Consider the following 56,878-nt stretch of genomic DNA (forward strand, 5'->3'; position numbering starts at 1 on the left):
CCAATGACCGCCCCATCGATAATCACCGCGCTCATGCCCACCAGCGCGTTGCGGCCAATCACGCAGCCGTGCAGAATAGCGCCGTGGCCGATATGGCCCTCCTCTTCCACCACCGTATCCTGGCCGGGGAAGCCATGCATCACGCAGTTATCCTGAATATTGGCGCCGTCTTTGACCACGATGCGCCCGAAGTCGCCGCGCAGGCTGGCGTTGGGCCCAACATAGACCCCTTTGCCGAGGATCACGTCGCCAATCAACACCGCGGTCGGGTGAACGTAACTCTCCTCCGGCACCACCGGCGTCAGTCCATCAATCTGATATATCGGCATGCAACCTCCTTATGCGCCCGGCAAACCGCCAAAGCGCTGATAATAGAGCGGACCCGGCACCGGGAGCTCGCCCACCGAGCTCTCACCTTTCTCGCTGACGAACGCCAGCGCGCCGGGACTCACGCGTTGATAAATATTGATACACAGCTGGCGGGCGGTTTGCCCTGCCCAATGCGCCGGCAGGAGCTCTTCCGGCAGCAGCGGGTCTTTGAGCACCACCCGGCGATAGAAATGGATAAGGAGCAGTTGGATCTGGAAACAGCGATCCGGCGTCAACTCTGACGGGTCGCAATCGCGCAGCAGCGGCAGTAGAGGTCGGAACAAGGCGATAAACGCCTCGTACATCTCATTTTGTTCGGTGAGATGCCAGCACTCCTCCACCCGGCTGCGCAGGGCCGCTCTGGAGAGCGCCAGCGGCGAATGGGCTTCAAAACAGATGACATTTTCAGCGACGCCCGCTTCGTGGAGCAGAGACTGGACATCGGCCAGCTTTTGCGACGGCGAGGCCAGCAGGCTCGGCGCCAGCGCGCCAAACCCCTGCCACAGCAGCTGCTTTTTAACGTCGGCGAGCACATTTTTCTCCAGGCCTTCCGAAAGCAGCAGCAGCCAGGTACCGTCCCATTCCGGGGCACTGGCGCGATAAATTTTATGCTCCGCGCGCCGGGTCAGGCGCAACCCTTTATCACTCAGGCGATAGAAGCTGCGCCGGCCGATGCGGACAACATCAAGCCACTCTTCTTTATTGAGGCGAAACAGCGCGGTGCGTACGAAGCGCTCGCCGAAGCCTAATCCTTCCAGCAGCGCCGCGACGCTGCCCAGCCACACTTCCCCACCGCGTTGTAATAAAGCGTCGCCATACAGCGAGGCAATTAATGACGTGCCGCTGATCGGCATCGCCGTCACCGCTTGTTGAATAAAGGCGTCGAGTTTACTCATCTGATTCATTCTGTTGTTATATTTTTCCTTTATGAATCATAGCACAGGAAACTCCCCGGCTGACGGCGCAAACGCTTCAGCCGGGTGCCTGCCGCGCAGCCACGCAGCCGGAGAGAGGATTAACCGCTAACCACCGCTTTTCGCAGGTCGAATACCCGACAGGCTTTCCCTTCCGAGCGCGGAATGCTGCCGCAGTTGACGATAGTAATATCGGTGGAGATCCCGACCATCGACTTAATGCGGTGACGCAACTGATGGCAAATCTGGCAGCGTTGTTCATGACTCAGCGCCAGACCGCTCTCTTTCAGCTCAACGCGCACCGCCAGCGAATCCAGATGACCGCGGCGATTGACCTCTAACTGGTAGTGCGGCGCCAGATGTTCAAACTTGAGGATCTCCTCTTCCAGCTGCGAGGGGAAGACGTTAACCCCGCGGATAATCAGCATATCGTCGCTGCGTCCGCTGATGCGATCCATGCGGCGCATGGTCCGCGCGGTTCCCGGCAGCAGGCGCGTCAGATCGCGGGTACGATAGCGGATCACCGGCAGCGCTTCTTTGGTCAGAGTGGTAAACAGCAGCTCACCATGCTCGCCATCTTCCAGCGGCGTACCGTCGTCCGGGTTGACGATTTCCGGGAAGAAGTGGTCTTCCCAGATAGTCGGGCCGTCAACGGTTTCCAGACACTCCATCGCTACGCCCGGTCCCATGACTTCCGACAAACCGTAAATATCCAGGGCGGTGATCCCCAGCCGGCGCTCGATTTCCGCGCGCATCGCCAGCGTCCACGGCTCAGCGCCAAAGACGCCGACCCGCAATGAACAGCCGCGGGCATCGCCGCCCATCTGGCGCTCCAGCTCTTCAATCAGATTCAGACAGTAGGACGGCGTCACCATGATCATATCCGGCTGGAAATCGCGGATCAGCTGCGCCTGTTTTTCGGTCTGTCCGCCGGACATCGGGATCACCGTCGCGCCCAAACGTTCCGCGCCGTAGTGCGCGCCAAGGCCGCCGGTAAACAGGCCATAGCCGTAGGCGACGTGAATTTTATCTTTTGCTGAACCACCGGCCGCGCGCAGCGAACGGGCGACAATATTGGCCCAGTTATCAATATCGTTTTGCGGGTAATGACTCCAACTTATTGATAGTGTTTTATGTTCAGATAATGCCCGATGACTTTGTCATGCAGCTCCACCGATTTTGAGAACGACAGCGACTTCCGTCCCAGCCGTGCCAGGTGCTGCCTCAGATTCAGGTTATGCCGCTCAATTCGCTGCGTATATCGCTTGCTGATTACGTGCAGCTTTCCCTTCAGGCGGGATTCATACAGCGGCCAGCCATCCGTCATCCATATCACCACGTCAAAGGGTGACAGCAGGCTCATAAGACGCCCCAGCGTCGCCATAGTGCGTTCACCGAATACGTGCGCAACAACCGTCTTCCGGAGCCTGTCATACGCGTAAAACAGCCAGCGCTGGCGCGATTTAGCCCCGACGTATCCCCACTGTTCGTCCATTTCCGCGCAGACGATGACGTCACTGCCCGGCTGTATGCGCGAGGTTACCGACTGCGGCCTGAGTTTTTTAAATGGCGGAAAATCGTGTTGAGGCCAACGCCCATAATGCGGGCGGTTGCCCGGCATCCAACGCCATTCATGGCCATATCAATGATTTTCTGGTGCGTACCGGGTTGAGAAGCGGTGTAAGTGAACTGCAGTTGCCATGTTTTACGGCAGTGAGAGCAGAGATAGCGCTGATGTCCGGCGGTGCTTTTGCCGTTACGCACCACCCCGTCAGTAGCTGAACAGGAGGGACAGCTGATAGAAACAGAAGCCACTGGAGCACCTCAAAAACACCATCATACACTAAATCAGTAAGTTGGCAGCATCACCCGTTTTGCGTATACCCCACCACCGTCGGTTTGCCGGTGGTGCCGGAAGAGGCGTGAATGCGCACCACCTGCTCCATCGGCACCGCGAAGGTATCGAAGGGATAGTTGTCGCGCAGATCCTGTTTGGTGGTGCAGGGGAATTTTTGCAGATCGTCTAATTCCCGAAAGTCGTCAGGGTGCACGCCGGCGGCGTCGAATTTGCGGCGATACATCGGCACATTTTCGTACGCATGCTTCAGCGTCCATTTCAGGCGCTGGGTTTGCAGGGCCTGCAGTTCGTCACGCGATGCGGTTTCAATCGGATCTAATTTTGTAGTAGTTATCATTGTAGGGTACTCGCAGGTAAATTAGCTCACACTCGCTCGAGGATCATGGCAATGCCCTGACCCACGCCAATACACATCGTACACAGCGCATAGCGCCCGCCCCGGCGTTGCAGCTCAAGGCTGGCGCTCAGCGCTAACCGCGCGCCGCTCATGCCCAGCGGATGGCCTAACGCGATGGCGCCGCCGTTGGGATTTACGTGCGCCGCATCGTCCGGCACGCCGAGCTGTCTGAGCACCCCCAGCGCCTGGGCGGCGAAGGCCTCATTCAGCTCAATCAGATCCATATCGTTAATATTGAGTCCCGCCCGCTCCAGCACTTTACGCACCGCCGGTACCGGCCCCAGTCCCATCAGGCGCGGTTCGACACCCGCCGTCGCCATCGCCACGATACGCGCCCGCGGCGTGAGCCCCTGGATAGCGGCCTGCTGTTCGCTGGCGATGATCAGCGCCGCGGCGCCATCGTTGACGCCGGAAGCATTGCCCGCAGTAATGACGCCGCCCTGGCGGAACGGCGCTTTCAGTTTCGCCAGCTGCTCAAGCGTGGTTTCCGGGCGCGGATGCTCGTCCTCGCGCACGTCGCTAACCGCCCCTTTCCGGCCGACAATCTGCACCGGCACAATCTCCTGCGCCAGAATGCCGTCGCGCTGGGCCTGCGCCGTGCGCTGCTGGCTGCGCCAGGCGAAAGCGTCCTGATCGGCCCGGCTGATATTTAACAATTCAGCTACATTCTCGGCCGTTTCCGGCATGCTGTCAGTTCCGAAGTGTTGCGCCATGAGCGGGTTCACAAAACGCCAGCCAATCGTGGTATCAAAGAGTTCCGCCTGACGCTGGTACGGCGCGCTGGCTTTTCCCATCACGAAAGGCGCACGCGACATCGATTCCACGCCGCCGGCAATCAGCAGATCGGCATCGCCGGCTTTGATCGCCCTGGCGGCAAAGCCGATGGCATCCAGACCCGATCCGCACAGGCGGTTAATCGTGGTGCCCGGCACGGTATGCGGGTAACCGGCCAACAACGTCGCCATGTGCGCCACGTTGCGGTTATCTTCCCCGGCCTGATTCGCACAGCCGAAAATCACATCATCAATTGCTGCCGGGTCGAGCCCGGGATTACGACTCAGGAGCTCACGCAGCGGGATTGCCGCCAGGTCGTCGGCGCGCACACTGGCCAGCGCGCCGCCGTAGCGGCCAATCGGCGTACGGATCCCGTCACAAATAAAGGCGTCGCGCATTACACGTCTCCCGTGATTGTGCCGCCGATGCGGTGCGATTTGCCGCGGAACAGGGCCACAATCTTTTGCTGTTGATTAACAATTTCGATGTCGTAGACGCCTGTCAGCTTGCCCTGCTGTTTGACTCTGGCGGTGGCGACCAGCCGGTCGCCGGCAAACGCCGGACGAAGAAAATCAATGCTTGCCGCCGAGGCCACCGCCGCCAGCCCCTGGCTGTTACAGGCATAAGCGAAAGCGGTATCGGCGAGCGTAAATAGCTGACCGCCGTGACAGGTTTGATGGCCGTTAAGCATGTCCGCCGAGACGGTCATACTCATCTGCGCAAAACCGTCGTCCATTTCGATAAGTTCGATCCCCATCTTTCTGGCGCAGGTATCTTTTTCGTACATCACGCGCGCGTTGCGCCACGGATCATTGCTCATGGTGCTTCTCCATCAGCGCCTTCTGGCGCAGCAGGGAACTGGGGCGATAGCGCTCCTCGCCATAATGGTGTTGCAGGTTCTCCAGCAGTTGCAGCACCCGCCGCCAGCCAAGGCGTTCTCCCCATGCCAGCGGGCCATGCGGATAGTTCACGCCAAGGCGCATCGCGGTATCGACATCCTGCGGGCTGGCGACGCCTTTTTGTACCGCATCCAGCGCTTCGTTAATCAGCATCGCCACCGTGCGCCACACCAGCAGGCCGGGATAATCGGCAATACGCAGCACTTTCTTGCCCTGCTGCTGGAAGTAATGCACGGCCTTATCAGTGGCCGCAGGCGCGTTGGTTGCCGCTGCGGCCAGCACCACCGTATCGCTGGCGCACAGGTCATACACCACCACCGGGCGGTGATGCTTAATACTCAGCGCCAGGGCGGTCTCGCCTTCAGTCTCCAGCAGCAAGACATCGTCTAATTCAGTGACGTTGTCACTTCTGACGGTAACGGATTCAGCACCTATCATTACCGGCGGCAGCGCCGCGTCCGGCAGTGTCTCAGCGGGCCAGCGATAGACGCCGTGGCCGCTCTTTTTACCTAGCCGCCCGGCCAGCGCCAGCTCTTGCTGGAGGAGCGATGGCAGGTAGCGGCGGTCCTGCCAGAAGGCGTTAAACACCGAACAGGTCACGGCGAAGTTGACGTCCTGGCCAATCAGGTCCGTCAACGCCAGCGGGCCCATCGGGAAGCCGCCGCCGTCACGCAAAGCGGCATCGATAACCTCCGGGGCGGCGACCTGCTCTTCCAGCGCGCGCCAGGCCTCAGCGTAGAACGGACGCGCTACGCGGTTAACGATAAAACCGGGCGTTGAGCGGCAGCGCACCGGCTGTTTCCCCCAGCCGCTTACGCACTGGCACAGCTGCTCCACCACTTCTGTGGAGGTCGCAAGACCACTCACCACCTCGACCAGCTTCATCACCGGCGCCGGATTAAAAAAGTGCAGTCCGGCCACCCGCTCCGGGTTTTTGACCCCGGCGGCGATAGCGGTAATCGAAATAGACGAGGTATTACTGGTCAACAGCGTTGACGGCGCGCAGATCGCCGCCAGCTGCGCGAACAGCGCCGTTTTGACTTCCAACCGTTCAGAGGCCGCTTCGATCACTAAATCTGCATCGGCAAGTGCGGCTAAATCGTGGGCCGGATGCAGGCGCGCCAGCAGCGCGTCGGTCTGCTCTGACGCCAGTTTGCCCCGCGCAACGCGTGACGCCAGGCGCCCGGCGATACCCTCTATCGCCAGGTCTACAGCCTTAGGGTTAATATCAAAAATACGCACCGGATGCCCGGCGGCGGCAGCCACTTCGGCGATGCCGGCCCCCATGGTGCCGCTGCCGATCACCGCCACGTTGACTAAGGATGTCGTCATCATCTATTTCCCGCTGAACTGTGGTGGCCGTTTGGCCAGAAACGCGCTGACCCCTTCGCGGTAATCATCGCTGCGCCCGGCCAGACGCTGATAATCGCGCTCCAGGTCCAGCTGCGCATCGAGACTGTTGGTTTCAGAAGCCAGCAGCGCCTTTTTAATCAGCCCAAGACCAAACGTCGGTTGCGCCGCCAGATGGCGCGCCAGTTGCAGACTGGTATCCGCCAGTTCTGAATCGTCCACCAGTTGCCAGATAATCCCCCACTGCGCGGCCTGTTCCGCGCTGAGGCTGTCGCCCAGCAGCGCCAGCCCCATCGCGCGCGCACGGCCGGCCACCCGCGGCAGGAACCAGCTGCCGCCGCAGTCCGGCACCAGGCCGAGCTTGCTGAACGCCATCACAAATTTGGCCGAACGCGCGGCCAGCACGATATCGCAGCCCAGCGCCAGGGTAGCGCCCGCGCCGGCGGCCACGCCGTTAACCGCGCAGATGACCGGTTTCGGCAGCGCCGCCAGACGGCGCACTAACGGGTTGTAAAAGCGTTCTACCGACATGCCGAGATCCGGCGGCGGGCCGCTGGGGTCGACATTGCGGTCGTTCAAATCCTGGCCGGAGCAAAAACCGCGGCCGGCGCCGGTGATCAGCAGGCAGCGCACGCCATCATCGCGCTCGGCCTGCTTCAGACATTCCGCCAGCTGGTGATGCATCAGATCGTTAAAACTGTTGAGGCGGTCCGGGCGATTGAGGGTAATGGTCATGACGCCCTGTTCCACTGCGCTGAGAATGAAAGCTTCCACGATTAGCGTCCTTTAAATTCCGGGGTACGTTTTTGTAAGAAGGCGTCGATGCCTTCGCGGCGGTCCTCGGTGGCGCTCAGCAGGCTAAACAGCTGGCGCTCCTGTTGCAGACCGGCCTGCAGGCTGACTTCCTGCGACAGGCGCAGCGACTGTTTTGCCGCCCGTAGCGCCAGCGGCGAATGGCGGGCAATGGTGGTTGCCAGCTGCAGGGCATACTCATCGGTTAACGCCGCCGGATGGATATCGCTGACCAGCCCGGCCTGCTGCGCCTGGCGGGCGTCAATACTCTCGCCGCTCAGCACCATCCGGCTGGCCAGCGCCTTGCCAACGCTGCGGATCAGCCGCTGGGTGCCGCCCGCGCCCGGCATTATGCCGAGGGTAATTTCCGGCAGGCCAAAGCGGGCGTTGTCCCCGGCGACAATCAGGTCGCACAGCAGGGCCAGCTCGCAGCCGGCGCCGAGCGCGTAGCCGTTGACCGAGGCGATGAGCGGCTTAGTAAAAGCATCGATTCGCGCCCATAACCGTGGGCGAATATCATCCAGGGTGGCAGGAAGATCTTTTTCCGCCATTTCATTGAGGTCAGCCCCGGCGGCGAAAAAACGCGCGTTACCGCGAATAACGCAGACGCCGACGCTGTCATCAACTGCCGCCGCCTCCAGCGCCTCGGCAATCTGGGTTAATAAGGCATTGTTCAGCGCGTTGCGGGCCTGCGGGCGGTTCAGCGTCAACTGAAGCACCCGGCCATGACGGTGGATCAGCAGGTCACTCATGCCATCCCCCGCGCGTCAAAGTCGACCACCACATCGCCGCTTGTCGGCAGCGACTGGCAGCTCAGCACGTAGCCTGCCGCCAGCTCATCCGCTTCCAGGCTGTAATTGGCGGCCATCGCCACTTCGCCGCGCAGCACTTTACATTTACAGGTGGCGCATACCCCGCCCTTACAGGCGAACGGCAGATCGGCGCCCTGACGCAATGCGGCATCCAGGATGCTGTCGTCTTCGGCGCTGAGGGCGATAAGCCGATCGCGCCCGTCCTGGCGGATGGTCACCGTGCGCCCTTCCGCCTGCACTCCAGCGGCCCGCTTCACATTGCCGCCTGGGGTATTAAAGCGTTCGAGATGAATCGATTTCTCCGCTACGCCAAGTTCACGTAACGTCGCTTCCGCCTCGTCCATCATCGCCGCCGGACCGCAGATAAAGGCCTCGTCAAAACGGCTGAAATCCAGCAGATGGTCAGCGAGCTGGCGCAGTTTGTCGCCGTCAATGCGCCCCTGTAGCAGATCGCTGTCCATCGACTCCTGGCTAAACAGGTGGATCACCTGCAGGCGCTGCGGATAGCGGTCTTTTAAATCGGCCAGCGCCTGGCGGAACATCATGCTATGGCTGCTGCGGTTGCCGTAGATCAGCGTAAAGCGGCTTTGCGGCTCGGTCGCCAGCGTTGCGCTAATGATCGCCATCATCGGCGTGATCCCGGAGCCGGCGGCAATCGCCAGATATTCTCCCTGCCGTTCGGCCTGCGGTTGATAACCGAAATGCCCCTGCGGCACCATCACCTCCAGCTCCATACCCTGCTGGATATCGTGCTGGGCGTAGCGCGAGAAGCGCCCGCCGTCGATAGCTTTGACCGCGACGCTAATTTCGCCTGGCGTGCGGCTGTGACAAATGGAGTAACAGCGGCGCAGTTCTTCGCCGCCCAGACGGGCTTTTAGCGTCAGATGCTGGCCCGGGCGAAAACAGTATTCCGCCTGCAGGGCTTGCGGGATCGCAAAAGTGATGGTCACCGCATCGCGGGTTTCCGGCTCGACTCTCGCCACCTTAAGCGAATAGAACGTCGTCATGGCAACCTCAAATACATTTAAAGTAATCAAAAGGTTCCCGGCAGCTGTCGCAGCGATAGAGCGCTTTGCAGGCCGTGGAACTGAATTCGCTAATCAGCGAGGTATGGGTGCTGCCGCAGCGCGGACAGTTCACCTCAGCGGGCATATCCGCATGGCAGGCGTGCCCCTGGGGCGGGCTGATGCCGTACTGGCGCAGGCGCTCGCGGACATCCTGACTCATCCAGTCGGTGGTCCACGGCGGATCCAGCTGCAGGACGATATGCACCGGCAGAAAGCCATGCTCGCTCATGACCGTGCGGATCTCCCCCAGCAGATGCTCCGTCGCCGGACAGCCCGAATAGGTCGGGGTAAAGCCAATCACCCAGCCGTCGCCATGGCGCGCGACGCTGCGCACCATACCAAGGTCGGTGATGGTGAGTACTGGCACTTCCGGATCCGGGATCGCGCTTAATAATCCCCAGATGGTGCGAACCTCTGCAGGAGCGATATCGGCAAGACGTTGCATAGTCACCTCACTTACCACTGCAGTCCGGGATGCGAACGCTGCAGATACTGCATCTCCGCCAGCAGCGGGCCGAGATGTTCACTGTGCAGCCCCTGTTTGCCACCGCTGCGGAAGGCCGCTTCCTGCGGGATTTGTAAGCCGGAGTCGAGCAGCGCCGTGTGTACCGCGCTTTGCCATTCGGCCTGAAGCTCGCGCGGATCAACCGCAATGCCCTGCTCAACCAGGCTGAGCTCCACTTCATCGGCAAGGAACAGTTCGCCGGTGAAGCGCCACAGATTGTCGACCGCCTGCTGCATTTTGCGATTTGATAACTCGGTGCCGTTACCCAGACGCTCCAGCCAGCCGCGGCTAAAGCGCTGGTGGTAACGCACCTCTTTCAGCCCTTTAGCGGCAATGGCCGCCAGCTGCGTGTCGCGGCTGTTCACCAGGCGGCTGAACAGAGCGACGTGCCAGACATCGATAAAGAACTGGCGGGCGATAGTGTCGGCAAAATTGCCGTTTGGCTGCTCCACCAGCAGCAGGTTGCTGAACCGGCGCTCATCGCGGCCAAAAGCCAGCGTATCTTCGTCGCCGCAACCGTTAAGCTCGGCGGCATAGCTTAAAAAATTGCGCGCCTGGCCGAGCAGGTCGAGGCCGATATTGGCCAGCGCAAGATCGATCTCGAGCTCGGGAGCATGGCCGCACCAGGCGCCTAAACGCTGGGCCAGAACCAGACCATTGTCGCCAAGCCGCAGGGCGTAGGTGGCTACGGGGTTAGGGTTATTCATCGCCGCCTCACATATGTTCCATGCCGTCCGGCACGGTATAGAAAGTCGGATGACGGTAGACTTTGCTTTCCGCCGGGTCGAAGAATTCGCCGCGATCATCCGGCTGCGAAGCAACGATTTCGCTGGCCTTCACCACCCAAATTGAGCAGCCTTCGCTGCGGCGGGTGTAGGCATCGCGGGCATTCTCCAGCGCCATTTGATCATCGGCAGCGTGCAGACTGCCGACGTGACGATGGGATAACCCCTGTTTGCTGCGAACGAACACTTCATATAACGGCCAGTAAACTTTGCTCATGTTGTCTCTCCTCATGCCGCGCTGCGGGCCTGCTGTTTTTGCGCATGGGCCAGCGCGGCTTCGCGCACCCATTCGCCCTCTTCCCAGGCCTTACGCTTGGCGGCCAACCGCTCGTGATTGCAAATGCCACGGCCGCTAATCACCTCGTTAAATTCCTGCCAGTCGATTTCGCCGAAGCGGTAGTGGCCGCTGGCTTCATCAAACTGCAAATCCGGGTCCGGGACGGTCATACCGAGGATCTCTACCTGCGGCACGGTATTGTCGACGAAGCGCTGACGTAGCTCGTCGTTGGAGTGCAGTTTGATTTTCCACGCCATGCTGCGGGCGCTGTTCGGCGAGTTGTCATCGTTGGGGCCAAACATCATCAGCGCCGGCCACCAGAAGCGGTTAATGGCGTCCTGCAGCATCTGCCGCTGCGCGTCATTGCCCTGCGCCAGCGCCATGCAGGCTTCAAATCCCTGACGCTGGTGAAAGCTCTCTTCTTTGCAGATTTTGACCATCGCCCGGGCATAGGGGCCGTAGGAGGTCCGGCACAGCGCCACCTGGTTGACAATGGCCGCGCCATCGACCAGCCAGCCGATCACGCCGATATCCGCCCAGCTGAGGGTCGGGTAGTTAAAAATGGAGGAGTATTTCATCTGCCCGTCGAGCATCTTCTGATATAGGTCTTCCCGGGCGCAGCCAAGGGTTTCCGCAGCGCTATAGAGATACAGCCCGTGTCCAGCCTCATCCTGTACCTTAGCCAACAGGATCGCTTTGCGGCGCAGCGTCGGCGCGCGGGTGATCCAGTTGCCTTCCGGGAGCATGCCGACGATCTCCGAGTGCGCGTGCTGGCCTATCTGCCGAATCAGGGTCTTACGGTAGGCATCCGGCATCCAGTCCTGCGGTTCGATGGCCGTTTCCTGCGCGATGCGCTGGTCAAAGCGTTGTTCTTCTGTCACGTCATCACCTTTATGATTCCTATATTCACAACAAAAACATTTATGTGAATCACTTTGTTTATTGAAGGTTACATATTGGTTAAATAAAACCACAAATTTTGTTTGCTCTTTTTGTGATAATCTCCGCAAAACCTTTTGTAAACCACAATAAATACAGTAAGTTAAGCATAATGTGTAACGCCATCGCGATCACAATGTTAATAATTTATTAAATACGGGCTTGCATTTTATGATTCATAAAAGAACTATTTATAGATATCACACGTAACACATTTGGAGATTTGCGATGCAGCAGTTAGCCAGCTACTTATCCGGCGCCTGGCAGACCGGCCGGGGCCGCGCCCGTACTATCCATCACGCCATCACCGGCGCGGCGCTTTGGGAGGTGACCAGTGAAGGCCTGGATATGGTGCAGGCGCGCCGCTTCGCGATTGAGCGCGGTGGCAAAGCCCTGCAGACGATGACCTTTATTGAACGCAGCGCGATGCTGAAAGCGGTGGCGAAACACCTGCTGGAGCAGAAAGACCAGTTCTACGCCATCTCCGCGCAAACCGGCGCCACTCGCGCCGACAGTTGGGTGGATATTGAAGGCGGTATCGGTACCCTTTTCACCTATGCCGGGCTCGGTAGTCGAGAATTACCGGACGATATCCTGTGGCCGGAAGACGAGCTCATCCCGCTCTCCAAACAGGGCGGTTTTGCCGCGCGTCATGTGCTAACCTCGAAATCAGGCGTCGCCGTCCATATCAACGCCTTCAACTTCCCCTGCTGGGGAATGCTGGAAAAACTGGCGCCCACGTGGCTTGCCGGTATGCCGGCGATCATTAAACCGGCCACCGCTACCGCCCAGCTCACCCAGGCAATGGTGAAAGCGATTGTCGACAGCGGCCTGGTGCCGGAGGGCGCCATCAGCCTGATTTGCGGCGGCGCGGGCGATCTGCTCGACCACCTCGATAGCCAGGACGTGGTGACCTTTACCGGGTCAGCCGCCACCGGCCAGCAGCTACGGGCGCACCCTAACCTGGTAGCCAAATCCATTCCCTTTACCATGGAAGCAGATTCACTCAACTGCTGCGTGTTAGGCGAAGACGTCACGCCGGAGCAACCGGAATTCGCGCTGTTTATTCGGGAAGTGGTCCGCGAGATGACGGCGAAAGCCGGGCAAAAATGTACCGCTATCCGCAGAATCATTGTGCCACTGGCTCAGATTAATGCGGTTAGCGATGCACTGATCTCCCGCCTGCATAAAGTAACCGTCGGTGACCCTGCGCAGGAGGGCGTTAAGATGGGGGCCCTGGTTAATAGCGAACAGCGTCAGGACGTACAGGAGAGCGTCAATAAGCTGATAGCCGCTGGCTGCGAAGTACTGCTCGGTGGAGAGGCGGATCTCAGCGCGGCCGGCGCATTTTTCCCGCCGACCCTGTTGTACTGCTCACAGCCGGATGAAACGCCGGCGGTTCACGCCATTGAAGCTTTTGGTCCGGTGGCGACGCTGATGCCGTATCGCGACCGCCAGCATGCGCTGACGCTGGCGCGCGCCGGCGGCGGCAGTCTGGCGGGGACGCTGGTCACCGCCAGCGGCGAGCTGGCGCGCGAGTTTATCCTCGGCGCCGCCCGCGCCCATGGCCGTATTCAGATACTGAACGAGGCGTCCTCGGTCGAGTCAACCGGCCACGGTTCGCCGCTGCCGCAGCTGGTGCACGGCGGCCCCGGCCGCGCTGGCGGCGGAGAAGAGCTTGGCGGGCTGCGTTCGGTGAAACACTATATGCAGCGTACCGCGATTCAGGGCAGCCCAACGATGCTGGCGACCATCGGTCAACAGTGGGTGCGCGGCGCCCAGGTGAGCGAAGACCGTATTCACCCGTTCCGCAAATATTTCGAAGAGATTCAGCCTGGCGACAGCTTATTAACCCCGCGCCGAACCCTGACCGAAGCGGATATCGTTAACTTCGCCTGCCTGAGCGGCGATCATTTCTACGCGCACATGGACAAAATCGCCGCCGCCGAGTCGATTTTTGGCGAGCGGGTGGTCCACGGCTATTTCCTGATCTCCGCCGCGGCCGGGCTGTTCGTCGATGCCGGCGTCGGGCCGGTTATCGCCAACTACGGGATGGAAAACCTGCGCTTTATTGAGCCGGTCAAACCGGGCGACACCATTCAGGTTCGCCTCACCTGTAAGCGGAAAACGGTCAAACGTCAGCGCAGCGCCGATGAGAAAGCCACCGGCGTGGTGGAATGGGCGGTGGAGATTTTCAACCAGCACCAGCAGGCGGTGGCGCTGTATTCCATTCTGACCCTGGTGGCGCGTCAACAGGGAGATTTCCCGGCGTGATAGCGAAAAATAGACCGCTGGCGCTCTGTTGGCCGACCCTTTAGCCTTTGATACTGCAATCGGTTTGCAACGGTTTCGCCCCGGGAAGTCCTTTATGTTATCTGTGGCTTCAGCGCACATTGCGCTCCCGGTTAATCGTCTGCGTTATGCCTGGCATAGCGCTGGGAGCGCACAGGGGGCGGCCAGTCGCCGCCGCCCCCTGTACCCCCGGGCTCGGGCCAGCAAGAATGGTGAATAAATTAACGGCAGGCCGCACGGACCGTAGGCCGGGTAAGGCGTCAGCCGCCACCCGGCAAAAAAATCAGCGCACGTTCTCAATGCCTCTGCGGAGGCATTTTTTACGCCCGTCTGGCAAAACTGACAAACAAGCTGGCAAAAGCAAACAAACGCCCCGGCGCCGCTGGCTGGTAGCTTAAGGATGACAAAGCCGACATTCGCAGCGGCAAGAGACAACACAACAATAAGATGAGGTCACAATGGCAAACGGCTTGAAATTTTCTCCTCGTAAAACCGCGCTGGCGCTGGCCGTGGCGGTGGTTTGCGCCTGGCAATCACCGGTCTTCGCTCACGGTAGCGAAGCCCACATGGTACCGCTGGATAAAACGCTGCAGGAATTCGGCGCTGATGTGCAGTGGGATGACTACGCGCAAATGTTCACCCTGATAAAAGACGGCGCTTACGTCAAAGTAAAGCCCGGCGCCAAAACGGCGATCGTCAACGGTAAATCCCTTGACCTACCGGTGCCTGTGGTAATGAAGGAAGGTAAAGCCTGGGTTTCCGATACCTTTATCAACGATGTCTTCCAGTCCGGTCTCGATCAGACCTTCCAGGTGGAAAAGCGCCCGCACCCGTTAAACTCGCTCTCAGCGGCGGAAATCAGTGAAGCGGTGACCATTGTCAAAGCCGCGCCGGAGTTTCAGCCGAATACCCGCTTTACTGAGATTTCCTTACACGAGCCGGACAAGGCGGCGGTATGGGCCTTTGCCCTGCAGGGAACGCCGGTCGATGCTCCCCGCACTGCCGATGTGGTGATGCTCGATGGCAAACACGTCATTGAAGCCGTGGTTGATCTGCAAAATAAAAAAATCCTCTCCTGGACGCCGATCAAAGGCGCCCACGGGATGGTGCTGCTCGATGACTTCGTTAGCGTGCAGAACATCATCAATGCCAGCAGCGAATTCGCTGAGGTGCTGAAAAAGCACGGTATTACCGATCCTGGCAAAGTGGTCACCACCCCGCTCACCGTTGGCTTTTTTGATGGCAAAGATGGCCTGCAGCAGGATGCGCGTCTGCTGAAGGTGGTCAGTTATCTGGATACCGGCGACGGCAACTACTGGGCGCACCCGATTGAAAACCTGGTGGCGGTGGTCGACCTTGAAGCGAAGAAAATCATCAAAATCGAAGAAGGTCCGGTGATCCCGGTCCCAATGGAGCCCCGTCCGTATGATGGTCGCGACCGCAACGCCCCGGCGGTGAAACCGCTGGATATTACTGAACCGGAAGGCAAAAACTACACCATTACCGGCGATACCATTCACTGGCAGAACTGGGATTTCCACCTGCGTCTTAACTCGCGCGTCGGACCAATTCTGTCAACGGTGACCTACAACGATAACGGCACAAAACGCCAGGTGATGTATGAAGGTTCCCTCGGCGGGATGATCGTTCCCTACGGCGACCCGGACGTCGGCTGGTATTTCAAAGCCTACCTCGACTCGGGCGATTACGGCATGGGCACCCTGACGTCGCCGATTGTTCGCGGTAAAGATGCGCCGTCAAATGCGGTACTGCTGGACGAAACTATCGCCGATTACACCGGCAAACCGACCACGATTCCAGGCGCGGTGGCCATATTCGAACGCTATGCCGGGCCGGAATATAAGCACCTGGAGATGGGCAAGCCCAACGTCAGTACCGAGCGCCGGGAGCTGGTGGTGCGCTGGATCAGCACCGTCGGCAACTACGACTATATCTTTGACTGGGTGTTCCACGACAACGGCACCATCGGTATCGATGCTGGCGCCACCGGCATTGAAGCGGTGAAAGGCGTGCTGGCGAAGACTATGCATGACCCCAGCGCCAAAGAGGATACCCGCTACGGAACGCTGATCGACCATAATATTGTCGGCACCACTCACCAGCACATCTATAACTTCCGCCTCGACCTCGATGTGGACGGCGAGAACAACACCCTGGTGGCGATGGACCCGGAAGTGAAGCCCAACACCGCCGGCGGCCCGCGCACCAGTACTATGCAGGTGAATCAGTACACGATTGACAGCGAGCAAAAAGCGGCGCAGAAATTCGACCCGGGCACTATCCGCCTGCTGAGCAACACCAGCAAAGAGAACCGCATGGGCAACCCGGTCTCATACCAGATTCTCCCTTACGCCGGCGGCACGCACCCGGCGGCGACCGGCGCCAAATTCGCCCCGGACGAGTGGATATATCATCGCCTGAGCTTTATGGATAAACAGCTGTGGGTGACGCGCTACCACCCGACAGAGCGATATCCGGAAGGGAAATACCCGAACCGTTCCGCCCACGATACCGGCCTGGACCAGTACGCGAAGGATGATGAGTCGCTGACTAACCACGATGACGTCGTGTGGATCACCACCGGCACCACCCACGTGGCGCGCGCCGAAGAGTGGCCGATCATGCCGACCGAGTGGGCGCACGCGCTGCTCAAGCCGTGGAACTTCTTTGACGAAACCCCTACTCTGGGCGAAAAGAAAAAGTAATCTTAACCGGCGGTGAAATCCAGCAGGATCTTACCGCCTCTTCCCGGCTGGCCGGCGGCGGCAATCGCCGCCCGCCAGTCGTTCAACGCTATACGCTGGGCCGGCGGCTGGGAGGTCGTCGGCAGGCGCTGCCAGATTTCGTCGAACGCTGCCCGCCACGCCGCCACGCTGAGTGTCGGCAGCGCCTCCCGCAGATGAAACTTGCGCACCGTCGCGCTACCGCGCGTCTGGGTCAGCGGCCGCCCGGATAACAGCCCATAGGAGATCAGGGTCGACGACCCGGGCAGCACCGACAGCAGCGTATTCGCCAGTTCGCCGCCCACCGCGTCAAACACCAGATCGCTGTGCTGGCTGACCTTCTCCATCAGCGCCCGGTCGGTATCGAGGATCGGATAGATCCCGGCCTGTTCCAGGCGCGCCCGGTGCTGCGGCGAGCGAATAATCCCGCTCACCGAGCGGGCGCCCATCGCCAGCGCCCACTGCCCCAGCAGACTGGCGCAGGAGGACGATGCCGCGGTCAGCACAAGGTGTTTTCCGGCAACCGGCCAGCGCTTGAGCATCAGCATAGCCGTCAGCGGATTGATATACCCGCGGGCGGCCAGCAGATCGTCAACCGCTGGCGGCACCGGCACCAGCCAGGTCTCATCCAGATCGATAAACCGCTGCCAGGTGCCGCCCCCGCGCAGGGGCAGCACCCGCTGGCCCGCGGCCAACCGGCTGCCGTATGGCGCGGCGACCACCTCACCAAGGCCTTCATAGCCGGCGACGGCCGGCAGTCGGGTGCGGTGGCGATAGGCGCCGGTCACGGGGATCAGATCCGAAGGATTCACCGGGGCAAAGCGCATCCTGACCCGCACCCGTCCGCCCGCCAGCGGCGCCAGCGGCAGGCGTTTCAGGGTCAGCACGGCGGCCGGCGGCCCGTAGCGGTCATAAACAATGGCGTCGTTGAACATCGACTGGCTCCAGACAACGAAAGTCGGGATCATAGCAGATCCCCCTTCCAGTGGCTCGCACCCGCGCCTGCCCGGGTCAGCCCGGGCCGTCGCTGGCCGCCGCCAGCAACGGCACGATGATATCGCTGAGCGGCGTCGGAATGCCGTGCTGACGCCCGCGACGCTGCACCACGCCGTTACGAATATCCCACTCCAGCGGTCGGCCATTGAGGCGATCGATCAGAATAGAGGTGCTTAAGTCGGCAGGCGCCCGATGAAAGCCGGCGATAATCTCCTCCGGCACGTTGTCGCTCAGGGCGGCCCCTTCCGCCCGCGCCACCTGCAGGCATTCGCGCAGATAAGCCAGCCCGAGGGCAGTGATGTCCTCCCGGGCGAACATCCCGGCGCGTCGTCCGGTCAGCACCATCAGACCGGCAACCGCGTTCTGCAACAGTTTGCGCCAGGCCACGGTGGTAAAATCAGCCGCCAGGTCCACCGCGCAGCGGGTTCCCGCCAGCGCCTGCTGCACCCGCTCTGCCCCCGGCAGATCCGGCAGCGTCAGGCGCGGCGCGGCGCGCAACCAGACAGAGGCATCGGCATCGCGCTGCGCCGGGAACCAGACCACCGACGGCAGCACCGTCGCGCCGCCGGTCAAGGGGGCAAACTGCTGGCGCTGCTCAACGCCGTTTTGCAGCACGCACACCACGGTGTCAGGGGAACACAGGGCCGTCAGCCAGGGGGCGATGGCCTCCGTCTGGGTGGTTTTCACCGCGACAAAGACCAGGTCGAAGGGGGCGGCTATCGCCATCGGTTCGGTGTGCACCGGGCCGGGCACCACGATCTCACCCTCGTCAGTGCACAGCACCAGCGCCGAATGGGCGGTACGCCCGCAGACCATCGGCGCCCTCCCCCTCTCAAACAGGGCGGCGGCAATCGTGGTGCCGATGGCGCCGGGACCAATTAGCGCAACCTTAGGAAATGCTGTCATGCCGAAGACCTCCTGATGATTCACCGCCCAGATTAGGCAAAGATTGCCCTCCACAGTAGCGAGAAAGACCGGAAGTCGGCAAGGGGCGCGTCGGGAAAAGCCTTTCGCCTTCCCCGACGGAGGGCTAGTAGCGCACGCAGACGGATTTGGTTTCGCACCAGCCGTCGAGCCAGTCAGGGCCGAAATCGCGGCCGGTACCAGACTGCTTCATGCCGCCGAAAGGCAGGTTGGCGTCAATCAGGGTATGGCTGTTGACCCATACCGTTCCCGCCTGCAGACGGTCGGTGTAGTTCAGGGCCTGGGTCAGATCGCGGGTCCAGACGCTGGCGGTCAGACCAAAATCGCTGTCGTTGGCCAGGCGCAGCGCCTCCTCGCCATCGGCCACTCGCACCAGGTTCACCACCGGGCCAAAAACCTCCTCACGGCTGAGACGCAGTCCGGCGTCGGGGTTTACCACCAGCGTCGGCGGAATATAGTACCCTCCCGCATCTGGTCCGGCGCTGCCGCTGATAAGCTCTGCCTTCTGCTGGCGAGCCTCTTCGAGGTAGGCCGCCACCTTGTCGCAGTGGGCCCGGGAGACCACCGGGTTGATCTGCGCCGTCTCCTGCATCCCCGGACCCACCTGCAGCGATTTCACCGCCTGCTCGAAGCCGCTGACCAGGGTGTCAAACAGCGGCGCTTCGATGTAGATCCGCGAGCTGGCGGCGCAGACCTGCCCCTGATTGAGGAAGCTTCCGGTCATCAGCCCCTCAATAACCCACTGGGGGTCGGCGTCTTTGAGCACAATCGCCGGATTCTTGCCACCCAGCTCCAGCGTCACGCGGGTCAGGCGGTCGGCAGCCCCGCGGGCAATCTGTTTCCCGGTCGCCGTCGAGCCGGTAAAGCTAACCTTCGCCACCTGCGGATGGGCGGTCAGCGCCGCGCCGCAGCCGGCGCCGCTGCCGGTGACCACGTTGAACACCCCGTCAGGAATGCCCGCCTGGGTCGCCAGCTCCGCCACCCGCAGCAGGGTCAGCGGGGTGGTTTCCGAGGGTTTGATGACGATCGAACAGCCCGCCGCCAGGGCCGGCATGACCTTCCACATGCCGATCATCAGCGGGAAATTCCACGGGACGATGCCCGCCACCACCCCGACCGGCTCTTTTTTGGTCCACGCCTGGTAACGCGCCCCTTGCGGGAACGGGATCGAAACGTCCAGCGTCCGGCCGCTGACCTTGGTGGTCAGCCCCGCGGTGTAGCGCATCCAGTTCAGGGTGCAGCCGACCTCAAAGGCGCGGGAGATGGCAATGGATTTCCCCTGCTCGAGGGTTTCCAGTTGCGCCAGCTCTTCGCCGTGCTGCTCCACCAGATCGGCAAAACGCAGCAGGATGCGTTCACGGTCAGCCGGGGGGCGCCCGGCCCAGCGGCGATCGACAAAAGCGCGCCAGGCGGACATCACCGCCCGGTCGACATCCGCCGGGCTGGCGTCGGCGGTGGTGGCAATCGCCTGCCCGGTGGCCGGATCCCAGACGGTTAACCGGTTTTCGCTCTGCGCGGCGCAGGGGGCGCCGTCGATATACAGGCCATGCTGACGGTCTAAAAACTGCTGGACGCTGGCAAGCAGCGCTATCTGTGAGGTGGACATACCCTTTCCTTATTCATCGCGGATAGTGCTTTCAGTCTATGTCTGGTTGGCGGTTGGCGCTTTTTTCTCTGTGACATTCGTTTGCGCCGCTGTGACAGTCGCCGCAATTCCGTCGTCTGCCCTCGCAGAAATGTGCCGCGGGTAATAGTTCTTTCATATACCCGCCATCGCGCCCTTGCCTGAGGCGACACAAATGCAACAATGCGGAAACATTGTTATTACAGGAGAAGGGCGAATGATGACCACGGCAGAGGGGGGGCTGGCATATCAGCGCTGGCTGGCGACGATCAATCAGGTCTGCGGCCATTTCGCCGCCCGGCCGCTGAAGGAGAGTTTCCACGGCGAGATTGACGCCCGCTACGCCGGCAGCCTCAAGGTCAGTACCGTCACCGCCGCCGGCGTCAATCTCTACCGCACACGCAATGAGATAAAACGCGATAACGACGCCTGGTTCTATACCGTGTTTCAGCTCGCCGGCGAAGCCATCATCGAACAGGACGATCGCCAGGTGACGCTGGCGGCAGGCGATATCACGTTAATCGACGCCGCCCGCCCATGCTCCATCGTCTGGCAGCAGACTTCGCGTCAGGCCTCGCTGCTGCTGCCGCGCCAGCGGGTGGCGCCCACAGGGAACATCACTACCGCCTGCCGGCTGGACAAATCTCTGCCAATGGTCCAGCTCAGCCAGCGACTGCTGCTGGAAAGCATGGGCGGCACGACGCTCTCCGCCAGCGAGAGCGAAGCCGCGCTGGAGGCGATCGCCTGCCTGTTGCGCCCGGTGCTGCATCAGCGCGATCCTGCCCCTTCCCGGCGGGAAAAGCAGTTTCAGAAGATTATTGCGTTAATCGATGCGTCCATTCAGTCGGAGCATCTGCGCCCGGAGTGGCTGGCCAGCGAGACGGGCATGTCGGTACGCAGCCTGTACCGGCTGTTTGCCGATCAGGGGCTGGTGGTGGCGCAGTATATTAAGAACCGGCGGTTGGATCTGTGTGCCCAGGCGTTACAGAATGTTCATGACGATGAAAAGCTGGCGGGGATCGGCTACCGCTGGGGCTTCAGCGACCACAGCCATTTCTCCACCGCCTTTAAGCAGCGCTTTGGCGTCACCCCGGGGGAATACCGCAAGCGCTGTCGCTAATTATTTGCGCAGCCACTGGCCGTTCAATCCCTGGACGTACTCCCCGGGCTGCGCGCGGGCCACCAGCTTCTGCCCGGCCATTTTCGCCACTTCATCCACCGGCAGATTGTTGTCATCCGCCAGCTGCTGGTAGCTTTCGCTGCGCGCGGCGTTAATCTGCTTTACCAGCGCCAGCGTCTCTTTATCCTGACGCAGCGGCGCGAGATAGCCGTTCAGCGTCTCCCCCACTCGTCCCTGCTGGCGCGCTTCGCTCAGGGTCAACGCCAGCGCGGGCGCGCTGAGTAAAGCCAGCGTCAGCGCCGCGGTTAACAGTCGTTTTCTCATCGTCGCCTCAGAACAAATCGCTGCGGGATTTGAGCAGGTTTTCCACATCCTTATCGACCTTGATATGGATCTCATGCTCAATTTTGACATTCATATTGATGGTGATGGGCTCTTTCGACGCCGCGATTTCGATGCGCGGCGTACAGCCGGCGAGCAGCATCGACGCCACCATGGCCAGTAACAGCTTCTTCATTTAGGTTCCTTACATGTCTTACCGTCCGTACAGCGCCGTACGGGCAGCGTAGCATTCTGCTCGAGCCACGCCTGTAAATTGTCGCCAAAGCGCAAACTGCGCCACAGGTCGAAAATATTCTCTTCATGAGCGTAGTTTAAATGCACGGTACTACTTTTCCCGTCCACCCGGCTGGTGCCGTTGATGCTGGCCTTAAGCGTCAACACGCCCAGATTATCGAGGTTAATCTGCGTCCACGAGCGGGAGATTTCCATATAGCGCAGCCAGTTAATCGCCGCCCCGGCGGAGACGTTATCCGCCACCAGCGCATCGGCGGTGTCTTTATCCAGCCGCAGGGTCATCGGTCCGTCATTGCGCAGCCAGCCGTCGTGGATGATCCATTGATTATTCTCCAGCCACAGCGGCAGCGCGCCGCTCACCGCGCCGGACATGGCGAACTGTTTCACCTTGACGGCGCTGGTCAGTTCGCTGCTGGAGATATGCTGCAGGCGGATCAACGCCGGGTCGCGCTGCGGCATACGCAGCTGCAGCAACGTCAGTTTCCCGCCTAACAGATCGACGCTGACGTCGCTGAGCTGCAGCGGATTGGCCTCGCTCCACGGCCAGGTGCCCTGCAGGTCCGCCGTCAGATTACGCGCGGTGACCTGGTTGACGATTTCGCCAATGCGCAGGGAGACCGGGCGGCGGATGCCCAGCTGCCAGTGACCGTCGCTGAAGCGGAACGGCAGGACGAAATCGACGCCGTTGATCTGGTTATCCGGCATCCAGGCGCTGCCGCCCTTCAGGACGCCATGGCCGCCCGCCTCAAATCCCTGCCCGGCTGCCGCCGAGAAGGCCACCTGCGCGTAGAGACTGCCTTCGCGCAGGTTCATCTTCCAGTCCGGCGGCACCAGCGGCTGGAACACCGTTAGCGACTGTTTTGGCCACCACGCCTGGCCGCGCAGCCGTTCGCCATCCCAGCGCCCGGACAGACGCACCGGACCGATAGCCTCGGCATGCAGGGCGCCGGTGAACTGGAACCACGTCGGGTCCCGACCGTCGAGAGCGAATTTCAGCGTTGAGGCCGGGAGATAGCTGCCGCCGGAGAAGGTGGTATTGGCGGCGTCCAGCGACAGCGCGCCGGTCAACCGCGGATGCTCAGCATCGCGCAGCCAGCGGATCGGCTGCTCGAGGGTCAGACGCGGGGTGCTGACCCGCATTGTGCCGTACTCAAGCTTATCGAAGCCGGTGGAAAGGCTGCTCAGGGTAATAGCATTGTCGCGCCACTCCCCGCTGCCCTTCACATCCCAGCGCGCCTGCATCGGGGTAAAATGTCCCTCGCCCCAGTAGCGCCACTGCCAGCGGCCGCTGTCGGGCAGAAAATCGCTCGCCTGACCGTCCAGATGCAGCGTAAAGTCGCCCATCTGCTGCTCATGGGCGCGAAGGATCGCCTGCAGGCGGCCATCGACGCCCTGCTGAGTGACCTTAACCCCGGCCAGCGGCCAGCGGATTTCGTCAATATTCAGCGCGTCGATCACCCGCCCGCGCGAGCGCAGCAACGCACCGGGGTGAAAAGCCAGCTGCGGGCTGATCAGCGGCCCGCTGAGCTGAGCCGGCAGCGCCGCGTATAGTATCATCTCCCCCAGCTTGGCCTCACCGGTGAGCCGCAGCGGCAGATCGCTGTTATCCATGCTCAGCTTGCCCGGACCAATATTCAGTACCGCATTGCCCTTCCCGGCATGCCCCTCGGTGAGAACATTCAGGCGACCGCTGACGATCATCTGTTCGGTGCCCTGCTGCCAGTTACCCACCGACAGCGCCACCCGCCCGCGCAGCGGATACGCCTCGTAACGGGTGCGCCAGCGGCCGTCGCTGATAGTGATCCGCTCCGGGGTGATCTCCCACGGCAGGTCCAGAATAGGCTCTACCTCACCCCGCGGGGTGACCAGCAGTTGGCCGCGATTGTGCTGCCACTCGAGCTCAGCATCGATCCATTCCGCAGTCTGCGGGAATTCGAAGGTGCCCTGCATCTGACCGTCGACCGGCAGACCATCCGGCACCAGCGGCAGATGGAAGGTCCCCACCAGCTTCACCGGCGGCTGATCGTCAGTCAGCCGGGCGCTGAACTGGCTGACGGTGAGCGCCTGGCCGCGCAGGCGCGCCTGCAGACTCAGTTCCTTCCCGGCAAAGCCGATATCCTGCTGCGCAGGCGTTAATGACATTACCAGCCGCCCCTGCCATTTCTCCCACGGCGAGAGCCGCAGATTGTCAATGGTTAACCAGCTATAGGGCAACATCGATTGCCATTCGGCAAGCGTGCGCGGTGAACCGGGAGAGGGATCGCTGGCCGGCAGTTTGCTCAGGCAGGCGCTGTTGATCTCCAGCTGGCCAATATGCAGCCGCCAGCGGCTGGGACGCGAGAGACGGGCATCGGTCACCCGGGCGATTTCACAGTCGCCCACCAGATAACGCAGATCGGGGATCAGCAGGGCCGACCGCGTCAGGCGCGGGCTCTCCTGCAAAGAGATACGCGTGCCCACGGGCAGCCAGATGCCCGCCAGCGTCGGCACCCAGTGGGTTAGCGTCAACAGCAGGGTTAGCGGCAATAACACCAGAACTAACACCAGCGCGATGGCGGCTTTATATTTACCCTTCATGGGCAGTTAATATCCTGATTCAACATAAGTAAAAGCCGAAAGGCGTCCATTGTGACACGTTCGACCAGTGAGTGAAAGTTTACGGCCTGTTAAAGCATAGTTGCCAGCCGGACTCGCGGCGCGACGTTCGGCCATTATCATTTAACTGTTGTTTAAGTCGCCCCTGCCACACTCCAGCCAGACGGGAATAGCTTGCGGGAGAGGCGGTGTCGTTAATTATCTCGCTCATAGAGAGCGCACAGGACCACTATCCATGGGTATTGCTGATTGTTTTTCTGCTTACCTTCACTAAATCCTGCGCATTGGTCTCGCTGGCAATCCCCGGCACCTCCGGCCTGCTGCTGCTGGGGACATTCGCTTCCGCCAGCCTCGGACATTTCCTGTTAATGTGGTCCAGCGCCAGCCTCGGCGCCATCGGCGGATTCTGGCTATCGTGGCGGCTGGGCATTCGCTACCGTCATCGCCTCACCCATCTACGCTGGCTGACCGCCGAGCGTCTGGCCCGCAGCCGCCTCTTCTTTCAGCGCTATGGCCCGTGGGCTATCTTTTTCAGCCGCTTTCTCTCTCCCCTGAGGGCTACGCTGCCCTTCGTTAGCGGCGCCAGCAGTCTGCCGCTGTGGTCGTTTCAGCTGGCTAACGTCAGCTCCGGTCTGCTGTGGCCGCTTCTGCTGCTCGCCCCCGGCGCTTTCAGCCTCAGTTTGTGGTGAAAAAACTTTGTCTTTCAAAGAGATTCCGCAAGTCCGCGATATGCTCTAGAATTAGGATTAGCATCCTCTCATTAAACTATTTTTTAATAATTGTACAATTATTTTAAATATGCTACCGTGACGGTATAATCACTGGAGAAAAGTCTTATGAAAATCGCGGTTTATAGTACGAAGCAGTACGATAAAAAGTACCTGCAGCACGTTAATGATGCATACGGCTTTGAACTGGAATTCTTCGATTTCCTGCTGACAGCGAAGACTGCCAAAACCGCCAACGGTTGCGAAGCGGTATGTATCTTCGTCAATGACGACGGCAGCCGCCCGGTGCTGGAAGAGCTGAAGGCCCACGGGGTGAAATATATCGCCCTGCGCTGCGCCGGGTTTAACAATGTCGACCTTGAGGCGGCAAAGGAGCTTGGCCTGCGCGTCGTGCGCGTTCCAGCTTACTCTCCGGAAGCGGTCGCTGAGCATGCGATCGGTATGATGATGTCGCTCAACCGCCGCATCCACCGCGCTTACCAGCGTACCCGCGATGCCAATTTCTCCCTCGAAGGCCTCACCGGCTTCACCATGTACGGCAAAACCGCCGGGGTGATCGGCACCGGGAAAATTGGCGTAGCGATGTTGCGGATCCTCAAAGGCTTCGGCATGCGCCTGCTGGCGTTCGACCCGTACCCAAGCGCCGCCGCGCTGGAGCTGGGGGTGGAATATGTTGACCTCGCCACGCTGTACAAGGAATCGGACGTGATCTCCCTGCACTGTCCGCTGACCGACGAAAACTACCACCTGCTCAATCGCGAAGCCTTCGATCAGATGAAAGACGGGGTGATGGTGATCAACACCAGCCGCGGCGCCCTGATCGACTCTCAGGCGGCCATCGACGCCCTGAAGCACCAGAAAATTGGCGCGCTGGGGCTGGACGTTTATGAGAACGAACGCGATCTGTTCTTTGAAGACAAATCCAACGACGTGATCCAGGACGATGTCTTCCGCCGCCTCTCCGCCTGCCATAACGTGCTGTTTACCGGCCACCAGGCGTTCCTCACCGCCGAGGCGCTGATCAGCATTTCGGAGACCACTCTGGGTAACCTGCAGCAGGTCGCCAACGGCGAAACCTGTCCGAACGCCATCGTCTAATGCCTTTCCCTTTTGTGCTCCTCTCCCGGGGGGAGCACATTCAGATAATCCCCACAGATCCCCGCTGCGATACCGTTACACTGGCTTGGTTTTATTAGTTATGTGAATGTTTTGGAGTGAAAATGAACAAATTTGCGGCGCTTCTGGCGGCAGGTATGCTGCTGTCCGGCTGTGTCTATAACAGTAAGGTGTCCACCGGTGCGGAACAGCTGCAGCATCATCGTTTCGTGCTGACCAGCGTCAACGGCCAGGCGGTCAACGCCAGCGACCGGCCGCTGGAGCTGAGCTTCGGTGAGAAGATGGCTATAACGGGCAAGATGTATGTATCCGGCAATATGTGCAACGGCTTTAGCGGGGAAGGTAAAGTGTCGGACGGCGAGCTGAAGGTCAAATCGCTGGCGATGACCCGGATGCTGTGCCACGACGCCCAGCTCAATACCCTGGATGCGACGATCGACAAGATGCTGCGCGAGGGTGCGCAGGTCGATCTGACGGAAAACCAGTTGACGCTGGCGACCGCCGACCAGACGCTGGTCTATAAGCTCGCCGACCTGATGCACTAGCCGGCGTTGAGGTACCGCTGACGCTGCCCCGCGACGGGGCCGCTGTTAGTAGCCGCAGCTGCCGCCCGCCAGCGCCTGCTCGCTGCAGCGTTTGCCGTTCGGCAGCGCGCACATGCCTATCGCCGAACCATCGAGCTGACGAGCCACCGATAACGAGCCGCCTATCATGGCGCAGTTGGCCTGACCGGCGTCGCTCATCGCCGCCCGCATTCCCGGCGTGACGTGCGCCGCCGTGGCCTGCTGAACGGGTTCACTACTGCACGCGGACAGCAACAGCGCCGCACATCCTACTAACATCGCAGCTCGCATTCTCTCTCCCCTCGGAAACGTCTTAAAAAAGCAAACCCCAGAATAATAGGCAGCGTGGCGGGCGGCGTCGAGAGGGGAAGTACGTATTTATGCGCCTCATTAACATTTTCTAGCAAATTTTCGCCGAAAGCTTGATCTGCCTCGGCCATGTCGCCCGGCGCAGGTGGTTCCTCTCCCGGCAGGCAGCCATTTTCTCCGCGAACCACGCAAAATATTGATCTGGTCACGGGTACCCGGCGCATTGAGGACACAAATGCAAAAATGGCGGGGTCAGCGGTTTGCTAAACTACCCCTTATATAATTACAGGGCGCGTCGCGGTTTCACGCGTCCATTCTTTTGCGCAATGTAAGGGTGTCTTCATATGATTACGATTGATGGTAATGGCGCGGTCGCTTCCGTCGCGTTTCGCACCAGTGAAGTTATCGCCATCTACCCGATCACGCCCAGTTCAACGATGGCGGAACAGGCTGACGCCTGGGCCGGCAATGGGCTGAAAAACGTCTGGGGCGATGTTCCCCGCGTGGTCGAAATGCAGTCGGAGGCGGGCGCCATTGGCGCCGTACATGGCGCGCTGCAGACCGGCGCCCTCTCCACCTCCTTTACCTCATCGCAGGGCCTGCTGCTGATGATCCCCACCCTGTACAAACTGGCCGGCCAGCTGATGCCGTTTGTGCTGCACGTCGCCGCCCGCACTGTCGCTACCCATGCGTTGTCGATCTTCGGCGACCATTCCGATGTCATGGCCGTCCGCCAGACCGGGTGCGCCATGCTGTGCGCCAGCAGCGTTCAGGAAGCGCAGGATTTCGCGCTGATCTCGCATATCGCCACCCTGCAAAGCCGGGTGCCGTTTATTCATTTCTTTGATGGTTTCCGTACTTCGCACGAAATCAACAAAATCGCCCCACTGGCGGATGACACCATTCGCGCCCTGCTGCCGCAGGATAAGATCGCTGAGCATCGCCAGCGCGCGCTCAATCCGGAACACCCGGTGATCCGCGGAACCTCGGCCAACCCCGACACTTACTTCCAGTCCCGGGAGGCCACCAATCCGTGGTACGACGCGGTGTATGACCATGTCGAGAAAGCGATGGACGATTTCGCTGCCGCCACCGGCCGTCAGTACAAACCGTTTGAGTTTTACGGCCACCCGCAGGCAGAGCGCGTGATCGTCATTATGGGCTCGGCCATCGGCACCTGCGAAGAGGTGGTTGATGAGTTGCTGAGTCGCGGCGAGAAAGTCGGCGTGCTAAAAGTCCGCCTCTATCGCCCGTTCTCCGCCGCCCACCTGCTGGCGGCGCTGCCGGAAAGCGCCCGCGCGGTTGCCGTACTTGATCGCACCAAAGAACCCGGCGCGCTTGCCGAACCGCTTTACCTCGACGTGATGACCGCCCTGGCGGAAGCCTTTAACCGCGGCGAGCGCGAGACGCTACCGCGCACTATCGGCGGCCGCTACGGTCTCTCCTCCAAGGAGTTTGGTCCGGAATGCGTGCTGGCGATATTCAGTGAACTGCAGGCCGCCCAGCCGAAGCCGCGCTTTACCGTCGGGATCTATGATGACGTGACCAACCTGTCGCTGCCGCTGGGCGAAAATACCCTGCCGGCAGAGGCCAAGCTCGAGGCCCTGTTCTACGGCCTCGGCAGCGACGGCAGCGTGTCAGCTACCAAAAACAACATCAAAATCATCGGCAACTCGACCCCATGGTTCTCCCAGGGCTATTTTGTCTATGACTCGAAGAAAGCGGGCGGCCTCACCGTCTCGCATCTGCGGGTCAGCGAAAAACCGATTCGTTCATCGTATCTGATTTCGCAGGCTGATTTCGTCGGCTGCCACCAGCTGCAGTTTATCGATAAATACCAGATGGCCGAGCGGCTGAAGCCCGGCGGCATTTTCCTGCTCAACACGCCGTACAGCGCCGATGAGGTCTGGTCCCGCCTGCCCCAGGAAGTCCAGGCCACCCTGAATCAGAAAAAAGCGCGTTTTTACGTGGTCAACGCGGCAAAGATCGCCCGCGAATGCAGCCTCGGGGCGCGCATTAATACCGTGATGCAGATGGCCTTTTTCCATTTAACCCAGATCCTGCCGGGTGATAGCGCGCTGGCGGAACTGCAGGCAGCCATCGCCAAAAGCTACAGCAGCAAAGGTCAGGAGCTGGTGGAGCGCAACTGGCAGGCGCTGGCCCTGGCCCGTGAATCACTGGCGGAAGTACCGCTCCAGCCGGTGAACGCCAGCAGTCCGAACCGCCCGCCGGTGGTCTCCGACGCCGCGCCGGATTTCGTCAAAACGGTCACCGCCGCGATGCTGGCCGGCCTCGGCGATGCGCTGCCGGTTTCTGCCCTGCCGCCGGACGGTACCTGGCCCATGGGCACCACCCGCTGGGAGAAACGCAACATCGCCGAAGAGATCCCCATCTGGAAGGAAGCGCTGTGTACTCAATGCAACCACTGCGTCGCCGCCTGCCCGCACTCGGCGATCCGCGCCAAAGTGGTCGCCCCGGAAGAGATGGAGAACGCCCCTGCCAGCCTGCATTCGCTGGATGTGAAATCCCGCGATATGCGCGGGCAGAAATACGTTCTGCAGGTCGCCCCGGAAGACTGCACCGGCTGCAACCTGTGCGTCGAAGTGTGTCCGGCGAAAGACCGCCAGAACCCGGAGATCAAGGCCATCAATATGATGTCCCGCCTGGAGCATGTGGAAGAGGAGAAGGTCAATTACGAGTACTTCCTCAACCTGCCGGAAATCGACCGCAGCAAACTTGAGCGCATTGATATTCGCACCTCGCAGCTGATCAGCCCGCTGTTTGAATACTCCGGCGCCTGCTCGGGCTGTGGCGAAACGCCGTATATCAAACTGCTGACCCAGCTGTACGGCGACCGAATGCTGATTGCCAACGCCACCGGCTGCTCCTCCATTTACGGCGGCAACCTGCCCTCGACACCGTACACTACCGACGCCAACGGCCGCGGCCCGGCGTGGGCCAACTCGCTGTTTGAGGATAACGCCGAATTCGGGCTCGGCTTCCGCTTGACCGTCGACCAGCATCGCCAGCGCGTGATGCGCCTGCTGAGCGAATTCGCCGACAAGCTGCCGGCAGAGCTGAACGCGGCGCTGCACGCCGAGGCGACGCCGGAAGTTCGCCGCGAACAGGTGGCGGCCCTGCGTCAGGCGCTGGCCGGCGTGGCGGGAGCTGAAGAGCTGCTGACCGATGCCGACGCACTGGTGGAGAAATCCGTCTGGCTGATCGGCGGCGACGGCTGGGCTTACGATATCGGCTTCGGCGGCCTGGACCATGTACTGAGCCTGACGGAAAACGTCAATATTCTGGTGCTGGACACTCAGTGTTACTCCAACACCGGCGGGCAGGCGTCAAAAGCCACCCCGCTGGGAGCAGTGACTAAGTTTGGCGAGCACGGCAAACGCAAGGCGCGTAAAGATCTGGGCGTCAGCATGATGATGTACGGGCATGTTTATGTGGCGCAAATTTCGCTGGGCGCGCAGCTGAACCAGACGGTAAAAGCGATTCAGGAAGCGGAAGCCTATCCGGGGCCATCGCTGATCATCGCCTATAGCCCTTGCGAAGAGCATGGCTACGATCTGGCGCTCAGCCACGACCAGATGCGTCAGCTGACCGCCACCGGCTTCTGGCCGCTCTACCGCTTCGACCCGCGTCGGGCAGACGAAGGCAAGATCCCGCTGGCGCTAGATTCCCGTCCGCCATCAGACGCGCTGGCCGAGACGCTGCTGAATGAGCAACGTTTCCGCCGCCTGAACGCCCAGCAGCCTGAAGTGGCGGAGCAGCTATGGAAAGACGCCGCCGCCGATCTGCAGAAGCGCTATGACTTCCTCGCCCAGCTGGCTGGCAAAGCGGAGAAATCGCCAAGCGAAGGTTAACCGCCCCGTCACCTTTGTCCATAAAAAAAGCCCGAACACAACGTTCGGGCTTGTCGTTTTACCGATAAACAACATCATTCCGCAGAATGAGACGGCAACAATAAATTATTGGCATGACAATAAAGGCATATAACGCGCAAATAATACGTGATTAGCCCGGGCATGTATAATTTTTATTTTGTATATTATCTATAAATGCATTCAGCATAATTATCACCATTTCATTGGTATTATTTATTTTAGATTTTACTTATATCGTAACAATTGAGTCTTACCGGATCTCAGACCGCTCCTTTAGCATGAGTTCACTTCCCACCCGGAAGTTAAAACATAAAAACAGTTAAAGGAATTTCTTCATGAAAAGAAAAGTACTGGCCCTCGTTATTCCGGCTTTATTAGCCGCCGGTGCCGCGCATGCGGCGGAAATTTATAATAAAGACGGGAATAAATTAGATCTCTATGGCAAGGTAGATGGTCTGCATTATTTCTCCAGCGACTCGAAAAAAGACGGCGATCAAACTTATTTACGTTTTGGCTTTAAAGGCGAAACCCAGATCAACGATATGCTTACCGGCTATGGCCAGTGGGAATATAACGTTCAGGCCAACAACACCGAGACCTCCAGCGATCAGGCGTGGACCCGTCTGGCATTCGCCGGTATCAAAGTGGGCGATTACGGCTCCTTCGACTACGGTCGTAACTACGGCGTGCTGTACGACGTTGAAGGCTGGACCGATATGCTGCCGGAGTTCGGCGGCGACTCCTACACCTATGCGGATAACTTTATGGCAGGCCGCGCCAACGGCGTCGCAACCTACCGCAACAGCGATTTCTTCGGTCTGGTGGAGGGTCTGAACTTCGCCCTGCAGTATCAGGGTAAAAACGAAGGCCAGAACGCGCAGGATATCAACGTCGGCACCAATAACCGCAGCAGCGACAGCGATGTTCGCTTCGACAATGGCGATGGTTTCGGCCTCTCTACTTCCTACGACTTCGGCATGGGCATCAGCGCGGCGGCAGCTTACACCTCGTCTGACCGTACTAACGATCAGATGACCCAGACCAACGCGCGCGGCGATAAAGCGGAAGCCTGGACCGCCGGCCTGAAGTACGACGCCAACGATATCTACCTGGCGACCATGTACTCTGAAACCCGCAATATGACCCCGTACGGCAATGACGGCGTGGCCAATAAAACACAAAACTTCGAAGTCACCGCGCAGTATCAGTTCGACTTCGGCCTGCGTCCGGCCATCTCCTACCTGCAGTCCAAAGGCAAAGATCTGTACAATAACGGCCGCTATGCCGATAAAGATCTGGTCAAATATATGGACGTTGGCGCGACCTATTACTTCAACCGTAATATGTCCACCTATGTTGATTACAAAATCAACCTGCTGGATGGTAACGACAAATTCTACGAAGACAACGGTATCTCTACCGATAACATCGTCGCCCTGGGCCTGGTTTACCAGTTCTGATGCGCCTGCCCGCCGGTTCCGGCGGGCTTTCCCCCACCCGCCTCGCTGCAGATAAAACAAAACGCTATATCTCGCGGACTAAAATAGCCGTCCGTTTAATGATATAGTCATGGCCAATAAGTGCTTGCCCGAGGACGTCCATCATGCACCACCATCCGGTTAAATCTTCCCGAATTATCTCCGTCGCCTACGATGACGCCTCCGCCACACTGGAAATCTATTTCTATCACCAGCCGCCATTACAATATACCGGGGTCCCACCGCGTATTTTTCATGATTTTTTACAGGTGGTGTCAAAAGGCCGGTATTATGACGGGGTGATCAAAGGAAAATTTCCCGAACGCAAGCTACGTTAATGTCAAAGTGTGACTGCGGTCATGATACAAAACGTGCCCTAATACCGTACAATATGAAGGGATACTTAAACAGGAGGTTTTATGAGCAGAATGATTCTTGTCCCTATCGATATCTCTGATAAAGAATTTACTGAACGCATTATCAGTCACGTTGAATCGGAAGCGCGGATTGACGACGCCGAGGTGCATTTCCTCACCGTGATCCCTTCTCTGCCCTATTATGCCTCACTGGGAATGGCCTATACCGCTGAGCTTCCCGGCATGGACGAGCTGCGTGAGGGTTCTGAAACGCAATTGAAAGAGATCGCGAAGCAGTTCTCCATCCCGGAAGACCGGATGCATTTTCACGTCGCGGAAGGATCGCCAAAAGATAAAATCCTTGCGCTGGCCAAGTCGCTGCCAGCCGACCTGGTGATCATCGCTTCGCACCGACCGGATATCACAACTTATCTGCTGGGCTCCAACGCCGCCGCGGTGGTTCGTCACGCCGAGTGCTCGGTACTGGTGGTCCGCTAACGCCGCAGCCCGCCGCCCGGCGGGCTTTTTATTTCCGCATCAGCCGCCCCCGCCTGGCTGCTCGCTGCCGAAAGTGCCGGAAAGATGCTGACATTCCGCCCCTGAATCCGTACCATACACGCCACGGTTGCCTGTCAAACCTCAATAATTGCTACGCGCCAGCGCCACGTTGTTCAGCGGCTGGCAGAATGCGTGCTCTTCTGATGCCACACTATGAATTGAGCCACTATTACATGCTGCAAAACCAAGAAATCAGTAAAAAAGAAAAGTACAACATCGATAAGCTGCAGAAACGTCTGCGCCGCAACGTCGGTGAGGCGATTGCCGACTTCAATATGATTGAAGAGGGCGACCGCATTATGGTTTGTCTTTCAGGCGGCAAGGACAGCTATACCATGCTAGAGATCCTGCGCAATCTGCAGAAAAGCGCGCCCATCTCCTTCTCGCTGGTGGCGGTGAACCTCGATCAGAAGCAGCCAGGGTTCCCGGAGCATATTCTGCCGGCGTATCTGGAGCAGCTGGGGGTTGAATACAAGATTGTCGAAGAGAACACCTACGGCATCGTCAAAGAGAAGATCCCGGAAGGAAAAACCACCTGCTCGCTGTGCTCTCGCCTGCGTCGCGGCATCCTCTATCGTACCGCTACCGAGCTCGGGGCGACCAAGATCGCCCTCGGCCATCATCGCGACGATATCCTGCAGACGCTGTTTTTGAATATGTTCTACGGCGGCAAAATGAAAGGGATGCCGCCGAAGCTGATGAGCGACGACGGCAAACACATCGTCATCCGCCCGCTGGCCTACTGCCGCGAAAAGGACATCGAGCGCTTCTCCCAGGCCAAAGGCTTCCCGATTATTCCGTGCAACCTGTGCGGTTCGCAGCCAAACCTGCAGCGCCAGGTGATCGCCGATATGCTCCGCGACTGGGACAAGCGTTATCCTGGGCGCATTGAAACCATGTTCAGCGCGATGCAGAACGTGGTGCCTTCGCACCTGAGCGACGTCAATCTGTTTGATTTTAAAGGCATCACCCACGGCTCAGAGGTGGTGGATGGTGGCGATCTGGCGTTTGACCGGGAAGATATTCCCCTGCAGCCCGCCGGCTGGCAGCCGGAAGAAGAAGACGCCCGTCTCGATGAGCTGCGTCTGAACGTAGTGGAAGTGAAATAACCCTCACGCGTCTCAGGCAGCCGCCTGAGACGCACTCTCCTGCCCTTACTTCAGCAGTCGTACGCGGCAGGATTTACCTTTGATCTTGCCATTTTGTAACTGCTTATACGCCTTCTGCGCCATATTCTGGCGGATCGCCACATAGACGTGGGCAGGGTGGACGGTAATTTTGCCGATATCGGCACCATCAAAGCCCATATCCCCGGTCAGGGCTCCCAGCACATCTCCCGGGCGCATTTTCGCCTTTTTCCCGCCGTCGATACACAGCGTCGCCATCTCCGCCGTCAGCGGCGCGATGGTGTTGCCCGTCGGCGCCGGCAGCCAGTTCAGGGAAAGCTGCAGCATGTCGGCCAGAATAGTGGCGCGCTGCGCCTCTTCCGGCGCACAGAAGCTGATGGCCAGCCCTTGTTCACCGGCGCGGGCGGTACGGCCGATGCGGTGAACATGCACCTCCGGATCCCAGGCCAGCTCGAAATTCACCACCAGCGCCAGGGATTTGATGTCCAGACCGCGGGCAGCGACGTCGGTCGCCACCAGAACCCGGACGCTGCCGTTAGCGAAGCGCACCAGCGTCTGATCGCGATCGCGCTGCTCAAGGTCACCATGCAGCGACAAGGCGCTCTGCCCGGCGGCGTTGAGCGCATCGCAGACCGCCTGGCAATCGCGTTTGGTATTGCAGAACACCACGCAGGATGCGGGCTGATGCTGGCTGAGCAGGCGCTGCAGCAGGGCAATCTTACCGTGGCGGGAAACTTCAAAGAACTGCTGCTCAATCGCCGGGAGCGCATCGACAGTGTCGATCTCAATTGTCTGCGGATTGCGCTGCACCCGGCCGCTGATCGCCGCGATTGCCGCCGGCCAGGTAGCAGAAAACAGCAGCGTCTGCCGGTCAGCCGGTGCGAAGCGGATCACCTCATCAATGGCATCGCTGAAGCCCATATCGAGCATGCGGTCCGCTTCGTCCATCACCAGGGTCTGCAGCGCGTCAAGGGAGACCGTTCCCTTCTGCAGATGATCGAGCAGACGGCCTGGGGTGGCGACGATAATATGCGGGGCATGCTGCAGGGAATCTCGCTGGGCGCCAAAGGGCTGCCCGCCGCAGAGCATCAGAATCTTGATGTTCGGCAGGCAGCGCGCCAGGCGGCGCAGCTCGCCGGCGACCTGATCGGCCAGCTCGCGGGTCGGGCACAACACCAGCGACTGGGTCTCGAAGCGCGCCGGATCGATATGCTGCAGCAGACCCAGCCCAAATGCGGCCGTTTTTCCGCTGCCGGTTTTTGCCTGCACGCGCACATCTTTCCCCGCGAGGATCGCCGGCAGGGCGGCGGCCTGAACCGGGGTCATCGACAGATAACCCAGCTCGTTAAGGTTGGCTAATTGGGCGGCAGGTAAAACAGTCAGGGTAGAAAAAGCGGTCACAATGTATTCTCGTATTAAAAGGCAGACAATCTGCAGGCGCGTATCCTCGCAGATCTCCGCGCCTGATGCGACAATTTAATCGGCTCTTCGTCAGGCGGCGGATCGGGCTGGGGCTGCGGACGCGGTCGTGGGTCGGGTAAAGGAGCCGGATCGTTCGGCTCGGGCGAGATAGGTATAGACTGGGCTGTCAGCTCTGAAGCGTAATACATAGAGGCCTCCCGGAGAGTGATACGGGCGTACCCGCAGGCGTCAACGGCCAGAAACCGTCGGGTGTCTTAGTAAGGGTAGAAGCTGGTCCGGAGAGCGCAAAAAAAAAGCCGACTCAACAAAGCCGGCGTCGTACGAATCAATTGTGCTATGCAGTAATTCAAAAAAGGAAGTAAGACAATATGGAGCGCAACGCCCATCGCTTGACGTTGCATTCACCTGCGAGAGAGATATTGCCCTGAATGGGTAGATGGTTTATTGATTTCGCTCAAACATTGCCGGGTTTTCCCGGCACTACAGCCGCTAAAAGGCGATTCTTTACAGCCATTTACTGCGATGTAACCACCACGCAACACCACCGATGACAACGACTAACATCAAGCAGAAAAGGCTAAACCCCAGATGCCAGCTGTTGCCAGGGATCCCGCCGAGGTTGACGCCGAACAGGCCGGTTAAAAAGGTGCTGGGTAGAAACACCATCGCCATCAATGACATGGTATAGGTCCGCCGCGCCAGCGACTCCTGCATAATCTGGGCGATCTCGTCGCTCATGATCGCCGTCCGCGCGATACAGCTGTCGATCTCATCCAGACCGCGCCCCAGCCGCTCGGCGATATCCTGCATTCGCCGCCGCTGATCGTCACTCATCCACGGCAGCCGCTCGCTGGCCAGCCGGGCATAAACGTCGCGCTGCGGCGCCATATAGCGGCGCATCACAATCAGCTGCTTACGCAGCAGTGCGAGAAATCCGCGCGGCGGCACCTGCTGATCGAGCAGGTCGTCTTCCAGGTCGATAATGCGATCGTGCAGTTGTTCGATAAACTCGCTGGCATGATCGGTCAACGCATCGCAGACCTCCACCAGCCAGCTGCCGCCGTCCGTCGGGCCATTACCTTCCTTCAGGTCGCCCAGCACATCGTCCAGCGCCAGCACTTTGCGCTGACGAGTGGAGACGATCAGCCGCTCATCCATATACAGGCGCATCGCCACCAGCTGGTCGGGCCGCTCATCGGTACTGCCGTTGATACAGCGCAGGGTGATCAGCGCCCCGTCACCGATCCGCGTCACCCGCGGCCGGGTGCTCTCCCCCGCCAGGGCATCGCGCACGTTATTGGGCAGCAACGGGGTGGCCGCCAGCCAGTCGGCGCTGTCGCTATGGGTATAGTTGAGATGCAGCCAGCAAGGCTTGTCTTTGTCGATAATATCGTCATCGGCGAGCGGCTTAACGCCCCCCTGCCCGTCGAGCACCCACGCGAAGATCGCGTCCGGTATCTGCAACTCCGAGCCTTTAATCGCGTCCACTCAACCTCCGTTAATCCATATCTGCTAAATTACGCGCCTTCTCTATAAGGTACGCGAAAGCGCGCATTCTTGCTTTTAATGACCCGGAAATACAGGCCTAGTCGCTTCATTGAAAAGCGCTTTCGCCCCGGTCGCGGCGCTCCCCTCATTTAACGTTAAAACTTAGTGAAATCAAGTTCTTCACGATTCAACACATACAGAGCGACGTTTTGCCGTTTATTTTGCAACTTCTTGCTGTATTATGCTGTTTATTGCGTTAATTTGCGGAGTCAATGGCCATGCATAAGCTCGCCAGGCAAAAACATATTCTCGACAGGCTTAGCGAAACCGGTCAGCTGAGCATCAGCGAACTGGTTGCAGAGCTGCAGGTGTCGGCCGATACCATTCGCCGCGATCTGAGCGACCTGGAACAACAGGGCGTGCTGCAGAAAAGCCACGGCGGGGCCATCGCCCTTAACGTCCCGGCCATGACGCGCCAGGGCAGAAACGCTCTTCTCACCCAGACCAAGCAGCGCCTGGGTCAGCAGGTCGCCGCGCGCATTCCCTCTGGCTCGACGCTGTTTCTCGACGCCGGAAGCACGCTGCTGGCGGTGGCAGCCCAGCTGAAAGGGCCGTTGACCGTGATCACGGCCTCTCTGGATATCGCTCAGCTGTTCAGCGACCGTACCGATATCCAGCTGATCCTGCTTGGCGGCCAGTGGGATAGTAAACAACGGCTGTTCGCCGGCAGCGCCACCCTGTCGCTGGTCACCCGCTACCGGGCCGATATCACCATTCTCGGCGCCTGCGCGCTCCATGCCGGGCTGGGGCTGAGCGCCAGCCAGGAAGCTGATGCCGACGTTAAACGCGCCATGCTGGCCGCCAGCGCCGAGCACTGGCTGGTGGCGGACCATACCAAACTCAACCGCTGCGAACCGTGGCGGGTGGCCGGGCTCTGCGACATTCACCATCTTTTTCTTGATCGTCCCTGGGCTGAGCTGGGGGATGACCCCGCCCTCTCTGTACATATTGCTGACGCTTAACAACGTGGAGAACCTGATGAGTAACAACACGATAAATATCGCCCTGATTGGCTACGGATTCGTCGGTAAGACCTTCCACGCGCCGCTTATCCGTTCGGTGCCGGGGCTGAACCTGGCGTTCGTCGCTTCCCGCGATGAAGAGAAGGTCAAACGCGACCTGCCGGACGTCACGGTGATCGCCTCCCCGGAAGCTGCGGTCCAGCATCCGGACGTTGACCTGGTGGTCATCGCCTCTCCTAACGCCACGCACGCCCCGCTGGCCCGCCTGGCGCTGAACGCCGGCAAACATGTGGTGGTGGATAAGCCCTTTACCCTCGATATGCAGGAGGCCCGGGAGCTGATCGCCCTGGCGGAGGAGAAACAGCGTCTGCTTTCCGTCTTCCATAACCGCCGCTGGGACAGCGACTATCTCGGGATCCGTCAGGTGATTGAGCAAGGCACCCTCGGCGCGGTGAAACACTTCGAGTCGCATTTCGACCGCTTCCGCCCGGAAGTCCGCGTCCGCTGGCGCGAGCAGAACGTCCCGGGCAGCGGCTTGTGGTTCGACCTGGGGCCGCACCTGATCGACCAGGCGCTGCAGCTATTTGGTTTGCCGCAGTCGGTGCAAGGTAACATAGCCACCCTGCGCGACGGCGCGGAGATCAACGACTGGGCGCATGTGGTATTAAACTACCCGGCGCATAAAGTGATCCTGCACTGCAGCATGCTGGTCGCGGGCGGCTCGTCGCGCTTCACCGTGCACGGCGATAAAGGTAGCGTTATCAAAGCGCGGGCCGACCAACAGGAGAGCCAGCTGCTGGCGGGCGTGGTACCGGGCAGCGCCGGCTGGGGCCAGGATGACGACCCGCTGGTTATCTATGATGCCTCGCTGCAGGCCCACGCGCAGGCTACCCCGCAGGGCGATCAGCGCCAGTACTATATGCTGATCCGCGATGCGCTGAAGGGCCAGATCGCCAATCCGGTGCCGCCGGTGGAAGCGCTGGCGGTGATGGCCGTTCTGGAAGCGGCGGTGCGCTCTGCTGAAAGTGGTATGGTGCAGACCCTGGACCTGTCCGACGACGAGCGCAACACGCTGCGCTAATCCGCCCTGTTCTCCGGTTACCTGCGCGGCCCGCAGGTAACCGCTTCTTTTGCGCCACCTTAGAAAAAATCACTATCTATCCGCAGATTAACATTGCTTTATCCTGCTCCATGGCGCAAAGCACCGCTGGAAATTTCAGCCAATTGGGAGGAGGATAGAATGTAGATCGATCGTAATGAGAAAGAGGTTGCTGACGCTGTGGACGCAGCAACCGTACTACCGGACAGGAGAAGCGCATGTATTACACGTTAGGAGATACCACTCTCCATTTTTATCGCTATCAGTGCAAATTTTACGTCGCCCACTGGGAAGGGGGTAACGTGATGAGCGAAAAATTTAAATCGTTTATCGAACAGATCACTGAGAAGACCGGGCTGGATGCGAAACGCGTCGAGACCGCCGCGCGCGATTATTTTACTAACGTGGATTAACAGGCAGTGCTGTTCGTAAGAGACAAGCTGGTGCGGTAGCCGCGCAGGCTAACCCCACCTTTCTCCGCCAGGACGCCTCGCGCCGCCTGGCGGCTTCTCTATTCTGCCAGCATTAAACGGTAGTCAGTTTTGCCAGAATGGCGGCGAAGGCGTCATTAACCTTATCGCCGGCGAGCAGTTTTTTACGCAACGTGAAGCTTCTGCCGCTGGAACGGATCAGCAGCCGGACTTTCGCATCATTATTGCTGCGTTCAACTACGGCAACATCCCGCAAGGGAATAACGTAGGTATCGGCATAGAGCCCCGGCGTAAATATCATCGACTCGCCGCTCACGCCAATCACCACCCGATTTTGCAGACGATAACCATTGCACAGCGCAACAATACCAGCGGCAATAAATACTCCGCCTATCCCCATGCCAATCATTAAAATAATGATCCCGGCGATGAGCGCCAGCGCCCCCTGTGGATAAAAACCGGACGCATTAAAGGTTAATAGCTGGTGATTATCGTCGCGGCCCATCGCCCCGGTTGTTGACCGCCACGAGGTAAAACCGGCGTTAATCCGCGTTTGAAAGCTGAACATACTGCCAACCAGAAAGAACATGCTGGCGGGCACCATCACGATACCGCCAATAAACGCCAGGACGATGGCCAGATAAGGATAGCGGCCAGACAGCATAATGCTGATCGCCTGAACCACCACGGCGATAAACAGGGCAAGAACCAGCCAGGACCACATGCTGTCCACCCCACGATGGAAATTCAGTTGTCCTTCATCGAGTAATAAATTACGCGCGACAAAACAGATAATAATATTAACGAACAGGCCAATCCAGGCCAGCTTGTGCACATGCTTCATACCCTACTCCATTATGGTTTTTACTATTCCATTTCCAGGCATTATTAAATCCAGTCTCAATGCCGGCTGGATAGTAGCAAAGCGATACGCAAGATCAATAAAAAGCGCGCGGTCTCCTCACATTCTAATTTATATTCAGCGTGATATTGTTAGTTATCATTTATCGTAATTATATAAACCATCCTATATATTGGCGCTATATATTTTCAGCGCCATAATATCGCCCTGCCGCCAGGCAGGGCGTCGCAGATTAACGCTCCTCAAGCGCCGCCACCGGCGCCGGCGCGCTTTTCCTGCGCAGCAGATAGCCTGCAGCAAGGATCAGCAGCCATACCGGGATCAGGCAGACGGAGATGCGGATGTCCGGGGTCAGATACATCACCCCGAGGATCGCGGCGAGAAACAGCAGACACAGCCAGTTTGTCAGGGGATAGGCGAAACTCTGGAAAGCCGTTACCTTCCCCGCCCGCTGCATGGCGCGGCGGAACTTAAGATGAGTGATGCAGATCATCGCCCAGTTGATGACCAGGGCGGCCACCACCAGGGCCATCAGCAGGGCAAAGGCTTTCCCGGGCATCACATAGTTAATCACCACGCAAAGCGCCGTGGCGACGGCGGATACCGCCAGGGCGGTCAATGGGATCCCGCGGTGGTTCACCCGCAGCAGCGCACGCGGGGCGTTGCCCTGCTGAGCCAGGCCGAACAGCATCCGGCTGTTGCAGTAGACGCAGCTGTTGTAGACCGACAGCGCGGCGGTGAGCACCACCAGATTGAGGGCGTTGGCCACAATATTGCTGTCAATGGCGTGAAAGATCAGCACAAAGGGGCTTCCCCCTTCCACGACGTTCCGCCACGGGTAGAGTGACATCAGGACCGCCAGCGACCCCACGTAAAACAGCAGAATACGGTAGATCACCTGGTTGGTGGCTTTGGGAATGGTTTTATGCGGTTCGTCGGCTTCCGCCGCGGTGATCCCCACCAGCTCAAGCCCGCCGAAGGAGAACATGATCACCGCCATGGCCATCACCAAGCCCGTGATGCCGTTAGGGAAAAATCCCCCGTCCTGCCACAGGTTGGCCACCGTCGCCGCCGGGCCGCCGTGACCGCTAAATAACAGATAGCAACCAAAGGCGATCATGCTGATGATGGCGGCCACTTTGACAATCGAGAACCAGAACTCCAGCTCGCCATACACTTTGACGTGCGTCAGGTTGATGGCGTTGATCGCCACGAAGAAGATCGCCGCCGACAGCCAGGCGGGTACCTCCGGCCACCAGTACTGAATATAGATCCCCACCGCCGTCAGCTCCGCCATGCTTACCAGCACGTACAACACCCAGTAATTCCAGCCGGACATAAACCCGGCGAAGGGCCCCCAGTAGCGGTTGGCGAAATGGCTGAACGACCCCGCCACCGGCTCCTCTACCACCATTTCGCCAAGCTGACGCATGATAAAGAAAGCGATAACCCCGGCGATGGCGTACCCCAGCAGGACCGACGGGCCTGCCATACGGATCGTTTGCGCGATACCTAAAAACAGTCCGGTGCCGACCGCCCCCCCGAGGGCGATCAACTGGATGTGGCGGTTTTTTAACCCGCGTTTTAACTGATGCTCTTGCTGCGTTGTCATCTCTGACCTGCCCCTGTCTGTAAAAAGTCACGTTCGCCGGCAGCAACTTTCAGGCCAGCGGAGCGCCTTGCAGCGTCAGACAAAAATTAATTAATTGAAATATATTCAAATATTCTTTTCAAATCAGTTCCGGTAGCTGGTCATGTCGGCGCCGACCTGGCGCATCACACGCGAAAACTGGCCAGATAACGCACAGTTCATGAGAAAAAGAGCGGATTAATGCATGAACCTGACCCGTTTTGGTGCATCCGGTTTGCCGCCGTCCGCTCAGGCTTCACGCCAGGCAAAAAACTGTTAGGCTGGTAGCCACTTTTACGTTCCGCTAGTGGCCACTATGTACAACATCGACGACTATGATCTGAAAATACTTACCCTGCTGCAGGCCAATGGCCGTTTAACCAATCAGGAGCTGAGCGAGCTTATCGGCCTGTCCGCTTCCCAGTGTTCGCGCCGCCGTATCGCCCTTGAACAGGCACAGCTTATCCTCGGCTACCATGCGCGTCTGGCGCCGGATGCAGCCGGGCAGGAGATGCTTGGCCTGATTGAGGTGCGTCTGCTGAATCACACCCCGCAATGCGTGGAGAGCTTTCATCAGATGCTCAGTGAAGTGGACGCCATTCTGGACGCCTGGAAAACCACCGGCGACGCCGATTATCTGCTGCGGGTAACGGTCCCGGACCTGCCCGGTCTGAGCCATTTGATCAGCCATATTCTGGCGCAAAACAAAGGGGTGGCCCATCTGAAAACCGCCGTCGTGCTCAACCGCCTGAAAGAGAACGGCCAGCTGATGCCGGGCACGACCCCGCTGCGCTGAACCGGGGCACAGTGCCCTGCGCTGGTGCAGACGCGGGGCCAGACAATGCGCGACAAGCGGCAAATTCGCACAATTCACGCATTCGGAAACCATAAAACGCACGACCCGTGCAATTTTCTCTTCCTGTCAGAACAACAGGTTAGGCTAAACCACGGCTATTTTTTCCGCAAACGCTCGCCAGGGCACGCTCCTCTGGTGCGATTTTTGCAAACAAGAGCTTATCCTTGTTAACGAAAAGATAGTGCTTATTTATGGATAACGTCCTTTCCCCTGAAAAACTGACCCACACCTGGCTGGAGGATGCCCTGGCGCTGCTGTTCGGCACGCTGATGATCTCCTTTGGCATTATCCTCTTTCGCCAGGCTGGCGCCCTGACCGGCGGGACGGCGGGCATGGCCTTTCTGATCCACTACGCCACCCACTTGCCGTTCGGCGTGGTTTTCTTCGCCATTAATCTGCCCTTCTACTGGCTTTCCGTCCGGCGGATGGGCGCCGCCTTCACGCTGAAAACCTTCTGCGCGGTCGGACTGGTGTCGCTGTTCTCCGACCTGCACGGCTACTTTATCCATGTCGATCGCCTGAACCCCTATTACGCCACCCTCTTCGGCAACATCATGGTCGGCATCGGCTTTGTGGTGCTGTTCCGCCATAAAGCGAGTCTCGGCGGCGTCAATATTCTGGCCCTCTATCTGCAGGATAAAAGCGGCATCCGCGCCGGTAAATTCCAGATGGTGGTTGACGCCTGCATCGTCACCGCCTCGCTGTGGGTGGTTAGCCTGCCGATGCTGCTGGTCTCTGTCCTCGGCGCCGTGATTTTGAATTCGATTATCGCCATGAACCACCGCCCCGGACGCTATGCGGTGTAATGGCTTCACCTTTGACGGTCATTTCAGGAGTAACCACTGTGTTTCAGAACGTTGACGCCTATGCGGGCGATCCTATCCTGTCGCTGATGGAAGCCTTTCAACAGGATCCCCGGGCAGACAAAGTTAACCTCAGCATCGGGCTGTACTATAACGAGCAGGCCATCATTCCTCAGCTGGAGGCGGTCCGTCAGGCCGCTGACCGGCTGCAGAGTCAGCAGCAAAAGGCCAGCCTTTATCTGCCGATGGAGGGGCTGGCGCCCTATCGCCGCGCGGTCCAGACCCTGCTGTTTGGCGACAATCATCCGGCGTTGCGTGCCGGACGCATCGCCACCATCCAGACACTGGGGGGCTCCGGCGCGCTAAAGGTGGGCGCTGATTTCCTCAAGCGCTACTTCCCCGACTCCGCGGTCTGGGTCAGCGATCCAACCTGGGAGAACCACGTTGCCATCTTTGCCGGCGCCGGCTTTGAGGTACATACCTATCCCTGGTTCGACAGCGCCACCCGCGGGGTGAATTTCCCCGCTATGCTCGCCGCCCTCCAGCAGCTGCCGCCGCGCAGCATTGTGCTGCTTCACCCTTGCTGCCATAACCCGACGGGGGCCGATCTCACCCGCGAGCAGTGGGATCGCGTGATTGAGGTGCTGATCGGCAGGGAGCTGATCCCATTCCTTGATATCGCCTACCAGGGCTTCGGCCGCGGACTGGACGAGGATGCCTATGCCATTCGCGCCATCGCCAGCGCCGGGCTGACGGCGCTGGTCAGCAACTCGTTCTCGAAGATTTTTTCGCTGTACGGCGAGCGCGTCGGCGGCCTGTCGGTGGTCTGTGACAACGCCGATGCCGCTGGGCGCGTGCTGGGCCAGTTGAAAGCCACCGTGCGCCGCAACTACTCCAGCCCGCCGGGGTTTGGCGCCCAGGTGGTGTCGCAGGTGCTCAACGATCCCGAGCTGAATGCCCTGTGGCAGGAAGAAGTGGAGGCCATGCGCACCCGCATCAGCGCCATGCGCGTCGCGCTGGTGAAGGCCCTGCAGGCAGCCCTGCCGGCGGGGGATTTTTCCTATCTGCTGACCCAGCGCGGCATGTTCAGTTACACCGGCTTTAGCGCCGATCAGGTAGACGTTCTGCGTCAAGAGCATGGCATCTATCTGATCGCCAGCGGTCGGGTCTGCGTGGCCGGGCTCAACCACGGCAATATTGCGCGGGTAGCCAGCGCCTTCGCCGCGGTCTGCGCACGCTAGCCGGGTCAACCCCGGCGCGGTAGAGCGATTAATCGCGACGCAGCCGGCGAGCCAGGCGGGTCCCCAGCGTCTGAATAAGCTGGACAATCACAATCAGCACCAGGGCGGTAGTGAGGGTGGCGAAAGCGTCGAAGCGCTGATAGCCATAGGTAATAGCCAGATCCCCGATTCCCCCGCCGCCCACTGTACCCGCCATGGCTGTGGCGCCGAGCAGACCGATGGTCGCCGTGGTGAGGGCCAGAATCAGCGATGCCGCCGCCTCCGGCAGCATAAAGTGCCAGACAGTCTGCAGCGGGGTTGCGCCCATGGCGTCCGCGGCCTCGAGGATCCCCTCATCCACCTCCAGCAACGAGCTCTCCACTAATCGGGCAATGTAGGGGGCGACAAAGACGATCAGCGGCACGATGGCTCCCGCGGTGCCGATAGTGGTGCCCACCAGCAGTCTGGTAAAGGGCAGGATCACAATCAGCAAAATGATAAACGGCAGCGAGCGCAGCACGTTAATCAGCGGATTCAGCGCCTGATGCACCACCGGGTTGGCCACGATGCCGCCGGGACGGCAAACCACCAGCACAATCCCCAGTGGGACGCCGATCAGCGCGCCAAAGCCCAGCGAGACGGCGACCATAATCAGCGTGTCATGCAGCGCCAGCAGAAACTGATCGCCGGTGATGGCGGTATCAATAAGATCAAACATGGGTGATTTTCACTCCTGCATCGACCAGATGGGTGATGGCGCGTTCGGTTTCGTCAGGCTCGCCGAGAAGCTGCACAATCATAAATCCCAGAATCCGGCCCTGAACTTCAGACATGCTGGCAAACAGGATATTCACCTCGACAGCATACTCGCGGATCAGGTGGTTAATAATCGGCTGCTGCGCCGTCGCGCCGACAAATTCGAGGCGTAAAGCCCGGGCGCCGTTATCGCGCTGCAGGAGCGACGCCACCCGCTGCGGCAGGCGGTCGTGCACCACCGACTGCACGAAACTGGCCGTTACCGGATGCTGCGGCTGGGCAAAGAGGTCGAAAACCGTCCCCTGCTCAACGATACGGCCCGCCTGCATCACCGCCACCTTGTGACAGATTTTCTGGATCACCGACATCTCATGGGTGATCAGTACGATGGTGATGCCATACCGACGATTAATCTCCTGCAAAAGCAGTAAGATCTGCACCGTAGTGTGGGGGTCGAGCGCCGAGGTGGCTTCATCGCACAGAAGGACCGACGGGTTGGTGGCCAGCGCCCGGGCAATACCGACCCGCTGCTTTTGTCCGCCCGACAGCTCATTAGGGTAGCTGTGGATTTTGTCGCTCAGATCGACGAATGCCAGCAGTTCCGCCACCCGCGCCTGGATAAAGGCCTTGTCGCGCCCCTGTAAAATCAGCGGGATGGCGATGTTATGGAAAACGGTTTTCGAATTCAGCAGATTAAAATTCTGAAAGATCATGCCGATATCTTTTTTGATCGCCTGCAGGCGCTGGCCGCTGCAGGCCTGTAGCGGCTCGCCGTTTAACAGTACCTCGCCCTCGCCAGGCGTTTCCAGACGATTAATCAGCCGTAATAAGGTGCTTTTTCCTGCCCCGCTGTAGCCAATAATGCCAAAAATATCGCCTCGCTCAATGCTGAGATTAATATCCTGCAAGGCCAGAACCGGATGTCCTTTCCTGGAAAAGCTTTTACTGACGTGGCGAAATTCTATCATCGCGTTATTTATTTTAAATAGTCAGGCAGCAGGTAACCATCATACTGCGGATGGCTGAGAATATATTTTTTGAACTCGGCCGAGTGGTAGCCATCGATAATATCTTTGGCAAACTGCGCCTTCTGATTTTTACCGGCGACGGTCACGACATTAATAAAATGGCTGGTGGCTGCTTCCAGCTTTAAGGCCGAGGTCAGGGACATACCGCTGGAGACGGCAAAATTGCCCTGAATCAGGCCATAGTCGACGTCCGGCAGAGCGCGAACCTGCTGGGCATTATCCATCTCTTTTAGGACAATTTTGTAAGGATTATCTACGATGTTACGCTGCGAAAAAGTGGCCGGATCGCTGTCTGGTTTAATTTTCACCCAGCCAAGGCTCTCCAGCACCAGTACCGCACGATATTCATTTGACGGCTGGTTTGGTACCGACACGACGGTGCCCGCCGCCGGGGTCCCCAGGGTGGTCAGTTTCCCACCATACAGCCCCATCGGCGGCGTGGGGACCTGCACAATGCCCACGTTATCGATCCCCAGCCGCTCATTAATTGCTTTCAGATATACCGGATGCTGCATAATATTCGCTTCGATATCGCCGCGGGCTACCGCGTCATTCACCTGAATACCGTCGCTGAAATCCTTATATTCGATTTTATACCCTTTACTCAATAAATAGGGCGCGACGCCTTTCTCAAATTGTTCTTTATACGGCCCGGGGTTAAAGCCGACGCGGATAAGATGAGCGTCGGCGGCGGCATAAAAAGAGGTGGCCGACAACAGGGCGAGAGCGATCCCGCGCGCAACTGACTTGTTCATAAGGTATTTTCCTGGAGGGTTGGCGATATTGAACGATTAAATCACAGCCGACTGTGGGTTGTAAGCCAGAACGCCGAATTTCCTTTTGCTAATTCCTCATTAACTTTTGCTATACCGACATATCTTAAAAACAAGAATCTTTTGCGTATATTGTTATTTAGCCAGCCGCTATAAATCCCTTAAAGATGGTTAATTATTCGTGATTTAAACCGGGAATGTTATGCCTGATTTTACTGCTTCGCCGCTGGTGGACGCCCTGGAAGAGAATCTGTTCAGCCTGCTGGAAAAACTGGCCGCGGAGGTCAACACCGAAGCGCTGCCGCTGATCGATCTTTCCAGCGGCAGTCCGGATCAACCCACCCCGCCGGAAGTAATCGACTCGCTGCAGAGCGCTATTCATCGTCGTGAAAACCATGGCTACCCGTCGTTCTGGGGCAAACCACAGGTCCGCGAGGCGATCGCCCGGTTCTATCGCCGGCAGTATGATGTGGAACTCGATCCGCACAGCGAAGTCGCCGTGTTTCAGGGGTCGCATATCGGTATAGGCGGCATCCCGCGGGCGCTGCTCAGCCCCGGGCAATACCTCATCTCCACCGATCCCTGCTATCCGATTTACCGCTCGGCGGCGCTGCAGTCCCAGGCGGCGTTTTATGGCCTGCCGCTCAGGGCGGAGAACCATTTCCTGCCGGATTTTAACGATCTTCCCCGGGAAGTCGCTGACAAGGCCGGGCTGGTGGTGCTTAACTATCCGCATAATCCAACCGGCGCCCTCGCCACGCCGGCGCTGTTCACCAGCGCGCTGCAGTTTGCTCGTCGTCACCAGGTGCCGATCCTCCATGATTTTGCCTATGCGGCCATCGGCAGCGCGGCCAGCGATGCGCCGCTGAGCCTCTTCTCCCAGCCCGACGCGAAAGCATGGGGAGTGGAAACCTATACTTTTTCCAAGACCTTTAATATGGCCGGCTGGCGCTTCGGCTTCGCGGTCGGCAACGCCTCGATTATCCGGGCGTTTAAAAAGCTGCACACCCATAGCTACAGTACGGTGTTTGGCGCGATTCAGGATGCGGCGATCGCCGCGCTCAACCTGCCGGCCGAACGGATTGCGCAGCTGACGGCGGTCTATCATCAACGTCGGGAGTGGGTTCTGCGTCGACTGGCCGCGCTGCGCTGGCCGGCGCGTGACGCACAAGGCACTTTCTTCCTCTGGCTCGGCGTACCGCCCGGCTACCGTTCGCAGGAGTTTGCCCGTCTGCTGCTGCAGGAAGCGCATATTCTGGTGGCGCCGGGCACGGGTTTTGGCGCAGGGGGGGAAGGATTTATTCGCATCAGCCTGACCGCAGGGGACGAGGCGCTGAGCAACGCGCTGGACCGTCTTGCCCGGCTGGCGCTGTTTTAGTCCGCCGCCGGGAGAAGCAAAAACGCAACCCTGGCCGTCGGGGATTACCCGGCTGACGAGTCCATCACCGACAGCACGATTTTGCCCTCAAGATGCCCCTGCGCTGCTCGCTCATGCGCCATCTGCGCCTGCGCAAGGGGGAAAACGCTGTCAATTGCAACCCGGATGACCCCGGCGTCCAGCAGGTCGGCAAGCCGGGCGAGCTGCGCGCCGCTGGAGCGTACCTGGGTGGTGGAGACCGTCACTCCGCGCTGTCGCGCCTCTTCCGCCCCGGCAAAGCCGAGCGGAAAGATCGGGTACAGCGCGCCGCCGGGTCGCAGGGTACGCAAAAAACGGCCGCTGGCCGGCCCGCCCGGCGCATCAATGACCAGGTCCAGGTCACGCACCGTCTCCTCCACTGCGGTGGTTGTATAGTCGATAACGCGATCCGCGCCGAGCTGACGTAAAAAGGCTTCATGGCGGCCCGCGGCGACGGCAATCACCTCGGCGCCCTGCCACTTCGCCAGCTGCACGGCGAAATGACCGACTCCCCCTGCCGCGCCGTTGACCAGGACGCGTTTACCCGCCAGCGGCACCGGCCGATGCGGCCCCGGCTGCAGCGGATTCGCCACCTCATGCCCGGGATCGATCATGAACTGCCAGGCGGTGAGGAGCGACATCGGCACCGCGGCAGCCTGCTGATGGCTCAGGGTTAGGGGTTTGCGAGCGAGGTCGCTGACCGGCACGCTAACGTACTCGGCGTAAGCGCGGCTGCCCCCTGCCGCCCCTTCGGGAAAACGCGCCATAGCATACACTTCGTCGCCGACCGCCACCTCTCGGACGTCATCCGCCCGCGCCACCACCACCCCGGAGAGATCGGTCCCGAGGATCAAGGGAAAGCGGACCTCGGGCCGCCACTCCGGCGGCAGCTGTTGATAGCCATCGCGCAGATAGCTGTCCGGCGGGTTCACGCCCACCGCGTGCACCTGTACCAGTACTTCACCGGCCTGCAGGACCGGCATGGGCGCATCCTCATAGCTCAGGACTTCCGGCCCGCCAAAGGCGTGCTGTTGAACGGCCTTCATCATCTGCGTCGACATCGCTTTCTCCTCATATGGAAATGCGTTATATTTAACGGAGCACCGTTCCGAATATATGGAGCGGTGCTCCGATTGTCAAGGAACGCCAATGAGAGCTGATGCCAGAAAAAATTATGACCTGTTGATCGAGGTGGCCCGTGACGTCTTTGTGGAGCAAGGCGCTGAGGCCTCGCTGCGCGATATCGCCCGCCGGGCGGGCGTCGGAATGGGAACCCTCTATCGCCACTTTCCCAACCGCGACAGCCTGCTGGAAGCCCTGCTCCGCAGCCGCTTTGCGGCGCTAACCGCCCGGGCTGAGTCGCTTCTGCTCGCCGCCGATCCTGCCGCGGCGCTGCTGGAGTGGCTGGCCGAGAGCGTGGCGTTTACCCATCAGCATCGCGGGATCATCGCCCCGCTGATGAGCGCCATCGACGATCCTGAGTCCGCCCTGCACAGCGCCTGCGTTGCCCTGCGCGCCGCCGGTACGTCGCTGCTTACCCGCGCGCAGCAGGCCGGGCTGGCACGGCCAGATCTCAGCGGAGAGGAGCTGTTCGATCTGATCGCCGCGCTTGCCTGGCTGCGGGAGCAACCGTCCCATGCCCCGCGCGCAGAGCGGATTTTAGCGGTGCTGGCCGACGCGATCCTGACTGCCGGCTAGCGGCGGCCGGTCACCGACGAGACAGCGCGCCTGGCGGGTAACCAGAACACCAGCCTTTAACGATCAAACGCCCAGCGAGCCCCGCTGGTCAGCGCCCGCTCGAAGGCGGGACGGCCGGGGCCTGCCAGCCAGCCGGCGAAGGTGTGCAGCTGCGGGTGCAGCTGGCGCAGGGCGTCGAGGTCGGCGTGCCCGGCCAGCCGCCCGTCGTCCACCAGCCCGGTCAGCTTGTGCAGAAAAGGACTGGCGGCCAGCACCTCGTCGGAAAATCGCGAATAGGGGATCGGCCGTCCCGCCGCCGCGGAGAATAACCCCTCCAGCTGACGGCCGGTCACGCTGTCGCTGGCGATCTCGAACGTCTTGCCGGCAAACCGCGCCGGCGCGGCAAAAACCGCCGCGACAAGATGGCCGATATCCTCCACCGCCAGCACCTGCATTCTCCCCTCCGGCAACATAAAAAATTGAAAACGACCTTCATCAAGGCCAAAACCAGGCATCACCAGCAGCTCCATAAAGGTGGCGGGCCGCACGATGGTCGCCGCCAGCGGCAGGCGGCGAATATGCCGTTCAATTTCCGCTTTGGTGTCATAATGCGCTACGCCGGTCGGCGTCTCCCCCGTCGCGCTGCCGGAGCTGTACACCAGATGCTTCACCCCGCACTCGACGGCAAGATCGGCGATGGTTATCCCGTAGCGTACCTCCTGCTCATCGGTCACCGTCCCTCCCGGCGAACTGGGCTGGACGCTGAAGACGCCGTCGACCCCGGCCATCGCCGACCGCATTGCCGCCCGGTCTTCAAAGGTACCCACGACCAGCTCGGCTCCCCGCGCCGCCAGCGCAGCGGCCCCGGCGGAGAAAGGATCCCTGACCAGCGCCCGAACCCGCCAGCCGCGGTGCAGCAGCGCCCGCGCCACCGAGCCGCCCTGCTGACCGGTGGCGCCAAAAACCAACACGCTTTGCGCATTATTCATCACTGTTCCCCTTATCTGCAGCCTGTTTCCCGGCCTCTCGCCAGCGATAGTCACCTTGCTTATCCTTCTCCAGCCAGCCGCAGGAAGGCCCGGCAAAATGCCCGGTGAACCATTGAGCATGATGGCTTGCCCCCCACGCCATCATCTCCCGTCGCGAGACTTCCGCCTGCCGGGGATCGCCGCAGAACGCTGAATTCCACTGCGGATGGGCAAACTGGATCGGGGAATGCAGAAGATCGCCGGAGAAACAGGCGTAGTCATCTCCAGCGGCGAGGACCAGCGCGGCATGGTCCGGACTGTGGCCGGGGGTGGGAATAAAGTCGATCCGTCCGCCGACCCGCGGCCGGGTCGCCACATCGACGGTCTCCAGCTGGCCGGCCTCAATCACCGGCAGCAGGCTGTCAAGCCACAGCGCCCGGTAGCGTTCGCTGTTTTTCACCCGCGACAGCTCTTTTGCCGAGCACAGATAGCGGGCGTTGGGAAACAGCGGCACCCAGCGATCGTCCTGCCAGACGGTATTCCATCCGACATGGTCGGTATGCAGGTGAGTCAGTAGCACCAGGGTCACGTCCTCCGGGTTCACCCCCGCGGCGCGGAGATTCTCCAGATACGGCGTGTTAAGTTGATGATAGAGCGGATTGCCGCCGCGCTCCCGACCATTGCCGGTGGCGGTATCGATAACAATCAGATCGTGGGGGGTCTGCACCACCCAGCTGTGGATTGACAGCGCAATCGGCTGAATAACGGCCTCCGCCTCCGCTACCGGGAACGCCTCTGGATAGAGCGCTGCCGGCTGCAGGGAAATCTCGCGCTCCGGCACTTTGAAAATCAGGCTATCGCCTGTCTGGTAAGTTTGCATCACTCCCTCCGCGCGCATTGCGCTGGTTGATTTATCGGGGTGATATTCACTATGCTGCCGGGATAACCCACATTCAAATTGATTATCATAATGAACAAAATCATTGAAAATGATTTTAGTCGTATCGATCTGAATCTGTTGACGGTCTTGATGGTGCTGTACCGCGAAGGGAGCGTCACCCGCACCGCAGAGGTGCTCCATCTTGGCCAGCCGGCTATCAGCGGGGCGCTGAAACGGCTGCGCGAGATGTTTGACGACCCGCTGTTCGTGCGCAGCGCCAGAGGCATGCTGCCGACGCCGCGGGCGCAAGCGCTGATGACCGACCTGCAGCCGCTGATGGAAAACCTACATTCGGCGATGTTTGGCGCCGCAGAGTTCGTCCCGGCGCGCGCGCAGCAGCTTTTTCGCATCGGCCTCAGCGACTGGAGCGAGCACTGGCTGATGCCCCCGCTGTTACCCGGGCTGATGCAGGAGGCGCCCGGAGTCTCACTGCAGTCGATAGCCGCCGACCCCTTCCAGGTTCGCCAGTTGCTGGAGGAGGAGCGCATTGATGTCGCGGTGTCTGTCAACAAACAGAGCCGTGGGGAGATCGTCAGCGAGCCGGTGATGTCCATGGGAGTCACCACCCTGTGGTCGCCGCAGCAGATCCCCTGCCGCGGTCCGCTGTCGGTGAGCGACTTTGTCGCCTGGGAACATGTGATGGTGGCCTATCGCGAAACCGGCCACGGTGAAATTGACCGCCAGCTCGCCAGCCAGGGGCTCGCGCGGCGCGTGCGCTTTGCCACGCAGAATTTCTCCACCTTTCCCCTGCTGCTGACCACCCTGCCGCTGTTCGCCACCGTCCCGCAGGGGCTGGCGCAGCGCTGGCAGGCGCAGTATGCGCTGCGCGCGGACGCTCCGCCGGTAGCGTATCCGGAATTTACGCTGTGCATTTTGCGGCACAAACGGCGGGCGCAGGATCCGGCGCTGAACTGGCTGGTGACGATGTTAAAACAGGCCATGCGCGGCCAATAACCGGGCCGATGCCCCGGCATCAGGCCTCGCTGTTCGGGGGTTGCAGCACACGCCTGCTCCAGTCATAAAACGCGCGCACCGCCGGCGGCAGATAGCGGTTTTGCGGATAGACCAGCGACAAGGGAAGATCAGAAGCGGCCTGCTCCAGACAGGCGACCAGCGCCCCGCTCTGCAGATAAGGTTGCGCCAGATAGCTGGCGACGCGGATCAGGCCCAGCCCCTGAATGCCGGCCTGAATGTAGGCATCGGTATCGTCGACCACCAGCGTCTCCCGCATGCGGATCGCGTAGTCGCCTTCATCGAGGGAGAAAAGCCAGTCGATGGTCCGCCCGGTACGGTGATTCAGGTAGCCCACCGCCCGATGCTGGTGCAGTTCGTCGATGCTCTGCGGCCGGCCGTGGGCCGCGAGCCAGGCCGGCGAGGCGAGGACCATCCAGCGGTAGCGGGCCAGAGGACGCGCCACCAGGGTGGTGGAATCTTCGATCCGTCCGGTACGGATCACGCAGTCGAATCCCTCCTGAATTATATCTTCCACGTTGTCGCTTGAGCAGAGGATCAGCTCCAGGTCGGGATACTGCTGCAAAAACTCGCCGATCCTCGGCAGAATGCAGTGGCGGGCAAGGGATTGCGGCATCCCTACCTTGAACCGCCCGGCGGGCTGAGCCGAGCGCCCGGGAAAGGAGGCTTCCATCGCCGCCATCTCGGCCAGCAGCCTTTTACACTCCTCATAATACCGGCGACCCTCCGCCGTCACGCTGAGCTTGCGGGTGGTGCGCTGGAGAAGCTGCGCCCCGAGCCAGGCTTCCAGCTCCTTCACCACCCGCGATACCGTGGAGCGCGGCTGCCCGAGCACCTCCGCCGCGCGGGCGAAGCTGTGGGCATCCACGACCGCAACATAGACCTGCATGGCATCCAGTTTGTCCATTTCGTTACCCCCCCCGGCGCTCATTATCCCATTATTACGAACAGTCTAACCCGAAACGCTGTACTTATCGAATGTCGACCGTCCCCCTACACTGAGCCTGTAGCCCGTCAACACAAGGCTTAACTGAGCAAGGAGTTAAAATGAAAACTGATAATTTTAATCATGCGGAAAAGGTATTGGTGCTGGGAGCGGGACAACTGGGCGCCGCCGTTCTCGATGCGCTGGTGCCTGCGGTAATCGAGCGCCAGGGCACGGTCTCGGTCATCGTCTCGCCGGCGGCCTGGGATGAAGCCGGCCAGCTGCGGTCGGCAAACCATCAGGCGCTGGCCGACGCCGGAGCCACCTTCCTCGCCGTCGACATCGCCGGTAGCGCCATGGAGACGCTGGCCGATCAGTTTCGTGGATTCACCACCGTGATTAACTGCATGGGGTTTGTCGCCGGTCCGGGGACACAGCTGAAAATTACCCGCGCGGTGCTGGCGGCCGGGGTACCCCGCTATTTTCCCTGGCAGTTTGGCGTCAATTACGATGTGGTAGGCAAAGGCAGCGGTCAGCCGGTCTGGGACGAGCAGTACGATGTCCGGACCCTGCTGCGCGCGCAGCGGGCCACGGAGTGGGTCATTGTCTCCACCGGGATGTTTACCAGCTTTCTCTTCGAACCAGACTTCGATGTAGTGAATTTATCCAACCGAACCCTTCACGCCCTTGGCAGCTGGGATACCCAGGTGACCGTCACCTCACCGGCGGATATTGGCCGCCTGACCACGGCGATTTATCTGCATCAGCCGCGGATCGTCAACGAGGTGGTGTTTGTTGCCGGCGAAACGACCTCTTACCGGCAGTTGGCGGATACCGTGGAGCGCGTAACGCAGCAGACGTTCAGCAAAGCCGTCCACACCCTGCCCGCCCTGCTGGAGCAGCTGCGGACAAACCCGGATGACGCCATGCTGCGCTATCGCGCCGCCTTCGCCCGGGGGGATGGCGTGTGGTGGCCGATGGGCGACACCTGGAATGCCCGCCACCAGCTGCCGACCCAGGACATTGCCGGCTGGCTGCAGACCGCGCGCTGATTTTCTCTCACAGGACAGAATGACGATGAACAAGTTAATTCCACTGATCGTATTGAGTTGTCTGCTGCCCCTGGCGGCAAATGCCAGAACCATCACCGCCACCGGCGATACCCTGGACCATGCGGAGAGCAAAATCCGCCAGCAAGCCGCCCGCGAGGGCGCGACTACCTATCGCATCACTGAAGCGCGAATGGGCAACAAAGTGCATATCACGGCGAAAATCGCGGACTAAAGCACCGGCGTCAGGCTCAGGGATGAGCTGCCGGCAGCCCGCGCGCCAGGTCAGGCGCTCATTTTTTCCCGTCGACGATCGCGGCCCGGCGGCGCGCCATACAGGCGAGCGTATTCCCGGGTGAACTGCGACACGCTGATATAGCCCACCTCCCCGGCAGCCTGCGCAATACTCATCCCTTCCGCCAGCATCAGGCGGCGGGCGTGGATCAGGCGTAACTGCTTCTGAAACTGCAGCGGCGACAGCGTGGTCATGGCGCGGAAATGACGGTGAAAGACAGAGACGCTCATCCCGGCGGCGTCGGCCAGCGCGTCGACGCTGACTGGCTGCATAAAATCCCGGCGCAGCATCGCCACCGCCCGACGGATCCGCGCCGAATGGCTGTCTACGGCGCCCAGCGCCCGGATGGCCGGCCCATGGACACTCTGCAACAGCCAGTAATGCAGCTCCCGCCGCAGACCTTCCCCCAGCACCGCCAGCGCCCCCGGTTGATCAAACAGCCTTGCCAGCCGGTAAGCGGCATCCGTCACATCGGCGTTCATCGGTTCGATACCAACGCGGGGCGCCTCATCCGGCCCTGACGGCCCGG

General features: G+C 60.0%; 55 protein-coding genes and 2 pseudogenes (2 of these 57 cut by a window edge). 22 read left to right on the top strand and 35 right to left on the bottom strand.

Annotated elements, in window-relative coordinates:
* From paaY to paaA, 15 genes and pseudogenes are all read right to left on the bottom strand, one after another.
* Nucleotides 1-329 carry the 5' portion of a phenylacetic acid degradation protein PaaY gene (gene paaY / locus KB890_RS02850; RefSeq protein WP_002902883.1) on the bottom strand. 268 nt of this gene lie to the left of the window's left edge, so only the first 329 of its 597 coding nucleotides appear in the window; the start codon lies at nt 327-329; its stop codon lies off the left edge, out of view.
* A gap of 9 nt (nt 330-338) precedes the next feature.
* Complete coding sequence (gene paaX / locus KB890_RS02855; protein ID WP_004194367.1) at nt 339-1,265, bottom strand: phenylacetic acid degradation operon negative regulatory protein PaaX; 927 nt, start codon at nt 1,263-1,265, stop codon at nt 339-341.
* A gap of 119 nt (nt 1,266-1,384) precedes the next feature.
* Nucleotides 1,385-2,389 (bottom strand): annotated as a pseudogene (locus KB890_RS02860) (AMP-binding protein); the annotation flags it as partial.
* Nucleotides 2,390-2,400: 11 nt separating this feature from the next.
* A protein-coding gene (locus KB890_RS02865; RefSeq protein WP_095033700.1) for an IS1-like element IS1B family transposase occupies nt 2,401-3,098 on the bottom strand; the annotation gives its coding sequence in 2 pieces (ribosomal slippage) (nt 2,401-2,849 and nt 2,849-3,098; 699 coding nt in all).
* 56 nt (nt 3,099-3,154) lie between these two features.
* Nucleotides 3,155-3,478, bottom strand: a pseudogene (locus KB890_RS02870) (phenylacetate--CoA ligase); the annotation flags it as partial.
* A gap of 26 nt (nt 3,479-3,504) precedes the next feature.
* Nucleotides 3,505-4,710, bottom strand: a complete 1,206-nt coding sequence (gene pcaF / locus KB890_RS02875) for a 3-oxoadipyl-CoA thiolase (RefSeq protein ID WP_004151578.1) — start codon at nt 4,708-4,710, stop codon at nt 3,505-3,507.
* Nucleotides 4,710-5,132 (bottom strand): hydroxyphenylacetyl-CoA thioesterase PaaI, encoded by a 423-nt coding sequence (gene paaI / locus KB890_RS02880; RefSeq protein WP_002902876.1) that lies wholly within the window; start codon nt 5,130-5,132, stop codon nt 4,710-4,712. Before paaI ends, pcaF begins: the two co-directional genes overlap by 1 nt.
* Nucleotides 5,122-6,546 carry a 3-hydroxyacyl-CoA dehydrogenase gene (locus tag KB890_RS02885; RefSeq protein WP_020324646.1) on the bottom strand — a complete coding sequence of 475 codons (1,425 nt, stop codon included), beginning with the start codon at nt 6,544-6,546 and terminating at the stop codon, nt 5,122-5,124. The genes paaI and KB890_RS02885 overlap by 11 nt, the downstream gene beginning before the upstream one ends.
* A complete protein-coding gene (gene paaG, locus KB890_RS02890; RefSeq protein WP_094965661.1) occupies nt 6,547-7,335 on the bottom strand; it encodes a 2-(1,2-epoxy-1,2-dihydrophenyl)acetyl-CoA isomerase PaaG in 789 nt (262 codons plus the stop codon).
* 2 nt (nt 7,336-7,337) lie between these two features.
* A complete protein-coding gene (gene paaF, locus KB890_RS02895; RefSeq protein ID WP_004179640.1) occupies nt 7,338-8,105 on the bottom strand; it encodes a 2,3-dehydroadipyl-CoA hydratase PaaF in 768 nt (255 codons plus the stop codon).
* Nucleotides 8,102-9,172: a 1,2-phenylacetyl-CoA epoxidase subunit PaaE gene (gene paaE, locus KB890_RS02900; protein WP_002902772.1), complete on the bottom strand. Its 1,071-nt coding sequence runs from the start codon at nt 9,170-9,172 to the stop codon at nt 8,102-8,104. Before paaE ends, paaF begins: the two co-directional genes overlap by 4 nt.
* Before the next feature lie 7 nt (nt 9,173-9,179).
* Entirely contained in the window at nt 9,180-9,677 is a 498-nt protein-coding gene (gene paaD, locus KB890_RS02905) for a 1,2-phenylacetyl-CoA epoxidase subunit PaaD (RefSeq protein ID WP_020324660.1), read from the bottom strand.
* 11 nt (nt 9,678-9,688) lie between these two features.
* The gene (paaC, locus tag KB890_RS02910) at nt 9,689-10,444 is read right to left on the bottom strand and encodes a 1,2-phenylacetyl-CoA epoxidase subunit PaaC (RefSeq protein WP_020324632.1); all 756 of its coding nucleotides are present in this window, start codon (nt 10,442-10,444) and stop codon (nt 9,689-9,691) included.
* A 7-nt stretch (nt 10,445-10,451) separates the two neighbouring features.
* A complete protein-coding gene (gene paaB, locus KB890_RS02915) occupies nt 10,452-10,739 on the bottom strand; it encodes a 1,2-phenylacetyl-CoA epoxidase subunit PaaB (RefSeq protein ID WP_015366334.1) in 288 nt (95 codons plus the stop codon).
* Nucleotides 10,740-10,750: 11 nt separating this feature from the next.
* Complete coding sequence (gene paaA / locus KB890_RS02920; protein WP_004176377.1) at nt 10,751-11,680, bottom strand: 1,2-phenylacetyl-CoA epoxidase subunit PaaA; 930 nt, start codon at nt 11,678-11,680, stop codon at nt 10,751-10,753.
* Between the two features lie 286 nt (nt 11,681-11,966).
* Here paaA and paaZ point away from each other — a divergent pair, with 286 nt between their 5' ends.
* Both paaZ and tynA read left to right on the top strand, forming a co-directional pair.
* A complete protein-coding gene (paaZ, locus tag KB890_RS02925) occupies nt 11,967-14,012 on the top strand; it encodes a phenylacetic acid degradation bifunctional protein PaaZ (RefSeq protein WP_020324672.1) in 2,046 nt (681 codons plus the stop codon).
* 476 nt (nt 14,013-14,488) lie between these two features.
* A complete protein-coding gene (gene tynA / locus KB890_RS02930) occupies nt 14,489-16,756 on the top strand; it encodes a primary-amine oxidase (protein ID WP_211778011.1) in 2,268 nt (755 codons plus the stop codon).
* Between the two features lie 2 nt (nt 16,757-16,758).
* Here tynA and KB890_RS02935 read toward each other — a convergent pair whose 3' ends face one another.
* The 3 genes from KB890_RS02935 to KB890_RS02945 form a co-directional block, all read right to left on the bottom strand.
* Nucleotides 16,759-17,742, bottom strand: a complete 984-nt coding sequence (locus tag KB890_RS02935; protein WP_004173216.1) for a zinc-dependent alcohol dehydrogenase family protein — start codon at nt 17,740-17,742, stop codon at nt 16,759-16,761.
* Between the two features lie 43 nt (nt 17,743-17,785).
* Nucleotides 17,786-18,676 carry an oxidoreductase gene (locus KB890_RS02940; protein ID WP_020324622.1) on the bottom strand — a complete coding sequence of 297 codons (891 nt, stop codon included), beginning with the start codon at nt 18,674-18,676 and terminating at the stop codon, nt 17,786-17,788.
* A gap of 124 nt (nt 18,677-18,800) precedes the next feature.
* A complete protein-coding gene (locus KB890_RS02945) occupies nt 18,801-20,300 on the bottom strand; it encodes an aldehyde dehydrogenase family protein (RefSeq protein ID WP_020324665.1) in 1,500 nt (499 codons plus the stop codon).
* 235 nt (nt 20,301-20,535) lie between these two features.
* Between KB890_RS02945 and feaR the strand changes: the two genes are divergently transcribed.
* Nucleotides 20,536-21,438 (top strand): transcriptional regulator FeaR, encoded by a 903-nt coding sequence (feaR, locus tag KB890_RS02950; protein ID WP_020324674.1) that lies wholly within the window; start codon nt 20,536-20,538, stop codon nt 21,436-21,438.
* Here feaR and KB890_RS02955 read toward each other — a convergent pair whose 3' ends face one another.
* The 3 genes from KB890_RS02955 to KB890_RS02965 are packed head-to-tail and all read right to left on the bottom strand — an operon-like array spanning nt 21,439 to nt 24,591.
* Nucleotides 21,439-21,762, bottom strand: a complete 324-nt coding sequence (locus KB890_RS02955) for a YdbL family probable chaperone protein (RefSeq protein WP_002902522.1) — start codon at nt 21,760-21,762, stop codon at nt 21,439-21,441. It lies immediately after the preceding gene.
* Nucleotides 21,763-21,769: 7 nt separating this feature from the next.
* Nucleotides 21,770-21,955, bottom strand: a complete 186-nt coding sequence (locus KB890_RS02960; protein WP_004140145.1) for a YnbE family lipoprotein — start codon at nt 21,953-21,955, stop codon at nt 21,770-21,772.
* Nucleotides 21,952-24,591, bottom strand: a complete 2,640-nt coding sequence (locus tag KB890_RS02965; protein ID WP_020324643.1) for a YdbH family protein — start codon at nt 24,589-24,591, stop codon at nt 21,952-21,954. The genes KB890_RS02960 and KB890_RS02965 overlap by 4 nt, the downstream gene beginning before the upstream one ends.
* Nucleotides 24,592-24,797: 206 nt before the next feature.
* Here KB890_RS02965 and KB890_RS02970 point away from each other — a divergent pair, with 206 nt between their 5' ends.
* The 3 genes from KB890_RS02970 to hslJ all read left to right on the top strand — a co-directional run bounded on the left by KB890_RS02970 (nt 24,798) and on the right by hslJ (nt 26,998).
* Nucleotides 24,798-25,298, top strand: coding sequence for a DedA family protein (locus tag KB890_RS02970; protein ID WP_002902516.1), 501 nt, complete (start codon nt 24,798-24,800; stop codon nt 25,296-25,298).
* 147 nt (nt 25,299-25,445) lie between these two features.
* A complete protein-coding gene (locus tag KB890_RS02975) occupies nt 25,446-26,435 on the top strand; it encodes a 2-hydroxyacid dehydrogenase (protein ID WP_002902515.1) in 990 nt (329 codons plus the stop codon).
* Between the two features lie 122 nt (nt 26,436-26,557).
* Nucleotides 26,558-26,998, top strand: a complete 441-nt coding sequence (gene hslJ / locus KB890_RS02980) for a heat shock protein HslJ (protein WP_002902513.1) — start codon at nt 26,558-26,560, stop codon at nt 26,996-26,998.
* Nucleotides 26,999-27,043: 45 nt separating this feature from the next.
* On the opposite strand, the gene KB890_RS02985 is transcribed toward hslJ, so the two are convergent.
* A complete protein-coding gene (locus tag KB890_RS02985) occupies nt 27,044-27,307 on the bottom strand; it encodes a putative hemolysin (RefSeq protein ID WP_004140155.1) in 264 nt (87 codons plus the stop codon).
* Nucleotides 27,308-27,669: 362 nt separating this feature from the next.
* Here KB890_RS02985 and nifJ point away from each other — a divergent pair, with 362 nt between their 5' ends.
* The 5 genes from nifJ to ttcA all read left to right on the top strand — a co-directional run bounded on the left by nifJ (nt 27,670) and on the right by ttcA (nt 34,719).
* A complete protein-coding gene (nifJ, locus tag KB890_RS02990) occupies nt 27,670-31,197 on the top strand; it encodes a pyruvate:ferredoxin (flavodoxin) oxidoreductase (RefSeq protein WP_020324683.1) in 3,528 nt (1,175 codons plus the stop codon).
* 356 nt (nt 31,198-31,553) lie between these two features.
* On the top strand, nt 31,554-32,678 hold the full coding sequence (gene ompK37 / locus KB890_RS02995) for a porin OmpK37 (RefSeq protein WP_004176397.1): 1,125 nt from the start codon (nt 31,554-31,556) through the stop codon (nt 32,676-32,678).
* A gap of 143 nt (nt 32,679-32,821) precedes the next feature.
* On the top strand, nt 32,822-33,034 hold the full coding sequence (locus KB890_RS03000) for a KTSC domain-containing protein (RefSeq protein ID WP_002902432.1): 213 nt from the start codon (nt 32,822-32,824) through the stop codon (nt 33,032-33,034).
* 81 nt (nt 33,035-33,115) lie between these two features.
* A complete protein-coding gene (gene uspF, locus KB890_RS03005; RefSeq protein ID WP_004140161.1) occupies nt 33,116-33,550 on the top strand; it encodes a universal stress protein UspF in 435 nt (144 codons plus the stop codon).
* A gap of 233 nt (nt 33,551-33,783) precedes the next feature.
* Complete coding sequence (ttcA, locus tag KB890_RS03010; protein WP_002902422.1) at nt 33,784-34,719, top strand: tRNA 2-thiocytidine(32) synthetase TtcA; 936 nt, start codon at nt 33,784-33,786, stop codon at nt 34,717-34,719.
* A 45-nt stretch (nt 34,720-34,764) separates the two neighbouring features.
* On the opposite strand, the gene dbpA is transcribed toward ttcA, so the two are convergent.
* The 3 genes from dbpA to zntB form a co-directional block, all read right to left on the bottom strand.
* Nucleotides 34,765-36,138: an ATP-dependent RNA helicase DbpA gene (dbpA, locus tag KB890_RS03015; RefSeq protein WP_004151591.1), complete on the bottom strand. Its 1,374-nt coding sequence runs from the start codon at nt 36,136-36,138 to the stop codon at nt 34,765-34,767.
* 14 nt (nt 36,139-36,152) lie between these two features.
* Nucleotides 36,153-36,329, bottom strand: coding sequence for a proline-rich small protein YnaL (locus KB890_RS27730; RefSeq protein ID WP_303632692.1), 177 nt, complete (start codon nt 36,327-36,329; stop codon nt 36,153-36,155).
* Nucleotides 36,330-36,663: 334 nt separating this feature from the next.
* Nucleotides 36,664-37,647 (bottom strand): zinc transporter ZntB, encoded by a 984-nt coding sequence (zntB, locus tag KB890_RS03020; protein ID WP_004148192.1) that lies wholly within the window; start codon nt 37,645-37,647, stop codon nt 36,664-36,666.
* Between the two features lie 278 nt (nt 37,648-37,925).
* Between zntB and KB890_RS03025 the strand changes: the two genes are divergently transcribed.
* The 3 genes from KB890_RS03025 (at nt 37,926) to KB890_RS03035 (ending at nt 40,181) form a co-directional block, all read left to right on the top strand.
* A complete protein-coding gene (locus KB890_RS03025) occupies nt 37,926-38,669 on the top strand; it encodes a DeoR/GlpR family DNA-binding transcription regulator (RefSeq protein WP_020806156.1) in 744 nt (247 codons plus the stop codon).
* Nucleotides 38,632-39,750: an oxidoreductase gene (locus tag KB890_RS03030; RefSeq protein WP_020324627.1), complete on the top strand. Its 1,119-nt coding sequence runs from the start codon at nt 38,632-38,634 to the stop codon at nt 39,748-39,750. The genes KB890_RS03025 and KB890_RS03030 overlap by 38 nt, the downstream gene beginning before the upstream one ends.
* 236 nt (nt 39,751-39,986) lie before the next feature.
* Complete coding sequence (locus KB890_RS03035) at nt 39,987-40,181, top strand: hypothetical protein (protein ID WP_004176404.1); 195 nt, start codon at nt 39,987-39,989, stop codon at nt 40,179-40,181.
* 112 nt (nt 40,182-40,293) lie between these two features.
* Here the strand turns inward: KB890_RS03035 and KB890_RS03040 are convergent, their stop codons facing one another.
* Nucleotides 40,294-41,043, bottom strand: a complete 750-nt coding sequence (locus KB890_RS03040; RefSeq protein ID WP_020324629.1) for a hypothetical protein — start codon at nt 41,041-41,043, stop codon at nt 40,294-40,296.
* Nucleotides 41,044-41,293: 250 nt separating this feature from the next.
* On the bottom strand, nt 41,294-42,673 hold the full coding sequence (locus KB890_RS03045; protein WP_020324649.1) for an amino acid permease: 1,380 nt from the start codon (nt 42,671-42,673) through the stop codon (nt 41,294-41,296).
* A 334-nt stretch (nt 42,674-43,007) separates the two neighbouring features.
* Between KB890_RS03045 and KB890_RS03050 the strand changes: the two genes are divergently transcribed.
* The 3 genes from KB890_RS03050 (at nt 43,008) to KB890_RS03060 (ending at nt 45,591) form a co-directional block, all read left to right on the top strand.
* A complete protein-coding gene (locus KB890_RS03050; RefSeq protein WP_002902405.1) occupies nt 43,008-43,487 on the top strand; it encodes an Lrp/AsnC family transcriptional regulator in 480 nt (159 codons plus the stop codon).
* Nucleotides 43,488-43,738: 251 nt separating this feature from the next.
* Nucleotides 43,739-44,353: a YitT family protein gene (locus KB890_RS03055; protein ID WP_004176405.1), complete on the top strand. Its 615-nt coding sequence runs from the start codon at nt 43,739-43,741 to the stop codon at nt 44,351-44,353.
* A 38-nt stretch (nt 44,354-44,391) separates the two neighbouring features.
* Nucleotides 44,392-45,591 carry an amino acid aminotransferase gene (locus tag KB890_RS03060; RefSeq protein WP_004190464.1) on the top strand — a complete coding sequence of 400 codons (1,200 nt, stop codon included), beginning with the start codon at nt 44,392-44,394 and terminating at the stop codon, nt 45,589-45,591.
* A 28-nt stretch (nt 45,592-45,619) separates the two neighbouring features.
* On the opposite strand, the gene KB890_RS03065 is transcribed toward KB890_RS03060, so the two are convergent.
* The 3 genes from KB890_RS03065 to KB890_RS03075 are packed head-to-tail and all read right to left on the bottom strand — an operon-like array spanning nt 45,620 to nt 48,109.
* A complete protein-coding gene (locus tag KB890_RS03065; RefSeq protein ID WP_002902397.1) occupies nt 45,620-46,288 on the bottom strand; it encodes a methionine ABC transporter permease in 669 nt (222 codons plus the stop codon).
* The gene (locus KB890_RS03070) at nt 46,281-47,294 is read right to left on the bottom strand and encodes a methionine ABC transporter ATP-binding protein (RefSeq protein WP_020324636.1); all 1,014 of its coding nucleotides are present in this window, start codon (nt 47,292-47,294) and stop codon (nt 46,281-46,283) included. Before KB890_RS03070 ends, KB890_RS03065 begins: the two co-directional genes overlap by 8 nt.
* A gap of 8 nt (nt 47,295-47,302) precedes the next feature.
* Nucleotides 47,303-48,109 (bottom strand): MetQ/NlpA family ABC transporter substrate-binding protein, encoded by an 807-nt coding sequence (locus KB890_RS03075; RefSeq protein WP_002902393.1) that lies wholly within the window; start codon nt 48,107-48,109, stop codon nt 47,303-47,305.
* Nucleotides 48,110-48,329: 220 nt separating this feature from the next.
* Here KB890_RS03075 and KB890_RS03080 point away from each other — a divergent pair, with 220 nt between their 5' ends.
* On the top strand, nt 48,330-49,505 hold the full coding sequence (locus KB890_RS03080; RefSeq protein WP_020324673.1) for an aminotransferase class I/II-fold pyridoxal phosphate-dependent enzyme: 1,176 nt from the start codon (nt 48,330-48,332) through the stop codon (nt 49,503-49,505).
* A 44-nt stretch (nt 49,506-49,549) separates the two neighbouring features.
* Here KB890_RS03080 and KB890_RS03085 read toward each other — a convergent pair whose 3' ends face one another.
* Entirely contained in the window at nt 49,550-50,584 is a 1,035-nt protein-coding gene (locus KB890_RS03085) for an NADP-dependent oxidoreductase (protein WP_020324671.1), read from the bottom strand.
* Between the two features lie 88 nt (nt 50,585-50,672).
* Here KB890_RS03085 and KB890_RS03090 point away from each other — a divergent pair, with 88 nt between their 5' ends.
* Nucleotides 50,673-51,221, top strand: coding sequence for a TetR/AcrR family transcriptional regulator (locus KB890_RS03090; RefSeq protein ID WP_004179582.1), 549 nt, complete (start codon nt 50,673-50,675; stop codon nt 51,219-51,221).
* A gap of 56 nt (nt 51,222-51,277) precedes the next feature.
* Here the strand turns inward: KB890_RS03090 and KB890_RS03095 are convergent, their stop codons facing one another.
* Both KB890_RS03095 and KB890_RS03100 read right to left on the bottom strand, forming a co-directional pair.
* The gene (locus KB890_RS03095) at nt 51,278-52,189 is read right to left on the bottom strand and encodes an NmrA/HSCARG family protein (RefSeq protein ID WP_020324628.1); all 912 of its coding nucleotides are present in this window, start codon (nt 52,187-52,189) and stop codon (nt 51,278-51,280) included.
* Nucleotides 52,182-53,051, bottom strand: a complete 870-nt coding sequence (locus tag KB890_RS03100) for an MBL fold metallo-hydrolase (protein WP_020324664.1) — start codon at nt 53,049-53,051, stop codon at nt 52,182-52,184. The genes KB890_RS03095 and KB890_RS03100 overlap by 8 nt, the downstream gene beginning before the upstream one ends.
* A gap of 87 nt (nt 53,052-53,138) precedes the next feature.
* On the opposite strand from KB890_RS03100, the gene KB890_RS03105 reads away from it, so the two are divergent.
* Nucleotides 53,139-54,062: a LysR family transcriptional regulator gene (locus KB890_RS03105; protein WP_020324633.1), complete on the top strand. Its 924-nt coding sequence runs from the start codon at nt 53,139-53,141 to the stop codon at nt 54,060-54,062.
* Between the two features lie 19 nt (nt 54,063-54,081).
* Here the strand turns inward: KB890_RS03105 and KB890_RS03115 are convergent, their stop codons facing one another.
* Nucleotides 54,082-54,987, bottom strand: a complete 906-nt coding sequence (locus KB890_RS03115) for a LysR family transcriptional regulator (RefSeq protein ID WP_029498283.1) — start codon at nt 54,985-54,987, stop codon at nt 54,082-54,084.
* A 140-nt stretch (nt 54,988-55,127) separates the two neighbouring features.
* Here KB890_RS03115 and KB890_RS03120 point away from each other — a divergent pair, with 140 nt between their 5' ends.
* Both KB890_RS03120 and KB890_RS03125 read left to right on the top strand, forming a co-directional pair.
* Complete coding sequence (locus KB890_RS03120) at nt 55,128-56,057, top strand: aromatic alcohol reductase (RefSeq protein WP_002902287.1); 930 nt, start codon at nt 55,128-55,130, stop codon at nt 56,055-56,057.
* Nucleotides 56,058-56,082: 25 nt separating this feature from the next.
* Nucleotides 56,083-56,289 carry a YdgH/BhsA/McbA family protein gene (locus KB890_RS03125; protein ID WP_004179576.1) on the top strand — a complete coding sequence of 69 codons (207 nt, stop codon included), beginning with the start codon at nt 56,083-56,085 and terminating at the stop codon, nt 56,287-56,289.
* Between the two features lie 50 nt (nt 56,290-56,339).
* On the opposite strand, the gene KB890_RS03130 is transcribed toward KB890_RS03125, so the two are convergent.
* On the bottom strand, nt 56,340-56,878 hold the 3' portion of the coding sequence (locus tag KB890_RS03130; protein WP_004151595.1) for an AraC family transcriptional regulator. It continues 340 nt past the right edge of the window; the window shows 539 of its 879 coding nt (coding positions 341-879); the start codon falls outside the window, past its right edge; its stop codon occupies nt 56,340-56,342.

Source organism: Klebsiella sp. P1954, assembly GCF_018199955.1.
Taxonomy (GTDB): Bacteria; Pseudomonadota; Gammaproteobacteria; order Enterobacterales; family Enterobacteriaceae; genus Klebsiella; species Klebsiella pneumoniae.

Coding starts and splice junctions, on each gene's coding strand:
- uspF (WP_004140161.1), top strand. CDS start 33,116: ATGAGCAGAATGATTCTTGTCCCTATCGATATCTCTGATAAAGAATTT.
- KB890_RS02955 (WP_002902522.1), bottom strand. CDS start 21,762: ATGAGAAAACGACTGTTAACCGCGGCGCTGACGCTGGCTTTACTCAGC.
- KB890_RS03045 (WP_020324649.1), bottom strand. CDS start 42,673: ATGACAACGCAGCAAGAGCATCAGTTAAAACGCGGGTTAAAAAACCGC.
- paaF (WP_004179640.1), bottom strand. CDS start 8,105: ATGAGTGACCTGCTGATCCACCGTCATGGCCGGGTGCTTCAGTTGACG.
- KB890_RS03095 (WP_020324628.1), bottom strand. CDS start 52,189: ATGAATAATGCGCAAAGCGTGTTGGTTTTTGGCGCCACCGGTCAGCAG.
- paaC (WP_020324632.1), bottom strand. CDS start 10,444: ATGAATAACCCTAACCCCGTAGCCACCTACGCCCTGCGGCTTGGCGAC.
- KB890_RS03000 (WP_002902432.1), top strand. CDS start 32,822: ATGCACCACCATCCGGTTAAATCTTCCCGAATTATCTCCGTCGCCTAC.
- KB890_RS02940 (WP_020324622.1), bottom strand. CDS start 18,676: ATGACAGCATTTCCTAAGGTTGCGCTAATTGGTCCCGGCGCCATCGGC.
- KB890_RS03030 (WP_020324627.1), top strand. CDS start 38,632: ATGACCCCGCCCTCTCTGTACATATTGCTGACGCTTAACAACGTGGAG.
- KB890_RS03105 (WP_020324633.1), top strand. CDS start 53,139: ATGAACAAAATCATTGAAAATGATTTTAGTCGTATCGATCTGAATCTG.
- nifJ (WP_020324683.1), top strand. CDS start 27,670: ATGATTACGATTGATGGTAATGGCGCGGTCGCTTCCGTCGCGTTTCGC.
- KB890_RS02975 (WP_002902515.1), top strand. CDS start 25,446: ATGAAAATCGCGGTTTATAGTACGAAGCAGTACGATAAAAAGTACCTG.
- pcaF (WP_004151578.1), bottom strand. CDS start 4,710: ATGCGCGACGCCTTTATTTGTGACGGGATCCGTACGCCGATTGGCCGC.
- KB890_RS02935 (WP_004173216.1), bottom strand. CDS start 17,742: ATGATCCCGACTTTCGTTGTCTGGAGCCAGTCGATGTTCAACGACGCC.
- KB890_RS03120 (WP_002902287.1), top strand. CDS start 55,128: ATGAAAACTGATAATTTTAATCATGCGGAAAAGGTATTGGTGCTGGGA.
- KB890_RS03050 (WP_002902405.1), top strand. CDS start 43,008: ATGTACAACATCGACGACTATGATCTGAAAATACTTACCCTGCTGCAG.
- paaB (WP_015366334.1), bottom strand. CDS start 10,739: ATGAGCAAAGTTTACTGGCCGTTATATGAAGTGTTCGTTCGCAGCAAA.
- KB890_RS02960 (WP_004140145.1), bottom strand. CDS start 21,955: ATGAAGAAGCTGTTACTGGCCATGGTGGCGTCGATGCTGCTCGCCGGC.
- paaD (WP_020324660.1), bottom strand. CDS start 9,677: ATGCAACGTCTTGCCGATATCGCTCCTGCAGAGGTTCGCACCATCTGG.
- paaX (WP_004194367.1), bottom strand. CDS start 1,265: ATGAGTAAACTCGACGCCTTTATTCAACAAGCGGTGACGGCGATGCCG.
- KB890_RS03025 (WP_020806156.1), top strand. CDS start 37,926: ATGCATAAGCTCGCCAGGCAAAAACATATTCTCGACAGGCTTAGCGAA.
- KB890_RS03065 (WP_002902397.1), bottom strand. CDS start 46,288: ATGTTTGATCTTATTGATACCGCCATCACCGGCGATCAGTTTCTGCTG.
- KB890_RS02885 (WP_020324646.1), bottom strand. CDS start 6,546: ATGATGACGACATCCTTAGTCAACGTGGCGGTGATCGGCAGCGGCACC.
- feaR (WP_020324674.1), top strand. CDS start 20,536: ATGATGACCACGGCAGAGGGGGGGCTGGCATATCAGCGCTGGCTGGCG.
- KB890_RS03035 (WP_004176404.1), top strand. CDS start 39,987: ATGTATTACACGTTAGGAGATACCACTCTCCATTTTTATCGCTATCAG.
- KB890_RS03115 (WP_029498283.1), bottom strand. CDS start 54,987: ATGGACAAACTGGATGCCATGCAGGTCTATGTTGCGGTCGTGGATGCC.
- tynA (WP_211778011.1), top strand. CDS start 14,489: ATGGCAAACGGCTTGAAATTTTCTCCTCGTAAAACCGCGCTGGCGCTG.
- KB890_RS02985 (WP_004140155.1), bottom strand. CDS start 27,307: ATGCGAGCTGCGATGTTAGTAGGATGTGCGGCGCTGTTGCTGTCCGCG.
- KB890_RS03040 (WP_020324629.1), bottom strand. CDS start 41,043: ATGAAGCATGTGCACAAGCTGGCCTGGATTGGCCTGTTCGTTAATATT.
- paaZ (WP_020324672.1), top strand. CDS start 11,967: ATGCAGCAGTTAGCCAGCTACTTATCCGGCGCCTGGCAGACCGGCCGG.
- KB890_RS02965 (WP_020324643.1), bottom strand. CDS start 24,591: ATGAAGGGTAAATATAAAGCCGCCATCGCGCTGGTGTTAGTTCTGGTG.
- KB890_RS03055 (WP_004176405.1), top strand. CDS start 43,739: ATGGATAACGTCCTTTCCCCTGAAAAACTGACCCACACCTGGCTGGAG.
- KB890_RS03125 (WP_004179576.1), top strand. CDS start 56,083: ATGAACAAGTTAATTCCACTGATCGTATTGAGTTGTCTGCTGCCCCTG.
- KB890_RS03090 (WP_004179582.1), top strand. CDS start 50,673: ATGAGAGCTGATGCCAGAAAAAATTATGACCTGTTGATCGAGGTGGCC.
- KB890_RS02945 (WP_020324665.1), bottom strand. CDS start 20,300: ATGTCCACCTCACAGATAGCGCTGCTTGCCAGCGTCCAGCAGTTTTTA.
- KB890_RS03070 (WP_020324636.1), bottom strand. CDS start 47,294: ATGATAGAATTTCGCCACGTCAGTAAAAGCTTTTCCAGGAAAGGACAT.
- paaE (WP_002902772.1), bottom strand. CDS start 9,172: ATGACGACGTTCTATTCGCTTAAGGTGGCGAGAGTCGAGCCGGAAACC.
- ttcA (WP_002902422.1), top strand. CDS start 33,784: ATGCTGCAAAACCAAGAAATCAGTAAAAAAGAAAAGTACAACATCGAT.
- ompK37 (WP_004176397.1), top strand. CDS start 31,554: ATGAAAAGAAAAGTACTGGCCCTCGTTATTCCGGCTTTATTAGCCGCC.
- hslJ (WP_002902513.1), top strand. CDS start 26,558: ATGAACAAATTTGCGGCGCTTCTGGCGGCAGGTATGCTGCTGTCCGGC.
- KB890_RS03075 (WP_002902393.1), bottom strand. CDS start 48,109: ATGAACAAGTCAGTTGCGCGCGGGATCGCTCTCGCCCTGTTGTCGGCC.
- KB890_RS03080 (WP_020324673.1), top strand. CDS start 48,330: ATGCCTGATTTTACTGCTTCGCCGCTGGTGGACGCCCTGGAAGAGAAT.
- paaI (WP_002902876.1), bottom strand. CDS start 5,132: ATGAGCAATGATCCGTGGCGCAACGCGCGCGTGATGTACGAAAAAGAT.
- KB890_RS03085 (WP_020324671.1), bottom strand. CDS start 50,584: ATGTCGACGCAGATGATGAAGGCCGTTCAACAGCACGCCTTTGGCGGG.